The organism is Paenibacillus sp. XY044 (assembly GCF_002257645.1).
Lineage (GTDB): Bacteria > Bacillota > Bacilli > Paenibacillales > Paenibacillaceae > Paenibacillus_AQ.
Genome location: NZ_NQMO01000011.1, coordinates 115,344 through 173,014 on the forward strand (window position 1 = coordinate 115,344; position 57,671 = coordinate 173,014).

Consider the following 57,671-nt stretch of genomic DNA (forward strand, 5'->3'; position numbering starts at 1 on the left):
CGCCTGCTCGATCCACACCGAGGTCACCCCCTACCAGCTCATTACCGGCTTGCCACAGATGGGCAGCCTCCTGGCGGAAATGTTCCCGCCGGATTGGAGCTACCTGCCCACCATATGGGGCCCGATGATGGAAACCGTGCAGATCGCCGTGCTCGGCACCTCGCTCGGCGGGCTGCTGGCGATTCCGGTGGCGCTGCTGTCCGCGTCCAACCTGCGCGTCAGCCGCTTCGTCTCGCTGCCGGTACGAATGGTGCTGAACCTTGTCCGCACCATTCCGGACCTGCTGTTCGCGGCAATTTTCGTCGCCGTGTTCGGCATCGGCCCGTTTGCGGGGATGCTGGCGCTCGTCTTCTTCTCCTTCGGCATTATCGCAAAACTGACGTTTGAGGCGATCGAAGCGATCGACCCCGGGCCGCTGGAGGCGATGTCTGCCGTGGGCGGAAACCGGATGCAGATCATCCGGTATGCCGTCATTCCGCAGGCACTGCCTTATTTTATGTCGTACCTGCTGTATACGTTTGAGGTGAACGTGCGTGCGGCCGCCGTGCTCGGGCTCGTTGGGGCAGGCGGCATCGGCCTGCTGCTCGACCGCTCCCTCGGCTTGTTCCGGTACGACCGCGCCTGCATCATCATTTTGCTGACACTCGTCATCGTACTGATCATCGACTACGGCAGTGCGCTGATTCGGAGGAGATTATTATGAATCATAAGTCATCTTTGCCACCGTCCGGATCACCGGGCACGCCGGGATCGGCGCTGGGCTCCCGTATCCGATTCGGTGTGATCACGCTGGTGGTGATTGCCGTCTACTGGTGGTCCATTCGGGGGATGCACTTTGAAGGGATTCAAGGGACGGCTGGTACCGTCTCCAAATCCATCCTGACAGGTTTCCTGCACCCGGACTGGTCCTTTGTTTACATTCCGGACGGGGAGGATCTGCTGCGGGGGCTGCTCGATACGCTCGTCATCTCCGTCCTCGGCACCGTCGTCGCAGCCGTCGTCTGCATTCCTTTCGCTTTCTGGGCTTCCAGCAATATGAGCCGCGGACTCGCGCTATCCGGCAGCGGCAAGCTTGTTCTGAGCGTCATCCGGGTGTTCCCGGAGATCATCGTGGCGATTCTGTTCATTAAAGCCGTCGGTCCCGGCTCCTTTGCCGGCGTCCTGGCCCTGGGCATCCACTCCGTCGGCATGCTGGGCAAGCTCTATTCGGAGACGATCGAGAGCATCGACCGCGGACCGCAGGAAGCCCTGATCGCGTCCGGGGCAAACCGGCTGCAGGTGCTCCGGTATGCGGTGCTGCCGCAGGTGATCCCGCAGTTCCTCTCCTACTCCCTGTACCGGTTCGAAATCAACATCCGCTCCGCCACGACCCTCGGTCTGGTCGGCGCCGGGGGCATCGGCACCCCGCTGATTTTCGCGCTGCAGGTGCGCAACTGGAACCGGGTAGGTATCATCCTGCTGGGTATTATCGTCTTGGTCATCCTGACCGATCTCGTGTCGGGATGGGTACGGAGAAAAATCATCTAATGGAATTACAGCTCTATCTAAAAAGAGACTGGATCCACGTGGCTCTCCCACAGATCCAGTCTTTTTCCTCTTTTCCTGCCGAGATGCTTTTCCAATCCTCATATGTTACAATAATGGAAATTAAATGTAATTTTATCCAAAAAAGGAGCTGACCACCATGGACACCAATCGATCCCGTTCCACCAGTCCGCAAGGAAAGCCCGCAGTTCACGAGTCACAGCCCGCAAGCGAAACCGCTGCGACCCTCGATCACGAGGGTTATACCGGCGAGCAGCTCAGGAGCATACAAAACATCGAAGGCGGGGGCCCACCTAAACGGGCTAATATGGACCAGCTCCCCGCCCCGATCCGGTACTTCGGCTACTTTTTCATGTCCGCCATCGCCCTGTTTGTGGTGATCTCCATCTTAATCAGCATCTTCAAATAACTGCCGCCAGCCCAGCCGGCGTTCTGATCACATCGCAGCGCAAGCCGCTGCTCAGAGAAATTTCAGCGCGTACCATCGGACAATCTTCGCTGTTTCAAGCGCGCAGATCGGGCATAGCCGCCGGCTTTTCTGGACGACCCTTTTCCGCTAATCCCCTTTGGCCCGGGATACGCTCCGCATCACCATTCCTAAATAAACCGTGAATCCATAAGCGAGCAGCATCCCAACCGCATACTGAATTTTTTGTTCCGCAGTCAAACCGCCAAAAAACAGAACCAGGCATAACGTCAATACAACAGCAGCCATCAAAAACAGATAGAAGGAAAACGAAATAGCCCGGATCACCCGGCGGCCGCGCTGCTGCAAACTTTCGGTGTCGGTAAAAGATTCGGGCCGGTCCACGTCGTAAGCCTTGCGCCAAATGTACACGCTCGCCATCTTGCCGACCAACTCCCAGCCAAACTGCTCGTACGTCGCCTTGTAATCCCTTTTCGGCGCAGCCTGCAGATCGTAAACGTACCGGTACTGTTTCGGCTCTCCCCGCCGGAAGGTCATGTGCAGCGAACTCCACTGACGGATTCGATCCACATGCCATCCGCGCCCGGACATCTGCTCTAGCCAGCGTTCCAACTCCGCGGGTACTACATGCCGATAGGCGGGGAACCAGACACTCTTCGTCTCCTTCATCGCAATCCCTCCGAATTGTTGTACAGCTCGGCAATCCGCTCCGCTTCGATTCTAAGAATCTCCATGCCCAGCTCGCCGATTTGGTAAATTTTCTTCCGGTCTTCTTCTTTGACGGCTTCGATCAGACGATCTCCGTCCAGCTTGCCCAGACTCTGATAGATCGTTCCCGCACCCAGCGTAATCCGGCCGTTCGTCATTTCCTTCACATGCTGCATAATGCCGTAGCCATGGTTCGGTGACTGCAGTGACAACAAAATATAAAACATCGTTTCGCTCATTGGAATATACCGCTTTTTTGCTTTTTCCAAGTCCATCTTTCATCCCCTGCCCTGCATCGCGCTCCATACATCACGTTGTGATACATCACATTGCTATCCATTATATATCACGTCGTGATATAGTGTGTCAACCACTAGGCTACTACCGCAAGCAAATGAAAAGCGCCGCACTCATATGTGTGAGCACAGCGCCTCATTGTCAACGTAGTTCGGTTTTCCTCATGACTCCACCGGTTTATCGAGTTTAAATTTATCACTGCCGCAACAGCCCAGCTGCCTCAAACCAGGTTTTTGCCGTAATAAATCTCGTCCATTTCCAGCGTAATCCGCTCTGTGATTTCTTCCTGCTCGCCTTCACTCAGCGAATCCTTTGTATAGCCGAACAAGTAGTTATCCAGGTCGAATTCCCGCAGCTTGCATTTGGTGTGAAAAATATGCTCCTGGTACACGTTGACATCGATCATGTCGTACATATTCTTGACCTCATCCGGGATGTAATTCTGGATCGAATTGATATCGTGGTCGATGAACAGCTTATGGCCGCTAATATCCCGCGTAAATCCACGAACCCGGTAGTCGATAGTCATAATATCCGTGTCAAAGGAATGAATGAGATAGTTCAGTGCCTTCAGTGGGGAAATCTCGCCGCAGGTCGATACGTCGATGTCGGCCCGGAAGGTACTGATCCCCTCGTCCGGGTGAAACTCCGGATACGTGTGAACGGTAATATGGCTTTTATCGAGCGCCATGACGACCGAATCCGGCAGCGGCCCGGGCGATTCGGAATAGGATTCCTGAGGAACCTCCACCACCGGCCCTTCGGAGACGAGAATCGTTACGCTCGCCCCTTGCGGTACGTAATCCTGTTTGGCTATATTAAGCACGTGAGCCCCGATAATATCCGATACCGTCTTCAGAATCGTCGTCAGACGCTCCGCATTATACTGCTCGTCAATGTATTCCAGGTAAGCCTCGCGCTCTTCTTTTGTCCGTGTAAAGCAGATATCATACATATTAAAGCTGAGCGATTTTGTTAAGTTGTTAAACCCGTGCAGCTTAACATGTTGCTCCGGTATTTCCTTCATTGCACATTCACCCCGCTGTCTTCATGTCCACTGCCTAATATTCCCTGATCATGGTGCATTATCCGTTGGAACGGCAGCTTTTGATTATTACACTTTTTACCCCAATTGGACCATCGGCAAACAAAGCCTAGGGGTGAAGGACCATTCAGACGGATGTAAAGCAGCGGGGTGGAATTAGCAGTGATTCATGGGATCGAAATCAATAAAGGAGCGCTCCTTTAGAGAGTCTCCTTTATTGAATCCGCTGAGGGAGTTTCTTTTGATACAAGTGCATCAGAAAACTCCAAGGCCAGCTTCGCAGCATCGCCTTAAGAACTGCCTGCTTGGGTTGTTGGGGACTCGAGTATTATATTTACCTTAGATAAAATGCTGTGTTTCGTCTCATTGGAAGGTTTGCTGGATTCATGATGGATGGGTGATGAAGACGTCTGAGGAGCGGAAAAACCTGCGGCGGAAAATCGAAGAAGCCGTATGATGCCGCCGTGTACCCGCCTTGCGCCGTTTATTGTACCTGCCGTGCACCGTTTACTCGAGGCGGTCCAGGATGGATCGCTTCCTGCTAGCGTGGGGTTACGTGCCAAATCTATTCGAGTTCCGGATTGCTGCTTTTCTTGTTTTACTATATTACACCCGCTTCTTATACACCCGCATTGCGAAAAAATACGCTACGAGCAAAATCCCCACACACCACGCAAGAGCGACCCATATATCATTGCCCACCGGCTGACCTGACAGCAGCGCACGGATGGCTTCCACGATCGCGGTCACCGGCTGGTTTTCCGCAAAGGCGCGAACAACCCGCGGCATCGACTCGGTCGGTACAAACGCCGAACTGATAAACGGAAGGAAGATAATCGGGTAGGAAAAGGCGCTTGCTCCATCCACGGATTTGGCGGACAGTCCGGCAATCGCCGCGACCCAAGTCAAGGCTAGCGTAAACAGTGCCAGTATACCGGCTACGGCGAGCCATGAAAGGATCCCGGAGGACGAGCGAAAGCCCATAAGGAGTGCGACGAAAATGATTACGACAACAGAAATGGCGTTGGATACCAATGAGGTCAGCACATGCCCCCACAGTAAGGTGGAACGTGAAATCGGCATGGAGTGAAACCGCTCGAATATGCCCCGCTGCACATCGATAAACAGCCGGTAAGCGGTATACGAAATTCCGCTTGCAATCGCAATCAGCAAAATGCCGGGCAACAGGTAATTCACATAGTTATCCGTTCCGGTTTGAATGGCACCTCCGAACACATAGACAAACAGCAGCATAAACGCAATCGGCATGATGGTAACCGTGATGATGGTGTCCATGCTGCGGAAAATATGACGCATGGAACGTCCGAGCATAACGCCCATATCGCTAAAAAAGTGTTTCTTTATTGCTTCCATTTACTTTTCCTCCTTTTTGCCGACGATGGCGAGGAATATCTCCTCTAATGTCGGTTGTTTTTCAACATACTCTACCTTAGCAGGCGGGAGCAGCTTTTTTAGTTCCTCGAGCGTGCCGCCCGCAATAATCCTGCCCTCATGCAAAATGGCGATTCGATCGGCAAGCTGCTCAGCCTCCTCCAAATACTGTGTAGTCAGAAATACGGTCGTGCCGCTGTCAGCAAGCTCCTTGACGATTTTCCAAACCTCGATGCGGGACTCGGGGTCAAGCCCGGTCGTCGGCTCGTCGAGGAAAATGATCTGCGGATTTCCTACAAGGCTCAAGGCGATGTCGAGCCTGCGGCGCATACCGCCCGAATAAGTAGACGCCTTGCGGTTGGCGGCGTCTGTTAGGCCGAAGCGTTGGAGCATGTTATCCGCCACCTGACGCGGGTTTTTGAGGTATCGCAGTTTGGCAATCATCACCAGATTTTCCCGTCCGGTTAATATTTCGTCCACGGCGGCGAATTGCCCGGTCAGGCTGATTGACTGCCGCACATGATCGGGTTTGGACACCACATCGAACCCGTTGATGGCCGCACTACCGCTGTCTGGTTTGAGCAGCGTGGAGAGGATTCTGACAACCGTGGTCTTGCCCGCTCCATTGGAGCCGAGCAGGGCGAAAATACTCCCCTGTTCCACCTCCAAATCAACACCCTTTAGGACTTGATGCTGCTTGTAGGATTTTTGCAGCCCTTTGACTTGAATCGACTTGTTTGGCATATTCCTTTTCCCCCTTTTAGATAACCGTAACTTTTGATAAATTTGCCTCTATGCCTTTGAGCGCGGCATAAGTCAACTTATCCATCGTCGCACCGTCAAAGCAAACGGTTTTGATGGCACGGTAATACTTCTTGGATAACACAGACCCTTGGAAGGACACATTCTTGAGCGTCGCGCCCTTGAACGAAACTTCTTTCAATCCGGCTTTGTCGAATTTGACGCCGATGAAGGTTTGGCCGTCAAAACGCAGCCCTGTCAGATCGGAAGATGTGAAGTCCACCCCGTCGAAAACACAGTTTTCAAAGACGGTTTTACTGAGAGCGGTCATCGTCAGGCTGACGTCGGTCAGCTTTACGCCGGTGAATTTTGCTCCGGCCAGCCACGACTTGCTGAAGCTGGTTCGCACAAGGATCGATTTATTGAAGCTTGCATTCGCCAGGTCTAGGGTGGACAGGTTGCAGTCGGTCAGGTTTGACCCGTCGAAACGGGCATCCTTCACGTCGCTGCTCTTAAATGAGCTGCCGGTCAAGTCCGCGTTCGTGAAGTCGGAGCCTCGCAGCATGCTGGATGTGAATTTTCCCTTGTGAGCGGTAACGCCCGCAAAGTCGCTTTCTGCCAAGTTGCTCGCGCTGAGGTTTGTCAGTACCTGCCGCTCCAGCGAACGGGATAGGTTAGCCACCTCCAGTACGGTTTGCTCAATGTCACCGATGCTGTCAATGGTCATTTCAAAAGCCGTTTCATCGTCCTTGCCCTCGGCTTTCAGTTCACGGAACCGTTCCTGTAAATCGGATTGTAAATCCGCCTTTAATTCGCTGACGCTCTTCACCCCGTCGTATGGTGCAAAAACCCCGTTCAGATAGTTCGTCAATTTCTCATTCATACGATCAACTCTCCTTATAATAAGTTTTCAAGCACGCGCTTTGCGTACTCCCAATTGCTTTTGTTGCGCTCATAAGTGTCCTTGCCCTTCTCGGTCATTCGAAAATACTTGCGCCGTCCGCCCTGCGATTCATCGCCCCAATACCACTCGATATCACCGTCCCCTTCAAGTCGCCGAACGCTGGAGTACATCGTGGCTTCCTTTAATTCATACTCACCGCCCGAACGCTCGGCAATCAGCTTAACAATTTCATAGCCGTAGCGGTCCGCTTCGGATAAGAGTCGTAAAATCATCGTGTCGGTATGGCCTCGCAGCAGGTCGGATGTGATTTTGTTGTCGCTCATACAATCACCTCCATATCTGCATGATAAGACACATTACTTTGTCTGTCAAGGTAATTTGTTAATAAAAATACTTTTGTTAAAAAAGTACAAGATTATGCATAACAAAACAGCGGCAGTCTAAGACTTTTTTAGTCCTAGTCCGCCGCCGTTTCTTTTCAGCGTTAGCCTTGAATGATGCTTACCGCAAAATGGGCTGCCACCCTATGGTTTTTTCATTGGCGCTGCCGCCCGACAAATATTTTCCGGGAAATGATATGTAAGTCGAAATATATCTGCCTTTTTCGACCTTGATGAGCTGGTGGAAAGTGAAAACAAATAGCCTGCACGCCCATTGTTTCATGAAGCAATCGCCATTCTATCGAAAACCGAAACGGAATATACATTACAAGCCATAGTCTGGAAATCAAGAGACATCCTTGAACACCACTTTCCTTTTAGAGGATCGAGGAGGAGTGTATAATGAACGAATATGTTCCGCAGGGAATGGTTCAAAAGCAGTATCACTGGGAATGGGTCAATTATTTTCTGTACCGGCATCTTCAAGAGAATAATCCATTTCCCAAGCTGCAGGCAGCGCTGGCCGGTCTGCTGAATAAGCAGGAAAAGCAATTGGATTCATTGAGGAAACTCGCTGCCTCGCTTGGGATATCCAGTCCTTCCGCAACGGTGAATATAAGGTACAGTCCGGTTCTGGAATGTATTAAAGAACTCCATGACCGGGAGTATGAATTATTGCAGGAGTACATCAGCTACCACGATTACTTTTTGCCGGTTTCTTCGAATCAATTGGGGCTCGAAGACTTGATGAAGTCTCAACTGGCGCAAGTCAATACGTTGACAGAATTAAAGTCGACCTTTGTACAACTTTTCAAACCCCAACATGAAACTCAAAAGCCTGATTACATATTGGAAAAGGGGTTCAAGTTAACGCGGATCGCCACGGGACTCACGTTCCCGACCGTTATGACATTTGATCCGCAGGGAGCCGTCTATGTTGCCGAAGCAGGGTTTGCCTACGGGACTGAACCAGGAAAAGGCCGTGTACTTCGCCTGGAATCGGATGGCTCCTTTACCGAAATCGCTTCGGGGATCGGAGGTCCTGTGACAGGCATTGCCTGGCATAATGGGGATTTGTATGTGGCTGCAGGAAATTTAGGGGAAAAGCCTACGGATGGATGCGGGGAAATTATTCGAGTATCGCCGGATGGCAAAAGGCAAACGATTGTCAGCGGGCTCAGAACTTGCGGGGACCATTTTACCGGAGATATTCTGTTCGGTCCTGATGGAAAACTGTACTTTTCCGTAGGTACCGCAACGAATTCGGCTGTTGTAGGACTGGACAATATGCTGATACTGAAGTATCACCCGCAATTTCACGATGTGCCGGCCAGAGACTTGGAATTGATCGGCACCAATTTCATATCCCGGGATCCGCTATCTACTCCACCGGATGCAGCAGTAACGGGAGCATACCATGCCTTTGGAGTTCCGAGTAAAGAGGGTGATATCGTCCAAGGCCGATTGTTGGCTAACGGGGTCATCTACCGCTGTAATCCTGACGGAAGCCACCTACAAATCGTCGCAGACGGCTTCCGGAATACGTTCGGTTTAAGATTTTCCCCAATGAACGGGAAACTGATCGTAACGGACCATGGTGCGGATCCGCGGGGAAGCCGGCAAGTCAGGCTGGATTGGGATAAGATTTGGGAGGTCACACCTGGGGGGTGGTACGGATTTCCGGAGTTGTTTAGCGGGTTGCCCGTAACCCTCCCCCACTTTCATGCTGCGGAACAAGCGAAGCCTACCTTTCTGATCCGCAACCATCCTTCGCTTGCCGCTCAACCGCTGGCTCGTCTCAAGCCGCATAGCGCTTCCATGAAATTTGATATTTGCACAAACGCCGAATTCGGTGGTCCCGGGGAGCTTTTTGTCGCTCAGTTTGGAGAATCCGGCTTTGAAAAAACCGAAGAACTTCCTGGATTCAAAGTGGTTAAGGTAAACCTGGATACCGGACAAATTTCGAACTTTTTGACCAATCCACATGGCGAATCCACGAAACAAGGGCCGATTCGGCCCATTGATGTCAAATTTAATGCCGCAGGAAACGAACTTTACCTTGTCGATTTTGGCCTGATGGGTAAGCATCACCCCACTCCTGGAACCGGTAGCCTGTGGAAGATCGTCAGAGCATAGCAGCTCGACTCACTCTTCCTCGTTCCCTGTTCTGCCTCCATACCGATGGGAATGCGGGATTCTGCCGTTAACGGTTGTGTAACCCGCGAAATCGTGGTAATGCCCGCCTCCCTGCAAAGGAATGGCTGGTCCGGTCGTCCCTTGAATGTAATGAATATGCTGATCATTAAAGGATGTTTCCACATGATAACGGTGGACATGGGGAACGCCGCTGGGGGCGGGTTCCGTTGTTCCGGCGTAGTGATGATAGTGCCCCACATCAAACGAAGTATCACCTGAAAACGGATGAACATGAACCCTGACCGGCCTTCCATCCCACGATGTAATAAGCAGGGTGTGAGCATGTTCGGAACCGGAACCCTCGTTATGAAACAGCAAACCTGTGATTGGGATTTCCAATAGGCTAACCTCCTATTTCTCAAGTCGTATGTTTGATAAAGCAAACACGGTTTCATCGTACGCAGAAATCATATGGCGTTAGCCTGTTCCAATATGCAGAAATATGTAATTTTGCAATAAATCTTACAAACGGTTGAAATACGCTGCCAAAGACGGCCATATATCCGAACGGTTTGCAGCCAAAAAACCTGCCGGTCACGACATCATCTCGTCGGGATTCGGCAGGTTTTTCGACAGATTATTCTATTACGTATTCGCGATATTTCTCGAAGTCCTGAAGCCGGCATTCCAATGCCAGCCGCGTGCCTTCGTTTTCATATTCGGTCGAGTGGATGCTGGCATGCTCGTTCAGATACGAAACGACCTGGCCCCGGTCATACGGGATCAGCATTTCGCAGGTCACGTAATCCTTGAACACCGAGCCTCGGATCAGATCCACCAGCTCGGTCATTCCGATCCTTGGTTTGGCCGCCAGATAGATGCTTTTTTCCTTGACCTCCGGAATGTCCACACCCGCCAGATCGCATTTGTTGTAGGCGAAAATCGTAGGAATGTCCGTTACGCCGATGTCCTTCAGCGTGTTCTCCGTAATTTGGATCAGCTGCTCGTACTTCGGATTCGAGTAATCCACGACATGGATGAGCAGATCTGCCTCGGACACTTCCTCCAGCGTCGATCGGAACGCTTTGACGAGATGATGGGGCAGCTTGCTGACAAATCCGACCGTGTCGGTAAGCAGAAAGGTTTTATGATCCTCCAGTTGAATGCTCCGCACGGACGTTTCCAGCGTGGCGAACAGCATATCCTTCTCGAATACCGCCTTCTCGCCAGTCGCCCCGCCCGGGGTATAGGCTTCCAGCATGGCATTCATAATCGTCGATTTGCCCGCATTGGTATAACCGACCAGCGACACGACCGGAAGCTCGTTTTTCTTCCGCTGTTTCCGCTGCGTTTGCCGTTGAAACACCAGCGATTCCAGTTCCTTGTTCAAGACGCTGATCTTCTCCTCGATCCGGCGGCGGTCCAGCTCCAGCCGGGTTTCGCCCGAACCGCGGTTGTGCATGCCGACGCCGCCGCCCTGCCGTCCCAAGGACTCACGCAGGCCCACGAGCCGCGGCAGCATATACTGCAATTGGGCTACCTCCACCTGAAGCTGGGCTTCCCGCGTTTTTGCCCTTTGTTCGAAAATGTCCAGAATCAGTATGGTCCGGTCGATGACCTTACACTCCAAATCCGCTTCCAGGTTGCGGAGCTGCGATGGCGAGAGCTCGTCGTTGAAAATGATCAGATTCGCCTCGAGTCCCCGGTATAAGCCGCCCAGTTCCTCGACTTTTCCGGTACCGATGTAATGGGATTTGTTGACGCGCTCCATGTTTTGCGTAAGCTGCCCGACGACCTCCACCTCACAGGCTTCGGCCAAATTGCTGAGCTCCTCCATAGAGTATTCGAAATCGGACTGGCCGTTCAGGTTCACGCCGACCAGTATCGCTTTTTGTTGGATGGGTTCCATATATTTTACCTCCGGGTTAGCTTGAATGGTTTGATGAAACGAAAAAACCGCAGGCTGTACCCTGTGGTTTAAAGCGAACGGCTATGCCAGCGCTGGAAAGAAGAACCCCTTACTTGACGACAATTGCCCGTCAAGCTGAAGGCTTCCTAAGCATTCTCCAATCAGGCTGGTTTTATGTTGTTGCATGAGGAAAGCCCTACGGCTGCCTGAAGACAGCAAAAAGAGGGCGGATCGCCCTCCCTCTCATATACCCGGCATGCTCAAAAAAGCGCATGCTCGGCACGTATATATCGGGTTCCAAAAGATATGCAGACCAATCCCGTTCGCTCCGCACAGGGGCAGAGCCTTTGAGCACTATTCAGTTAGCGGCACAAAGTGATAAAACGGAATTTGTTATTGATCATATCTTGCGAACCCTCCGATCATTATAGGTATCCTCATGTTAACACAGCTTCGCGGCAGACACAATTCCCAATTACCAAAAAGATGAAATGATGTTGCGCTTACCTTCCCGTCTGTGCCTGTGCAACTTCGGCTTCCCCCGACAGCGTGACGCGGTTGCGCCCGCCGGTCTTGGACCGGTACAGCGACTCGTCCGCTTTCAGGATCAAATCGCGCGGCGAACGGCCATGCTCGGGATACGCCGCTACGCCGGCCGAGATCGTCACCGTCACCCCGATCGGGTTCGCGGAGCTCTCCATCTCTTTTCTGAGCCGCTCGGCCACCACGCCGGCTTCCCTCGGACCGCTGCGCTGCACCAGAATGCCGAATTCCTCGCCGCCATAGCGGAAACACAGATCCCCTTCCAGGGATACGTTCCGCATGAGCTGGGCCAGGTGCTTCAGCACCTGATCACCGAGCACATGCCCATAAGTATCGTTGACACGCTTGAAATGGTCGATGTCAATGAGAATGACGGCAAAGGGCACATGGTACTCCGTCCACTGCCGCAGCACGGTATCCAGCGTCCTCCGGTTGGCCAGCCCGGTCAGCTCATCAACGCTCGCTTCGTTCCGAAGCTGGGTCAAATCCTGATTCATGTGCTGGAACGCAATTTTGACGCTTTGCGACAGCAGCCTGACCTCATAATAAGCAGATTTGATGTCGGGCACGTTCTGCGGGCGTCCCGGCCCGAGCGTAGCCTGGTCCGAAAATTGTGCCAACGTATTGAGCGGCCTGGCAATCCGGCTGGCCACCCACCATCCCAAGAGGAGGATGAGCAGCAGAAACGGCAGGGAAACCAGAAGCACCCTTGTAATCAAATCATGGAGCGGCTTGGCAATGACCGACGTCGGCGTCTGGGAAATAATCCCCCAGGAGCTGCTCGGTTCATAGGCGTAGCCCGCGAAGAATTCGCCCCCTTCGGAGTTCGTCACCCGCTGCGAACCGTTTTTTTTCATTAAGACGTTCTTAACCACGGGGTTGCTGATGACCGATTCGCCGATCCGCTGCTTATTTGGATGAAAAATGATTTCCCCGTTCTTCTCTACCACATAGACGTATGACCCGTTGCCGAAAAAGTGCTCCTTCAGCATCGTGCTGAGCACGTTCTTATCCTCGAGATAAATCGTTCCGCCGACAAACCCCTTATATTCGCCGGATGCATCAACGATCGGTGCCGATATGAGGATGATGAACCTTCCTGTCGTCGCCCGGTAGGGGTTCGAAATAAAAGGCGCTTTCAAATAGACCGCCATTTTGCTCTGGGCCGAGGTCAGCTGATCCCCGACTTCAATGCCGATCGTATGCGGACTGAGCGCCCGAACGACGCGGTTGGCGTCCGCGACGACAATGGAGTTGAAATACTGCGTATTTTCCTGAAACAGATCGTCGAAGAGCTGGGCGTCCATCTCCTGGCTTCGCCCGGATATTTTGGCAATCGCATTGATATTTTGCTGCATCGTTACGAGAAGCTCGTTCGTATTGGAAGCCAGCTTTCTGGCATACTGCTCGTTATTCTGAAGATAATTGCTGATTAAGGAGGCACGGTTGACTTGAACGGCTGAAGTGATGCTGGTCAACATCGTAAGCAGGATCGCAATAACCACAAGCAGGCTGATCGTGAACCGGAGCGTAAAACCTTTTTGGATCAAATATTTCAACGTTATATCCACCTTGAGTCTAAAAATAGAAAAAGATGTCACATCGTGACGCTTTACATTATACATGAACGCCGGAGGTCCATCTATAGCGTGATTGCGCCATCTTCACCAAAAAGGACAGCCTCGTCCGGCTGCCCGTGGCGGCTGTCCTGGTATGGTCAGGGTTAGGGCGGCGTGAAGCCGCATCTCTCAAATCCCGAAAAAGCTCTTGGTTGTCCGCACCGTTGCCGCGGCCAGCGCCGCAGGCTCTTCCCCTCTGCAGCCCGCAATGACCTCGAGGATGTGCGCCAGGAAAGCGGGCTCGTTCCGTCCGCCCTTCGGCTTCGGCCGCAGATCACGCGGCGTCAGATACGGCGCATCGGTCTCGATCATCAGGCGGTCCAGCGGAATGTCCGAAACGAGCTCCCGCAGATGCCCGCCCCGCCGCTCGTCGCAAATCCAGCCGGTAATGCCGATATGCAGCCCCATCTCGAGGTAAGCGTGAAGCTCTTCCGCGCTGCCCGTAAAACAATGCACCACCGCGCGCGAGATCAATGCCGGGTGGTCTCTCAGCATCGCGGCAAAATCGGCATGTGCGTCCCGTTCATGCAGAAACAGAGGCATGTCCAGCTCCTCCGCCAGACGCAGCTGCTCCTCAAACCAGCGGCGCTGCACGTCGCGCGGGGAAAAATCCCGGTTGTAGTCCAGCCCGCACTCGCCGATCGCCACCACCTCGGGCAGCCCGGCCAGCCGCCGCAGCCGCTCCGCCGTATCCGGTCCGCAGTCCTTGGCGTCGTGGGGATGAACACCCGCTGTCGAAAACAGCCTGCCGGAATGTAACTTTGCATATTGCGCTGCCTCTTCGCTGCTTGCCACACAGGTTCCGGTAATGATCATCTGTTCCACGCCCGCCTCCCCGGACCGGGCCAGAACCTCTTCCCGGTCGCGGTCGAACGATGAGTTCATCAAATTAACGCCGATATCGATGATGGGTAATGTCATAGCTGCCAAGTTCCTTCCCTTCTTTTCTCACTGAATTTCGCTGCCGCATTTCTGCAACAAAAAAACCGCATCCTTGCGGAGTGCGGTCTAACGTCATTATTTGTACACGGGTTTGCCGTATTCCGCCTTCTTCTCGAAGAGAACAGTATACGTCTCGTCTGGGCCGTCAACAGACGGGGCTACCACTTTTTTCAGCCCGCTGAGAGGCAGGATCGCCGGACTCCTGAGGCCATATTTACGGGATGTGGGTCTGTGTCGTTGACTCATGACGATTCCCCTCCTAATAAATCATGAATTGAATCCAGTAACGCTTTATTGAGATAACATATCTCTTCAAAAATCTGCTCCGTGACCTGAACAGAACCCCTCAGGTGGGTCGTGAACACGTATCTTCTCGCTAAAGGATAACACAAGATATATTCCTTCACAACCGATTTGCGATTTCGTTGACTAAATGTCACATTTCCGCTGGCGTGAACGTCCACCACATGAATCGGCTCTTCTCCCGGTCTCAGGTTGACATTGGCATCCAAGGAATATTCATAGCCGATTTCCCCGACCCCGTCGCTGCCGACCTGCTTTATTGTACGGTCCCCGGCTTTGAAAAGTGCTGTGCCGCTGACCGTATATGGCGCGGAAATAAACGATAACCGCAGCGCCCGGCAGATCCGGTTGTAAATATCCGTGTCGAGTGCAGGCTTATGATTCAGTTCCTCAAAAAAGCCGATAATCTTCAGCAGCCTGTCCCTCTCCTCCTCGGATTCGCGAAGCAGCTCGAACGGATCGGTCTGTTTGCTGCCCCAATGCTCGATCATGCTGCCGATTTTGCTGCACGATACGCCCACGGCCGCATTCCAGTTGCGCGGGTTCATCTGATAGGTGAGCGTGGTCATGCCGAACAAATCCGAAGGGGTCTTAAAGCCTTCAATCCGTTCCTCTTCCTCATCCTCCTGCTCAGGAATATGCGAAGGAACGAGAAAAAATACCCGTTCTCTCCCCAGTTTACTCCAGAATAACCCCATCTCAAACACCGTATTATCTCTGGCTGTATAATATAACTTACCCCGTACGAGCGTGACGTCATCAGGGTGGAATACAAAAACCGCAAAATCGCTACCCTGGATCTGGGCCTCCAAGTCCTCCATCGTATAACGGTTGGCGTGAAATACTCCTCTATGCCAAGGAGTCACGACCGCATAGTGCTCCAGTTCCTCCTGGACCGCATTCACGATCGGAATAGCTTCCCTGGATGAGCCGATGAAAACGAAAGGTTTGTCCATAACTCCCTCCAGAACATCCATAATCTACCTATTATCAGTATATCATAGCATGGTAGATTCAATGACTGTTACTTTTCGCGCTTACGAAAATCCGCCCTTGGTTTCAAAGTTTGCTATGTATGCCTGACAGAACTTGTCTGTTTAAAATGGTTACAAAAAGTAAAGAACTGCGGACAGCCCCGCTGCACCGCAGCCTTTTGTACAAGTCGGCGGCAGGGATAGGCGGACGGAATCACCGGCATCCGGTGCATGAGGTCCGTTTCCCCCTACAACCGCTTGACCGTTCTCCTGCTTGCCGTTACGTTACACAAGCTGGGCCTCGCCCTGTATTCCCTCCGGAAAACGCACCTCCACTTCCACATCGGCCGGCGACTCCACGCGCAGCGTCATCCGGCTGTCCCGAACGTTCCAGCGGACGCGGATTTCCCCGCCGGCCGGCAGCGGAACGACGCCGCTGGCCCAGCTTAAACCGCACGGCTGGGGAGCAACTGCAACCTTGCTCCATCCGTCTTCCAGCCGCTTAACGCCGAGAATGCATTCGCCCAGAAAATAACCCGGAGCGGCGGACCAGGCGTGGCAATGGCTTCGGGTCAACTGATTCGGATTGGCCCGGTTTTCGCTGAAGTTCGGATACATCTCCCAGCAGGTGGTGGCATCGTTATCGATCATCTGCCCGTAATGAGTCCGAATGTCGGCGAGCAGCAGCTCGAACTGACCGGCCTGTTCCAGCGCCTCATAATAAAAGAAGGACATGAACGGGCTGCCGATCTGCACGAAATCCGCGGGCGGAAACTTCAGATAGGCTTCCATCAGTGCTTTTCTGCTGCCCTCAGCGGCACCGCACAGGTAGGCGACCACCTGGGTCTGCATGCTGAAGGCAGCGGAGCGGCGGCCGTCCGCATGGATGCAGTCCAGATAGGCGTGGCGCTCGTCGGACCACAGATGGCGGTTAATGGCTTCCGCAAGCCGCCCTGAAGCTGCCTCATACGCTGCGGCGGTTCCTCCCTGCCCGGCTGCCGTCGCAATGGCCGCCGCATCACGCAGCGCTTTGGCCATGAACAGATTCTGATGGGTCACGATGCCTTCGCGCGGCTGGTCAATCGGAGCCCAGTCCAGGAAGTTCCAGCCTTTCAACTCCAGCAGTCCGTCCTGGTTCAGATGCTCCAAGTAGGCATCCATCGTCAGCTGAACCGCGGGCCAGATTTCCTCAGCGAACGGCGTGTCGTTCGTATGGGAAATAAATTCGCGGCAGGCGATAGCCCAGAAGAAGGTCCAGTTCGGGATGACGCTGTTCCAAGCGCTCGGCACCTGGTTCACAAACAGCGGCGTAATATCCGCCGACCCCGGTACCAGCCGCAGGCAGCGTTTGACGATATCGGTCACGCCGAACACATAGTAGTTGACGAGCGCCTCATTGCGGCTGTCCCCGACCCAGAACACCTGCTCATAAGAAGGGCAATCGATGAACGTGTCTTCCATACATAGCCGGGTCGTATGGCGGCTGATGTCCCAAATTTCGTTCAGCCGGGCATCCGAGCAGCGGAACGCGCCGACCTCCGCGGCAGGATAGGTGCTCTGAAGGATGTACACTTCGTGCAGCTTCACCGGCCCTCGCAGCCCGCGGATGGTCAGGATCAGGTACCGGAAGCCGCGGCGGACGGGCGACAGGTAGGACTGGCGGCCGTCCCGGCATATGTAGCGGAACGTATTTTCGAGACCGTAGGTATGCTGCCGGTAATCGTCCTTGATGTATTCGATCCCGTACGCATCAATGACCGTTCCTTCCGGCGCGTCCAGCTCCAAGCCGATAAAACCGGAACGCTCCTTGCCGAGATCAATAACGATCTCGCAGTCCCCCTCGGGGAAAGGCTCCAGCATCGCGTAGTCCTGCGTCGGCAGCACCGCAAACTGCAGAGCCTGCGGCACCGGATGCTTGTCGATCAGCGTCCGCCACACGCTGGCTCCGAATACATCCACGGCCGAATATAACTGCCTCGATACGGGCTGTACCCAGCGATCATGGCCCTGAAGATCCTGCTCTGTCCGGATGGTCTTCAGCCATAAATAGTCCGGATGGTCCCTGCGAAGCTCCCGGCCGTCCTTGTAATCGATATACTCGACCGCATCGAAGGGGCCGACCGCCGTAAACGGATTTCCTTCCTCATTCAAGGCCGCATGCAGCGGAGCCCGCAGCTTAAAAGCCGCCTCGCTGTCCACCCCGATGTGGAACACCGAGCCATGATCCCCCGAAGTGATATCCATCAGCAGCAGATGGCTCCCGCTGCCCAAGGTCAGCGTATAATATTTCTCCGGCTGCTCTCCGCTCACCGGGCTGCAGCGGATGCCGTCGACGTACAGATCGTCGCCCCGTATTCCGGTCGGAAAGCCGACGGCCACTTCGCCGTCCTCTTCCATGACCAGCACGGTAGCCAAGAGCCCGGTAAAGCCTACCGGATTCGCGTGCGTTATGCTGTCCTTCACCATCTGGTTCCGCAGGTCGATGCCGGCCGTGAAGCGGGGAGCCTTGACGCGGGCCAGGGATAGCACCTTGGACGGATACTTCTTCTCCTCCGTCAGGAACGGAATGTCCCTTGGAATCAGCCGCGTCCACGGCTGCGTGCCTGCCGGACCGATTTCCGCAGCCGCACTCCAGGAGGCGTCATCGTATCCCGGCCGGTTCCATTCCTCGTCCCACAGCCTGGCGTCATACACCTCGGCGAACCCCTGCTGGCAGGACATCCGCGGCGACGTGCTGTCCTGGGCCGCCAGCTTGGCCGTTTTCCAAGTCCAGTCCGTGGCTGCGATAACCTCGTCCCCATGCTCTACCTGGGCGATCAATCCCCCGCGCCCGGCGAGATAATAAAAATTAGCCAGCCCAAAGTGAAGGACGAGCACCGCAATCGTATTGTCCTCCCCCGGACGCAGCAAATGCCCGATGCTGTACGTGTCGTACATCTGCTCCTTAGGCCAGGAGCGCGTCGTTCCCCTGCCAGCCAAGTAACCGTTTACAAAAAGAACGTAGCGCGAATCCGCCGTGATGCTGAGCGATACGGGCCGCCCCGGGTCCCCCTCATAGGCAAAGGTCTTGCGGAAGCATCTCCACTCATTTCGGGGGCTTGGCTCTCCCTCTCCCCAAATCCACAGCGCCTTCCATTGCTTATCCATCATAAACCTCCTCTCTGCCCTTAGCTTTGTACAATCGCTGTCTGTTGTCAAGTAAAGCGGTGAAATTCATTCAAGGAATTTCGTCACTGGGTGTAGAATGGAAAACGCGACAGGATAAAGCCTAGAAAGGTGGGCGAACGCATCATGTTTGGCGTCTATCCAACCGCATTTTATGAAATAAGTCCCCCCCTGACAGAGTATCCTTTCCGTTCCATGAAGAAAAGCCTGCGCTTGCCGCGCAGGCTCTGCTTCTCGCACTATGACAGGTTCATTCGGCCCCCGTTTAGTTCTTCAATGCGTCCGCACTGTCCACCCAGACGGTCAAATCCTGGTAAGGCGTGCGCTTGCCTTGAGGCGCCTGTCCTTCTGCCGGAACGCCCAGATAAATAAAGCCTAGTACCTTGTCGTTCGGGCCAAGACCAAAATGCTCGTTCATCTTGGCATTGTATGTAGGCTCGCCGGTTCTCCAGATCGCACCGAGGCCCAGGCCATGTGCTTCCAGCAGCATGTTCTGGATCGCCGCGAACACTGCGCCGTATTCCTCGAGCTCGATCACCTTCGCGTGATCCTTCGGCTGCACTGCCACGGCGATGACAACCGGGGCGCGCATCGGTTTCTGCCGTGCGGATTCCGCCGCCGCTTCGGCTTCCGGGGATCCCGGTCCGCCCGCCTGCTCCACGGCGATATCCGCCAATGCGTTACCCAGCAGTTCTCTTCCTTCCCCGCGAAGGACGAAGAAGCGCCAGGGCTCGGTCATCCGGTGGTTCGGCGCCCAAGTGCCCGCCTCCACAATTTGCTCAATGGAAGCGGCAGGCACTTCCTCCTGTGTCACTTTCCCGATGCTCCGTCTGGAGCGGATGGCTTCCGATACGTTCATACATCATTCCCCACTCTCTTTATAAAATGCTTTTCAAGATCTGTGTACTATTGTATCAAAAAACGGACAGCGATTTCTAACCCTACCGTTTTCTCCGGGCTCTTCCAAAGCATCGTATACATCGTTATTGCGCCGTTTTACCCCGCACTGACATTCCGATAATGATCCGTTAACATTGTCCGCGTACACTGAAGCAGATAGTGCAGCTTGTACATAATCCTTCGGGAAGGGGTTCATTACATTGACAAAAAAATGGTTCGTTTCCGCCCTCGCAGCCTTGTCGGTAGGGGGCACAGCACTGCTTCATAGCGCATCGGCAGCACCGGCCGATGTGCAGTATTCCGTTAACGGACAGTCTTTTACGCCGTCCGTACCGGCCGTTGAGCAGCAGGATCATCTGTATTTTCCGATCCGCGATCTCGGCAACCTGCTTGGCAAGTATGTCGACTGGGACGAGGTTCGTCAAACGGCTTCTTTTACAGACAAACCCAAGCTGACCGGCAAATATACGCTGGATCATGAGGACCTGGCAAAGGGCATTAAATTTGGCATCGGCTCCTCGCTGGCGCACATCCCTGGCGACCCGGATAACGTCTTCTATACGACGGCCGACCGCGGCCCGAACGGGGAGATCGACGTGAACGGCGAGACCCGCCGGACGTTCCCGCTGCCGGACTATACGCCGACCATTTATAAAATCCAGCTGGATCAGGGGAAAATCACCATCCTGGAGACCATTCCGCTCAAAATCAACGGTAAGGATCCTGTGACGGGCAGCAGCCTGATTACAGGACTGCCGAATCTAAAATCCCGGGACGAGGTCCCCTACGAGACAACCGCGCAGAAGGTCATCTCATACGACCCGTACGGACTTGATGTCGAAGGGCTTGCCTACAATCCGCAAGATGATACATTCTGGATTTCCGACGAGTACGGCCCGTACCTTGTACAGGTGAAACGCGATGGTACGCTGGTGCAGCGCCTGGCTCCCCAAGGGATCAGCTCGGAGCTGAACACGGCCGCCCTGCCGCTCAAGGATACGTTGCCTGCCGTATATTTGGACCGCCGCCAGAACCGCGGTGCGGAAGCGGTCGGAATTACGCCGGATGGCAAGTGGATGTTCATGGCCATGCAGAGCCCGCTGCGGAATCCCGACAAGTCCGTCGATAACTCCCGGACGCTCCGCATTCTGAAGATCGATCTCGCCACCCTGAAGCCGGTGGCCGAATACGCCTATCTTTCTGAAGACGCCGGACAATTTAAGGATCTGAAGCAATCCGATATCGTCATTTCTGATCTTAACGTCATCGACGAGAACACGCTGCTGATCGACGAGCGTGACAAAAATGCCGGCGATGCCGCCCAGCTCAAACGGATTTATGCCATCAACCTGACCGATGCGACCAACATTCTCGGCAAGTATGACGAGGCGGGACCTAGCGGCAAAACGCTGGAGCAGATGAGCCCTGCCGAGCTTCGTCAAGCCGGTATTATGACACCGCTGAAACGGACTGTACTCGATGCAGTGGAATTCAAGTATCCAAATGAGAAGATCGAGGGCATATCGCTCGTGAACGGGCATACGCTGGTCATCGTCAACGACAATGACTTCGGCGTTACCAATCCCGATGCCAAGGAGAACGGCACGGACTTGTGGACCTTTGAGCTTCCTTACGATATAAAATAAGGCACAAACGTATCAAAGACCGGTCATGGAGGAATTCCCCCATGACCGGTCTTTTTGTATCCGCAAAGGTTTAGGATTGGCGGGAACTCTTCGCCCTGCCGTTACTGCCTGCTGCCAACCTTCCGCTTCCGAATGACCTGCTCCAATACGGCAAGAACCGGCTGGCTTTTGACCGGCTTGCTGATATATTCGTCCATCCCCGCCATGAGGCAAATATCGCGGTCTTCTTTGAGCGCGTTAGCCGTAACCGCCACGATCATCGGACGGCTGTCCTTTGGCAGCGTCGCCCGGAGCTTCCGGGTTGTGTCCAAACCGTTCAGGCCAGGCATCTGGACGTCCATAAAGATGATGTCATACGTCGTATTCTCCGCCGCCCGCAGCACATCGTGGCCGTTGGTAACGACGGTCACCGCATGGCCCTGCTTCTCCAGCATTTTGCGCAGAACAATCTGGTTGATCTCATTGTCCTCCGCAATCAGGATGTTGAGCGGATCAGCGTCCGACATTTCCTTCGGTTCGCAGCGCTTGGCATTCGCGGGCTCCTGCCGGTTTTTGAGGAGAACCGTGAACATAAACGTCGTTCCGGGGCCTTCTTTTTTCTCCACCCATATGCTGCCGCCCATGACGTTCACGAGCTTCTTGCTGATGGCCAGTCCGAGCCCGGTCCCTTCATAATTGCGGGTCATGAAGTTGTCTACCTGGGAGAACGGTTCGAAAATCGCCTCCAGCTTGTTATCCGGGATGCCGATGCCCGTATCCGAGACCTTGAACTCCAGATCGATCAGCTCGTCTTCCTCGAACACCTTCCGCACGCCGACCGTAATGCCTCCATGAAGCGTAAACTTCACCGCGTTGCCCACCAGGTTCATCAGAACCTGCTTGAGCCGCTTGGGATCGCCGAAGAGCATTTGCGGAATGTCGTCTTCGATGGAAAAGGTCATCTCCAGCTGCTTGGCGCTCGCCTTGGCGGACACCATGTCGAACGTTTCCTGAATGCATTGCTCCAGATCGAACATATCCTCCTGCAGTTCCGTCATGCCGGCTTCCACCTTGGAGAAATCCAGAATATCGTTGATAATGGCCAGCAGCGTTTCTCCGCTCTTTCGGATAATCTCGATATATTCCCTTTGCTCATCATCAAGCTCCGTCGTCGTCTCCAGTAAATCCGTCATGCCGATGACGCCGTTCATCGGCGTGCGGATCTCGTGGCTCATCATCGCCAGAAACTCGCTTTTCGCTTTATTCGTATTCTCCGCCAGCTCTTTGGCGATCATCAGCTCCCGCTGTTCGGTGAAATCTTTCGCAATAATATAAAACCCGACATTTTGGTTATTGATGATGATCGGCGCCAGCGTTGTGATGACCTCCACCATATGCCCGTCCTTATGCCGGATCGTCTTGATTTCCTGCTCCACGGCCGGGTTGTTCAGTGCCTCTTTCAAAACCCGCTGCAGATTCCGCTCTCCGATAAACCGTGCGATGCTCCTGCCCGCCATCTCGCTGACCTTGCAGCCGGTCATCTGCTCGGCACGGGTATTGGAATTCAAAATATTCCCATTTAAATCGAGTGAAATGATCGCGTCGTGGTTATATCTTTTTAAGGAGGTATACCGCTCAACGGTCTCCTGCAGCTTCTGCTCGGCGGCTTTGGTATGGGAAATATCGTTCAAGACGACGATGTAATAGTCAGGATTTCCCTCTGCGTCCGGCATGATGGAAATATGCACGGCCGCCCACACGATTCTCTCATCCTTCCGGATGTACCGCCCTTCCGTTTCGATGGAGGTCTGCTCGGGATAGTTTTGAAGAAGCGTCTTCACCTGCACCAAGTTGGGTTCCAAATCCTCACGATAAATCAACCTTTCGAAACGCTGCTGTTTGAGTTCCTCACAGGAATATCCCAGAATGCGGGTGAGCGCCGGGTTCACCTGAACCCATTCTCCCTGGACGGTAATCACAGCAATACCAAAAGGAGCATTTCGGTAAACATGCTGTAGATAAGAATACTCCTCATTCCGTACTCTGTTCATTTCGTGCCTCCTGCCATGGTAGTATCAGCCTGGTTTTTGTACTTTCACTCCATTATTTTTAAATCCCTAAGGATCTAAATAAGCTGCCCAAACAAAATAAGCATAAGCATGCTTATAAATTAAAATAAACAAAAATGACGACTTTGAAACCACTTCGAAGTCAATTATGGCAGAAATGTGGCGAAAATTACGTGAAGAAATCGCTCTTGCGAGAAGAGCGATTTCTTGGTTTGTCTGAGCAGAAGACTGAGCCGGATTTCAGAATGCCCAATTTCCGTTATGGAAAATAGCTTCCTTGCGGCCATCCTGCGTAATCCCGACAATGGACAGATCGGCTGCGCCGATCATGAAGTCCTCGTGAACCAGGCTCTGATTTGCGCCTTTGTTCAGCAGTTCCTCCGCATTCATTCCTTTGCCGCCCTGCAGATTGACCGGATAGGCTTGACCGAGCGCGAGATGGCAGGAGGCATTTTCATCGAACAAGGTATTATAAAAGATCACATTCGAATTCGAAATCGGAGAGTCGTGAGGTACGAGTGCAACCTCGCCTAATCTCCGCGCTCCTTCATCCGTATCCAACAGCTTCTGCAGCGCCTCGGCTCCTTCCTCGGCAGCAAACTCGATGACTTTGCCGTCCTTAAAGGTTAACGAGAAGTTGTTGATGACCACGCCGTTATAATTCAACGGCTTCGTGCTCTTCACGGTTCCGTTGACGCCGTCCCTGCTTGGAAGCGTGTAAACTTCCTCTGTCGGGATATTCGGATTAAACAGGACCCCGCTTTCGTTATATTTAGCGCCTCCAAGCCAAATGTGGCCTTCGGGTAAATCAATCGTCAGCGAAGTGCCTATCGCTTCGTATTGAAGCTGCCTGTAGCTTTTATCATTCAAAAATTGAACCATTTTACCGAGTCTTGCGTTATGTACTCCCCATGCGGATACCGGGTCTTCATGATCGATCCGGGTCGCGTCAATAATATGCTCCCACAGTTTTTGCACCGCGGAACTTCCTTCTTCACCAGGGAACACCTTACATGCCCATTCCGGGGTGGCGTATGACAATAACGTCCAGGCATTTTTGTGGGCCATCAAGTAGCTGCGGTATTTGTTCATCGCGGCGGCGGCGGTTTTGGACGCGGTCGCAACGCGGGAAGGTTCCACGTCGTTCAGCAAATCCGGATCAGGAGAGTAGATTTGAATGAATGCTGCTCCGCTTTCCGCATACAGCACCATTGCGTCTGCCCGCCACTGCGGATATTCCGACAATGCTTTTTCCGGAGCATGAAGGTACTTTATCTTCGACAGCTGCTCATCGTTATACTCCACGTAGACGTTGTGAGCACCGGCTTCGTATGCTTTCAGCGTAATCAGCCGGACAAGGTCTGCGGCCACAATCGGCGCCATCACCACGACGGTTTGCCCAGGTTGGACGTTCACTCCTACCTTAACGGCTAGCTCCGCGTAATTTTCTAATTGCCGTTTTGTTGGATACATCATTATTCCTCCATTTGCACGAAATGCTTCTCTATGAAGTGCGGGCTTACTTATCTTCCGTATAACCCAGCAGCGAGGGCAGCTCGTCAAGAGTCCGGACGACATGCTCCAGCAGGCCGGGCAGATCTTCCATCTGGTCCTCGTCGATTTTCCGGACGAACCGGATTTCCGCCGTATTGGACAGCCGCCTCGCCTCATCGCCATAGCGCCAGCAAAGCGTTTGGGACACCGGCTGCTCCGGCCACAGCTGCTCCAGCAGGCGCTGGATGGCGGAACATTCCTCGCCCTGCGGACCGACCTCCATATAAAAGCGGATGCGGACCGCGCACCCCGGCTTCGTCCCCTTCTGCTTGAGCAGCTCGGCAGCCAAATCGGCAAGCGAGGCGGTAAGGCCGATTTCCGCCGTCACCGCCTCGTTCCCTGTGCGCACAAACCGGATGGCGAATTCCCTCGACATGACCGACATTTCCATCCGGTCGTCGCGGCCGGTTACGCGAACCGCACCGTCCAGGTTGTCCAGGTCATAGACCTGGTTTTCCACCGCCACCTTCAGGTTATCGAAAATGCTCGGATCAAACATTACCATACGTCCGAAGCATACTTGAGACCGATCTGTCGTCTCGCATCCTCCATGATTTCCGCCACGATGAGGGAGCTCTCCAAAGAATTGATCTTGCTGTCGCGTTTGCCGCGTTCGATCAGCCGTATAAACTCGTCCAGCTCGTAGTACATCGATTCATGGGTCTGCAGCTGCGTGAGATCCTCAACCGTGCCGTCCCTGTACTGGATTTTCACATCGTAAGGCTGGTTGATCCGGTCGATGACCATCGTTCCGTTCTCGCCCTGGATTTCGGCAGGCAGGAAGGAGTCGGATATTTTCGAATACATGATGACCGCGTCCATCTCCGGATAGCGCAGCACCATGCTGCCTTCCCCATCCACGCCCGAGGCCAGCATGACGCCTGTCGCCTTCACGTATTCGGGCCGGCCGAAGAGCGAAACCATCGGATAGATACAGTAAATGCCCAAATCCATGAGAGAACCGTTGGAAAACTCGGGATTGAAGGCGTTCAGCACCGTCCCCGCCTTAAAGGCGTCATAGCGCGAGGAATATTGACAGTAGCTGGCAAAGTACCGCCGGATCTGACCGATTTTGTACAGGTTGTCCTTCATGATTCTGAAGTTTGGCATGAGGGTGGACTTCATCGCTTCCATCAACAGCACGTCATTGCTGCGGGCCGCCTCGATCATCCGCTTCAGCTCGGCGCTATTCGAAGCTATCGGCTTCTCGCACAGCACGTGCTTGCCATAGTTCATGCACCGGATCGCCTGGTCTGCGTGAAAAGAGTTCGGGCTGGCGATGTAGACTGCATCCACAACTTCGCCCGACAGCATCCCCTCGAGATCCGTGAATACCGGCGGATGTCCGTGTTCCGCGGCAAAAGTCTCCCCCTTCTCCTTAGTCCGGGAATATACTGCGGTAAGCTGAAACTGGTCATTCTCCGCGGCAGCCTGCAGAAACCGCTCCGTAATCCAGTTGGTTCCGATTACCCCGAAACGTATCATCTTCTCGCTTCCTCTCCTAACTTGTCAGTTCTGTCTTTTTTTATACTTACAATGATTATATTGTCTCATTCCCCAAAGAAGCTGTCCACTTCAGAATCCATGTCATGAACGGCCTCGCCCACCATGGACTGAATATCTTCGGAGCTGATGTTGATATACGCGTAGCCTTCTTCCTGCTGCTTCTTTAGAGCTCTCTCCTTATAAAATCTGCCCGTGCCCTCGCCCGCATCCTCGTCGTACACGAGCACGATGCCGTCCGTCTTCCGGAACAGCAGATCATCCCTGGCCGCAAACTGCCACGGGCCGCTGTAGGGCTGGTTGCTGACGACACCATAATAGTCGATTTCTCTGAGGATTTGCCGAAAATACTCCTGCTTATCCTCCTTCCACTTCTCTTCCGGGCTGGCAAAGGCCGAAATGATCGAACATTTGAGCTGAGGATACCGCTCTTTCAGCGCAGTAGCAGCCTCGATCGCCCACAGGTCCACGCCGTACTGTCCCGGGGTGATAACCCACTCCAGTCCCTCTTCGAGGAGCGGAATCAGCTTGGCGGTGATCGCCTGCTTAATATATGGAATGCCCGGATGCTTCTGGCCGAAGATGTTCAGCTCATGCGCCCGATATCCGGTGACCAGACAATTTTTCATACCATCAACACCTAACTTAAGTTGGAATGCTCTTCTTCACGGATGATCCGCGAGTAATTCATTCCTTCTATCATACCTTGTTTCCCTGTTTGGCTTCCACCCGCAGATTCTGATCGATTTCGTCGCACCCATTCTCCCTCCGCTGAAATGACAGCGAGGGAAACAAGGCGGCCAGGAATCATCCTGGGCGGCTGGAGATGGCCAAAAAGGGCACCGTTCGCCAAGCTATCCATGGCGGGCGGGTACCCTTTTATTAGGAATGCAAAGATTACAAAGAAATTTTCACTTCGGCGTTCATGCCGGGAAGCACTTTATCCGAAGGCTGGTTGATCGAAATTTTGACCGGCACCTTCTGGGTGACCTTGGTGTAGCTGCCGGTTGAGCTTTGCTGCGGAAGCACCGAGAACACCGAAGTGGTCGCATAGCCGATCTCGTCAACCGTTCCGCTGAACGTTTTGCCCGAATCGCCATCCACGTTAATATCAACGCTTTGGCCGACTTTCAGGTCCTTCAGGTCCTTCTCCTTGATGTTGGCTACAATGTACATGTGATCCATGTCGGCTTCCTGCGCCAGCACCTGTCCCGCCTGAACCAGCTCGTTCTTACGCGCGTCATTCTTAATGATTTTACCGTTCATCCGGGTACTGACCGGTACTGCCTTCGTTCCGTCGGATACGGTTCCGACGACGTCCTTGTCGGTCACGTCCGATCCGTCTTTGACATGCCAGTCCGTCAGCACGCCGCTGGAAGTGGATACGACGGGCATCATGTCCGCGGACACGACCGCGTCGCTTGTTTTGATGTAGTTTTCATTTTGATAATAAAAGTAGGCACCCGCTGCGATCAAAATAAACACGACCAGCACGCCCACAATGTTTCCGATGATTAAACGTATGTTCATCTTTCCTGTTCTCCTCCATATCGATCTGTTTCTGAAATGTTCTTAAGAATGGGATTCGGCTGCGACTCTTTCCTTGGGACCCGGCAGGGCCAGCGGCTTCTTCGGCTTTTGCACAAGCGAAATGCCTTTGCCTGTCACGATTTTTCCGATCGACGCGAGCAAAATAATGACCGCGAGAATCAGCATCATCGTAAACAAGTGATGATAAGCTCCGAGTATGGCCGCCCGTTTCGTATTGGCGATCAGTTCATACGAAGCGGTGCTCTGTGCCTGAGCCGCCGTCATTCCCGATCCCATCAGGTTTCGGGTCATTTGCGCCAGCTCCAGCTTCGTTTCGGCGTCAAATCCCCCCAAATGGGAACGGATATGCTCGTAATTGATGGCATTCTCCCGGCTCAAATACCAGCCCAGCAGCGGAGAAAGCACCGCACCGACGATATTCCGCATCGTATGCAGCGTCGTGGATCGCATGGAAGCTTTGTGAATATCCCCCGCAAGGGCCGTGCCGAGCGCTCCGCTGACCAGGGCCATACTGACGCCGCCGCCGAGGCAGACAGCCTGGAAGTAAAGCTTAGGAAGCGTTACTGCAGGCACCAGGTTTCGCCAGCTAAGGCAGACATAAATGATGGCAAGCGATCCGATGAAGCCCAGGATCCCTGCGCCAAGGCGGTCGTACAGCAAGGTTTTCAGAATGGCCGTGATCAGAATGCCGACGAAGAACCATAGGAAGAAGTGGGACAAATACCGTGGTGACAAACTGATGTTATTCTTTAGAAAACCGGTGATTCCGGCAATCGCAAAGATCAGCACCGCATGGGATGCAATCGCCATGATCGTGCCCGAAATCGGCTTAGGCGCCTTCAGCGTGCGGAAAGGAACGAGCGGCGTCTTGGCCCGGAGGTCGACGATAACGAACAGGACCGCCAAAATGACGGCGACGACCAAAAACGGCCATACCTCATACGAAGTAAACCCCTTTTGCATCAAATTGCACAGCGGAACGATCAGTGAAATCATCGTTAATACAAACAAAAATACTCCCGTTTTATCGAGTGGCTCGTGCTCGCCGTGTTGCTCCTCCGATTTCGGCAGGCCGTAAAAACCGACGGCAAGGCAAAGCACGGCGGAGGCGATGTTCAGCATGTACAGCCAGCGCCAGGCGTCCATGCTGAGGGAGATGGCTCCGAAATAGGCCCCGACGGCACTGGCCCCAAACAAGCCCGTGATGACCATAAACAGGAAGGTGTTGCGAATCTTGTTCGGAAACGAACGGAGGCTCACCGGCAAAATTGCCAGAAACAGCGTACCGGCGCTAAGGCCTTGAACCACCTTCCCGATCGTCAAGGCGCTAACATCGCTCGACACGGCATTGATCAAAGAGCCGCACAAAAAAACAAACACCATCGTCAGATAGTGCGCCTTCAGGCCGAATCTGCGGGCCAGCACCGGACCGAACGGTACCCCGAGCGCGAAAGCCAGGTTCGACAACGTGGACGGCAGCTGCAGATCGTTCGAGCTCATATCCAGTCCGTTCTGAATGATCACCTGGTTGATGGTATAAGACAGATTGCTGAAGTATTGGGGCCCGATCGCAAAAATCGTCAGCAGCGAAATGATCAGATACTGCGGAACTGACACCCGTTCTTTCTCCGACATCGGAGTGCTAATGAGTTGACTCATCCGGATTCCTCCTTTCATTTGTGTATGATGATGTCCGTATACGGAACAACTTGTAAATAGCAAGTTGTATTATACAAGATATAAAGATTGACTGGCAATGGAAATTGGCCGGGCAACGAGAAAAAGCTATTGGATAAATCCACAGCTTTTTCCTGATCTACTTATGCCGTTTTTTCAAATCCCGGTTGAGCCGGGTCAGGCTGTCTTCCAAGTGCTGCAGCTCATCGCCGTTCCATTCTTTGAGCATGTCCGCGTACGCATCATGTCTGGCCTTCTGAACTTTGCGAAGAATTTCCAGACCGCCGGGCGTGATCTCGATCAGGCTGATTCGGCCATTGTTCGTGTCCGGATAACGCTTGACGTAATCTTTGGATTCCAGCACCGCGATTTGCCTGCTGGCCGTGGACAGGTTCAGCAGCAGATGCTCTGCCAGGGCGTTGATGGCCAGCGGGCCTGCGTGCTCCAGCTCGCTGAGCAGAAGATACTCCGACCGGTCCAAATTGCCGAATCTGGGGCTGAGCGCCGTCGTCAGCCGGACCAGCAGGGCGATCTGGTACTCGATCATATCCAGTGGATCTTTGTTCAACTTCCTCCCCCTCTTCTCTCGCTAAACCGCTCTCATAAATATATCATACCACTGCGCAAAGGGACTTTGCATCCGGAGGGGCCGGGTAAATAAGAAGAACGTCTATCGACATCCATTCATGGAAGACAGACCGCGTTTAGGAGAAGTTTTTCTTGCGATTATAGACTGGTTCAGCAACGGCCACGTAACCCGTCGCATACAACCGACAGGATGCGCTCCGATAATCCGGAATCATCATTGTATTCAAGCGTCCGCATAACACCGAATAGAATAGCTGTTATATCGGTTACTTGAATGTCATTGCGAACTGAACCCGCTTGCTGAGCGCAATTCAGCAGTTCCCCTAGTGCATTTTGAAAGTCCAGCGCGATGCCAGTTAGCGGACGATGAATGTCCGCACCAGAACGGGCAAGAGCGGCGATAAGCGCTTTGTTTCCCGTGCCCTCTCTCACAATTAGCGACAGAAAGTTAAAAAAAGCCTGTCCTGGATCGTTTTGCTCAAGCATCTCACTCGCTTTCTCAATAAGACGTTGCTTAAAACTGAAAACTACAGCTTCAATTAATTCTTCTTTCGTCGGAAAGTGACGATATACCGTTCCAATCCCTATCCCGGCACGATTGGCAATTTCATCTATTGGAACATCCAATCCCTCAGTGGCGAAAACTTTCGTTGCCACGTCGAGTATACGCTCTCTGTTTCGTCTGGCGTCTGCCCGTAATGGTTTTCCCGTTGTAACTGCGCCGACTGAAATTGAATCCTTAACTTCTAGAGCTTGCGATGGCACTTTTTTCGGCATATGAATGACCCCCTTACACAATATCATTATACACTAAATTGACAAACGGAGTTTATGTTCCGTATAATAAACGGAGTAATAGTTCCGTTTATAAGAACATCACTCTATACTGGAGGTATGAAACATGTCATTGCAAAATCATCGAGCCGTAATCGTAGGTGGTACTTCGGGCATTGGTTTGGCGACCGCTAAATTATTTGTTTCTCAAGGTGCTCAGGTCATCGTTGCCAGTCGCTCACAAGAGAAAGTGGACGCGGCAGTAAAAGAAATCGGGACAGCGCAAGGGTACGTTCTAGATTTCCAGGACGAAAGCCAGGTGAAACAGTTCTTTGAAAAGATTGGTGACTTCGATCACCTCGTCGTTACCGCAGCCGGGGGAACGACTTCCCAAGGCCCCTTTGGTTCTTTGGGAATCGATGTTGCGAGGGCTGAGTTTGACAGCAAGTTTTGGGGACAATACGCAACAGCGAAAGCCGCCTTGCCTTTTATCAGAAAGTCCGGTTCGATCACGCTGACTTCCGGTGCTGTTGCCGCACGACCGATGAAGGGTGCCTCGACGCTGGTTGCACTGAACTCAGCTATTGAAGGCCTTGCCCGTGTTATGGCAATGGATTTGGCGCCGATACGAGTCAACGTTGTGTCGCCAGGGGTGGTGGATACACCTGTTTTCAGTGGGATGGACGCCGAAAGTCGTACAGCGATGTTCCAGCAGATTGCTCAGTCACTTTTAGTACAGCACGTTGCAAAACCAGAAGAGATCGCTGAGGCGTATGTGTATTTGGCAAAAAACGCAAACACCACCGGAACCGTACTTCCAGTCGAGGGTGGTGCAATCCTGTCAGGTATATAAAAGAGCTCAACATCCTGAACACCGCCGAGAACAAATTTGATTTTCAAATTCGGGTGGGGACCTCCACCTTCTGCAAATATATTCTATAAACTTAAAGGAGCCTGCAGCCAAGCTGCAGACTCCTTGCGAATTTTATTTCTCGGCAAATTACCGGGATCCGTCCTTCACCGGAATCCCAAAATTCGGCGTCCCGTCCCCACTCCAGCCGAACGCCTGCACCCGCGTATGCCGGTTCGGATCGTATAGCGGATCGCCGGTAATTTCCTTGTAATTCCGCGCATGATAGACAATGACGTCTTCCCCGTCTTCGGATACCGTGAAGCTGTTATGTCCCGGCCCATACTGGCCGTTCTCCTCGTTTGTGGAAAATACCGGTTCAGGCGACTTCACCCAGGAGGCCGGATTCAGCAGGTCCGCCGATTCATCGGCATACAGCAGTCCCATGCAGTAATTGTGGTCGGTGGCGCTGGCGGAGTAACTGATGAAGATACGCCCGTTCCGCTTCAGTACAGCCGCCCCTTCGTTGACTTTAAAGCCGATCACTTCCCACGGATGCTCCGGCGTCGAGATCATGACCTGCTTGCCTTTCAGCGTCCACGGATTGGTCATTTCCGAAATGTACAGATTCGAATTGCCCTCGATGTCCGGGTCCTTCTGGGCCCAGACATAGTACAGGACTCCGTTATGCTCAAAGGTGGTCGCATCCAGCGCAAAAGACTCCCACTGGGTCCGGATCTTTCCCTTCTCCGTCCAGGTTCCCTCAAGCGGATTAGCCGAATCGTTCTCCAGGACGTACATCCGATGGTCGAACAAGCCGTCATTCGTTTCGGTCGTCCGCGCCGCCGCAAAATAGATGTACCATTTCCCCTGTATAAAATGGATCTCCGGCGCCCAGATGTTCGCGCTAAACGGGCCGGTCTCGTATTTGCGCCATGCCACGACCGGTTCGGCATCGCCTAAACCCTGCAAGGTGTTAGAACGGCGGATTTCGATCCGGTCGTATTCCGGAACGGAAGCCGTGAAATAATAATAACCATCCGTATGCTTGTAGACCCATGGATCAGCGCGCTGCTCCACGACCGGGTTGTTGTAAGTTTCGTTTCTCTCCATTATCAGGCTCTCCTTTATATCTATGTTTTCATGTCAAAATCTCGTTCTCTATATAGATTGAACTAAAGTTTTGCATTGAACTTCCTGTTATAACCGCCCAATACGGCGGCCTATAACATTCATTTCTTTGGTTCATTCTATCTAGCTCCATTTCGGTGCAAAAGGATAAGGACAAGCGGATTCCAGCAGCCGGGCCTTCACGGCAACAAGGCAGCCGCAGTACTGGCAGGTCGTTCCGTATTGAAGCCCCGGACACTGCTCGCACTGCTCGATCCGCCGGTTGTATTTTTCTTCCGGCACCTTCTCCCTGCCGCGGGTCGCGATCTCCACGATCCGCTGCAGTTTTTCCGGCGATACCTGAACGCTCTCGCTACACCCTTTGCAGCCTTCCTGACGTTCCATGACAGCTCATCCTCCCTTATTCGCCCTGCTATTGGCTATGAGCCACAGCCCAGCCCCATTAATGAATGTCCAGCGTAACGACGGACATCGGCGGCAGCTTCACGCTCAGGCGCGCGCCTTCCATAGTGGCTCCTTCAAAAGCATTTGGCGCCACGGTGTTCGGCTGCTCGAACGTGTTGTGCGCGTTCAGCCGGTCGGCCGTCAGAATCATGCCGGAAGCCCGCACGTTTCCGGAAGAAAGGCCGCGAAGGTCCACTCTGATTTCAGCCTCGCCGGCATGGTCGATATTGACCAAGCTGACATGCACACGGCCTTCGGCGTCCCTGGAAGCCGATACGGTAACCTGAGGCAGCGCCTCCCCGTTCATTTCATAGCTTCCGACCGTGGACTCGACCGCCAGTACTTCGGCATCCTGATGGACTTTAAACATATCGAAGACATGATACGTCGGCGTCAGGATCATTTTCTCGCCTTCGGTCAAAATCATCGCCTGCAGGACGTTCACCGTCTGGGCAATGTTCGTCATTTGGACACGGTCCGCATGGTTGTGGAAAATGTTGAAATGCACGCCGGCCACCAGCGCATCGCGGATCGAGTTCTGCTGGTACAAAAATCCCGGATTCGTACCCGGCTCCACGTCAAACCAGGTGCCCCACTCATCGATGATCATGCCGACGCGCTGATCCGGATCGTATTTATCCATAATCGTGCTGTGCTTCGTGATCAATTCGTCCATGTGCAGCGCCTTCTTCATGGTGATGAACCATTCGCCTTCTTCAAAATCGAGCGCCGAGCCTTTACCCAGCCAGAAGTCGCCCGGAATCGTGTAGTTATGAAGGCTCAAGCCGTCCATCAGCCAGCCGGCGTTTTTCATCAGCACTTCCGTCCAGTTGTAATCGTCCACGTTGGCGCCGCCGGCGATTTTGTAAATCTTGTTATCGCCGTAATTGCGCACGTAAGTCTGGTAACGGCGATACAGATCGGCGTAATATTCAGGTCGCATATTGCCACCGCAGCCCCAGTTTTCGTTGCCGACGCCGAAATACTTCAGCTTCCACGGCTGTTCTCTGCCGTTTTCTTGGCGCCAGTTCGCCATTGGCGATTCGCCGTCAAACGTCATGTACTCCACCCACTCGGACATCTCCTGAACCGTGCCGCTGCCGACGTTGCCGCAGATGTAAGGCTCGCATTCCAGCAGCTCGCAGAGCAGCATAAATTCATGGGTGCCGAAATGGTTGTTCTCAACCACACCGCCCCAGTGCGTGTTGACCATGCGTTTACGGCCTTCCCTCGGGCCAACGCCGTCCTTCCAGTGGTATTCGTCGGCAAAGCAGCCGCCCGGCCAGCGGAGAACCGGCACCTTGATGCTCTTGAGCGCCTGCAGCACGTCATTGCGGATCCCTTTCGTATTCGGAATCGGCGAATCCTCGCCGACCCAAATCCCCTCATAAATGCATCTGCCCAGATGCTCCGCGAAGTGGCCGTATATATTTTTATTGATTTTCCCTTTGGAAATATCCGTATTGACGATCACGTTATGCATATCTGAATCCTCCCATGAGATGCTAGATAAGTTGAACTAAAGAATGCGATGCAAGCAAGGGAGTAAAATGATTCCGAAGAAGCGAAGCATTCACATTTGGCTTTCGGATTTCTGCCTTACGTGGGTTCATATTAAATCAAGAAATCCGAAAACAAGAGTGATCGTAGGGACATTTTACGTACTTGCCTCGTTCATCCATTTTAATTTTCAACTTATATAGATCTTCTTTTATTTTGACAAAAACTTCATATTATCCTTTGATGCCCGAGTTCAAATTGATCGACTGAATGAAATATTTCTGGGCGAACGCGAACAGGAGCAGCGTCGGAATGATTGCCAGCATCGCCGAGCCCATCAGCTGTCCGATCATGCGGTAGTTGCCGTAAATATCCTGAAGCAGAAGCAGCCCCGCCGTAATCGGCATTTTATCCACATCCGTATAGACGATAACCGGCCACAGGAAGTCGTTCCACGATCCGACGAAGGAAAACAGGCCGCACACGATGAGCACCGGCTTGATGAGCGGCAGGATGATCGAAAAATAAATCCGGAAATCCCCTGCGCCATCCACGCGCGCCGATTCGTCCAGCTCGCCGGGAATGCCTTTCATGAACTGTCGGACCAGAAAAATGTTGCCCATGCCTGCGAGTCCGGGGATGATCATGGCCCAAGCGGTGTTCACCCAACCGAAAGCGTCGATAATTTTATAAGAAGGGATAATGTTGACGACGCCCGGAAAAAACGAAATGCCCAGCAGCGTGAAAAACAGCGTGTCTCTCCCTTTGAATTTCATGCGGGAATACCCGTAACCCGTAAGCGAAATAATGACGATCACGAGCAGGGTATGCGATACCGCGATAAAGACGGAATTGAACAGCCAGCGCAAAATCGGCGCCGTGGACGTATTCTCCAAAATAGCGACGTAGTTTTCAAAAATCCATTCCTTTGGAAAAAGCCGAAAGCCCGAGGAGACGACCTCGGATTGCGAACGGAAGGAAGTCGTGATCCCAAACACAACCGGAATGACCCAAATGACGCAAAGCACGATCAAAAACAGGTAAGCAATATATTTGGAGATACTCACTTTTTTCGACATGTTGATTAACCCTACCTCTCGTTTCCTAAATCCAGCCTCTGCCTAAGCGACCTACCTCGTGTTTCGGTTCATGACATAGTACTGCAGTGCCGAGATGACAAGAATGACCAAGCCGAGCAAAACGGCCATCGCCGACGCCATGCCGGCAATCGATTCCCCTTGGCCGAAGGCCAGCTGGCGGATGTACATCATCAGGACGTGCGTGCTTTGTCTCGGTCCCCCGTCAGTCATCATTAACGGCTGGCCAAAAACGTTGAACGCGCCCGCCGTCGTCATGACGAACGTATAGATCAACGGGAAATTGATGGATGGCAGGGTGATGCTGAAAAATCTGCGGACGGATCCGGCGCCGTCGATCTCTGCCGCCTCGTATAATTCCTTGGAGACGCCGGCAATGGAAGCGCGGTAAATGATCATGTTGCCGCCGACGCCGCCCCATACCGTAATCACGAAAATGATGATCCAGGCATAAGGCTGCGTTGCCGCCCAGGCTACCTGTGAATGGAACACATTGCCGGTAATGCCCAGCTGTTTATTGAAAATAAGCAGCCAGATCAAAGCGGCCGCGGAAATGGAGATCAGACCGGGAATATAGATGATCGATTGAATGACACCTTTCAGCTTGACCTGCTTGTGCTCGAGCGCGACGGCAACCAGCAGCGGGATGACGATGAGCAGCGGAACGCTGATCACGACGAACAGCAGCGTATTTTTCAGGCCGTTGAAAAATTGGGTGTGAAAGGTCGAGCTGACATCGAATAAAATCGTTTTATAGTTGGCGAGGCCGATCCATACCGGATCGTTCATCAGGTTCCACTGCGTAAACGAAGCATATATCCCATAGATCGTCGGGATCAGAATGAAGATAAGAAACAGGATCAGATGAGGGCCAACAAAGAAAAACGGTGCAAAAGATTTCTTATTCATAGCCTTGTAATTTCTCCTTTTGGAGAAATAATGCGCCAGAGGATTCTAGCCCGGCACATTATTTCCTTCTTTCTGTATAGATTGAACTAAAGCTTTTTGCATGGAACCTCCTGTTAAAACGGCCCTCGTACGGCCTATAACATTCATTTCTTTAGTTCATTCTATCTGTTTGGCAAAAGGCCTACTTGCTCGCCTGTTTACTGCCGCTCTCTGCGATCTTATCCTCCACAAACTTCTGCATCGTCTGCAGCGTTTCGTCCAAGTCCACATTGCCCCGGACGATATCCGCACAGTACGTATCCACGGCTTCGGCTACGTACGGGTAGTATTCGTAAGTATAGATATAAAGCGACTTTGTTTCCTGCTCATTCGAAGTGAAGAAGGACTGCATGAACTGCTTGTACTCCGTACTTTCGTTCACCTGCTTACTTGCAACGATTTGTCCGGCTTTCGCCCACTCCAGGGAGTGCTCGCGAACGAACTCCAGGAAGGCGCCGATCCCTGCTTCCTTCTCGTCCGAGCGTTTGTCGTTCTTAAACATCGTGAACAAGTGGGAGGAAGCCCGGTTCGTAAACTTGTCCGCCGTCGGCGTATACACGTTGGTTACGCCAAAGTTCAGTCCGTCCACCTTGGCATGCGCCGTCGAGCTCCAGGTTCCGTCCGTCGAGAACAACACTTTGCCGGATTGGAACATCAGGTAACCGTCTTCGCCGAACGGCGTCATGAGGCCGGCGTCGGCGATTTTTTTCACATTCTCAAACGCCTGCTTCATCACCGGCGTATTGACGGCCGGCTTGCCGTTTTCCTGGATGTCCCCACCCAGGTCCTGAACCTGCGCCAGAATGACCCAGCCCAGCAGCGCATCGTTCACAATGTATTCGTCCGAAGCCAATTTGCCTTTCAGAGACAGCATTTCGTCGATCGTCACGACATTGTCGTCGAGGATGGATTCTGCGTTATATTTTTTCAGCAAATCCTTGTTGTAGTACATGACGTTGCTGTGTATGTCGAGCGGAACGGTATACTGGGTGCCGTCGATGTTGCCCGTAGACCAGGCTTGCGGCAAATAATTCGCTTCCTTGATTTCCGGCTGTCCCTTAATCGCGCTTTCGATCGGCTCCAGCACGCCCTGCTTCGCGAAGCCGGGAACGCGGTCGGCGTGGATAATGGCCAGATCCGGAACGCCTTTGCCCGAGTTCAGCACCGTCGACAGCTTCGTGTACATATCGGAGGTGATGACGTGCTTCACTTTAATGTCGGGATTCGTCGCGTTGTATTCTTTGACGATCTCATCCATATAAGCTCCGTCGTCGCCCGTCAGCGGCGTCCAGAACGTAATCGTCTTCTCGCTGCTGCTTCCGCATGCCGACAAAAGCATGCTTGCCGCAAATATCATCAACAATGAAATAACAAAGCTCTTCTTCAAAACTTCCGCCCCCTAAATGGAATACTGTATCTCGTATTTTTCTTGTTCAGCGTACTTCTTTTGATTTGAAAAACATGAAAGCTTGCGATTTCACACGAACCCATCTCACTTGTACGTACATGTCGGGGTACATTAAAGCGAAGGTTGTTTTACGGGCGTCACCCTTGCAGCCGACGTTTCGTTCCACACAAAAACATCTGCCGTTCCTCTTGGCATGATCTTTCCTTTGCCAAACGTCAAAGAGGAATCGGCAGATGCAGTCATGCGAGTCTATGATGTTGTAGCGTACGTCCATGCCAAACGGTAATGACGGCCGGAATGCCGGAACTCGCCGGCCAGCCAGACAGCGAGGACCTGCCCGGTTAACCCGGCAGGAAGAACTTCGCCGGCTAAGCCTTTTTCAGCCGAATCACGTTCCAAGATGCCTTGGACAGGCGGGTATTCACAAATCCGTCCGTCAATGTCGCACTGCCGCGCGAATGCGGCTTAACGCTCTCTTCGGCCGCGGTATTGACCGCTTTCAAATCGTCGTTTTCCAGAACGATATGCTCGACAACCTGGTATCCTTCAAAGCCTCTGACGTCGCATTCCACGTCGAGCGCCTCCTCCAAATGACGGTTCAGCGCAAAGATGGTCAGCTCTTCTTCCTCCTCGTTATACACGACCGCCGTCTCCAAGTAAGGCACGTCGGTATAATCCTGAGCGTCGTATTTCGGCGATTCCACGATCGGTTGAAGGGAAACCCCGCGGCCGTAGATTGAAGCGTGCAGATATGGATAAAAGATCGTCTGCCGCCAGGAACGCCCTCCGCTCTCGGTCATAATCGGGGCGATCACGTTCACCAGCTGCGCAAGGCAGGCCATCTTCACCCGGTCGGCGTGCTTCAGGAAGGTGATGAGCATCCCTCCGACCAGCAGCGCGTCTTCAAAATTGTAGACATCCTCCAGCTGCGGCGGGCCGACGGTCCACGGTTCGATCTTCGTATCCGCATTGTTCGAATGGTACCAGACGTTCCACTCGTCGAAGCTCAGGTACATCGTCTTCTTGCTCCGCTTCTTCGCCTTGACGTAGTCGCAGGTGGAAATGACGGTGCGGATAAAATGATCCATGTCCATCGTCCGCGCCAGGAAGTTCGCCGTATCGCCGTCGCGGTTACCGTAGTACTGATGCAGGGATACGAAGTCGGCCACGTCATATGTATGATCCAGCGTGATGGCTTCCCATTCCGGGAAGGTCGGCATTCCCGTGCTCGAGCTGCCGCATGATACCAGTTCGATATCGGGATCCACAAGCTTCATGGCCTTGCCGGTCTCATAAGCCAGCCGTCCGTACTCTTGCGGCGTCTTCTGGCCGATCTGCCAAGGTCCGTCCATCTCGTTGCCGAGGCACCAGGTCTTGACCCGATGAGGCTGCTCATATCCATGACTGCGCCGCAGGTCGCTCCAATAGCTTCCGCTTGAATGGTTGCAGTACTCGAGCAGGTTTCTGGCCGCATCCACGCCCCGCGTTCCCAGGTTGACCGCCATCATGACCTCGGAGCCGATCTCCTTGGCCCATGTCATGAATTCGTTCGTTCCAACTTCATTCGGCTCGACGGTGCGCCAGGCAAGCTCCAGCCTTTTGGGGCGCGACTCGCGCGGACCGACGCCATCTTCCCAATTGTAACCGGAAACAAAATTGCCCCCTGGATAGCGGATAATAGGAACGTTCAACTCCTGGACCAGCTGCTTTACGTCCTCCCGGAATCCGAGGCTGTCCGCCTCGGGATGGGCCGGATCATATATGCCGCCGTACACGGCGCGGCCTAAATGCTCGATAAACGAGCCGTAGATGCGCTTATCCACTTCGGCGATCCGAAACGCCTTATCCACGACCACCCTGGCCTTCGATGCTGCTGATGCCACTGATATCACCTTCCATTTTAGAAAATAATAAATTAATTTGAGATAAATTGAATGAATCCGTTTACAAGTATAAAATAACATAGATAAGGTTCGCTGTAAATAAATAAATATAAAACTATTTATGTTTTTATAAACTAAAGGAAAATATCTGTACCTTCCGCTATGTATAAAGTCTAAATTCCCTTGTAAAATCAGGGTAAACATCTATTTGTTTATCTTTAGAAACAACTGAACATCCCGCTTTTTTTGTAAAAAGTACTATGGTTATTTCGTATATATCTACAAAAAAGGAATGCGTGCTTTCATTAGCAATTAAGTTAGTTTATAATTATTTAAAATAAAAGAACACCCACCTCTACAATCGGAAGAAGGTATTCAATTCCATGATCTATATTAAAAACCTGATGAGCGGAATCGACATTTTCAAAGCCCTCGGCTCGGAAATACGGATCCAAATCCTCGAACTGCTCGCGAAAAACCAGGCGCTGAACCTGAACGACCTGGCCACGAGGCTGAACCTCAGCAATGGGGCGATCACCATGCACATCAAAAAGCTGGAGGAAAGCGGTCTTATTGAGATCAATACGAGCGTAGGCAAACACGGCATTCAAAAGATCTGCTATTTGAACAAGGACAAACTGATGGTCGATCTGCGCAGCAGGGACGTGGAAAATTTGTACGAAGTGGAAATTCAAGTCGGCCACTACAGCAACTATCAGGCGATTCCCACCTGTGGTCTGGCGACCAGGGACAGCATCGTCGGCGACTTTGACGATCCGCGCTACTTTGCGGACCCGCAGCGGATCGACGCGGAGATCATCTGGCTGGCGGAAGGATTTCTGGAGTACCGGATTCCCAACTATTTGAAGCCGAACCAGACGTTTCGCGAAATCCAGTTTTCCATGGAGCTCGGCTCGGAGGCTCCGGGATACAACGATAACTACCCGTCGGACATTTTTTTTCACCTTAACGGGATCGAAATCGGCTCCTGGACGAGCCCGGGAGACTTTGGGGATGCCCGCGGCACGTTTAACCCGGATTGGTGGCCGCCGCATTTGAACCAATACGGTATGCTGAAGCTGATCCGCATCAACAACGAAGGCAGCTTTATCGACGGCTGCCGGATTTCCGACGTGACGCTGGACCAAATTCAGCTGGATTACAAGAGCGAGCTTACCTTCCGCATTTCGGTTACCGAACAGTCGGTCAACAAGCGCGGCCTGACCATTTACGGCAAAAATTTCGGCAACTACAGCCAGGACCTGCTCGCCCGCGTCCTGTATGACGTCAAGGAAGACTAATACTTTCCATCTCTTCATTTTACGCGCCAAGCCGAATGTTTCGCATCAAATATGGATATCGTGTAAAATGTAATGAAGAGGAGTTGTGAACTATGTCCAATGATGAAATTATTTTGACCGCCGAAGGCCTGGCCCAGCTGGAGGCCGAGCTTGAGGAATTGAAGACCGTCAAGCGCAAGGAGCTCGCCGCACGCATCAAGCTGGCCATCAGCTACGGGGACCTGAAGGAGAACAGCGAATACCACTCCGCTAAAGACGACCAGGCTTTTATGGAGACCCGTATTTTGCAGCTGGAGAAAATGCTGACCAAAGCCCGCGTTGCCGATAAGGCGGATTCATCCGCCGTCAGCATCGGCTCGTTCGTGAAGCTGCACGATATCGAGTTCAAGGAAGATCTCGAGTACCGCGTGGTCGGTCCGGCGGAAGCGGACGTCTACCAGAATAAAATTTCGTACGAAAGCCCGCTGGGCAAAGAGCTGATCGGCAAATCGGTCGGGGACGTCGTTACCGTCGATGCGCCGATGGGACTGATCAAATACGAGGTGCTGGAAATCCGTTCTTCCTAAAGGCGGCTGCTGGATATCCGGGTGCGCCTTGCGTCCAAACAAGGACCGTTCCTGAATACAGGACGGTCCTTTGTCATGTCTTCTATAGGTGGAGACCGCCAGGCTTACCGGACGGGCTTCAGCTCCGCTTCCGTGGACAGCTTGATCTTCTTCAGCCGTTTCATCACGTCGTTCTCGCCGCGGCCAAAGTAATCGTGCAGCATGTTGTACTCCTGATACAGCTTCTCGTACACTTCCACGTTCTCCGGAATCGGTTTGAACGTCTCCTTCTTGACGCGCGCCATTTGCTGCGCCGCGGTCACGACATCGTCGTAGCCGCCGGCATCCTTGCCTGCAGCCACCGCAGCGAAAATCGCCGCCCCGAGCGCCGGCGTCTGTTTGGAATCCGCCACGAAAATCTCGCGTTTGGTCACGTCGGCGTAGATCTGCATCAGCAGGCGGTTTTTCTGCGGCAGGCCGCCGCAGGCGTAGAGCGCATCCACATCGACACCGCTCTCCTGGAACGCATCGACGATTTTCCGGGTGCCGAAGGCGGTTGCTTCAAGCAGGGTACGGTATACTTCCTGAGGTTTCGTCAGCAGTGTCATCCCAAGGACCATGCCCGTCAGGTCGGTATCGACCAAAACGGAGCGGTTGCCGTTCCACCAGTCGAGAGCCAGCAAGCCCGTTTGGCCCGGCTTGTAAGCCGAAGCTTCCCTTTCCAGCCATTGGTGGACGTTCAAGCCTTCCTTCTCCGCCGCATCCTTCACATAGGCAGGCAAAGACTCTTCCACGTACCACTCGAAAATGTCCCCGACCGCCGACTGCCCGGCTTCGTATCCGAACAGCCCCGGGATGATGCCGTCTTCCACGACACCGCACATGCCTTCAACTTCCTTTTCCTCCGTGCTGAGCACCATATGGCAGATCGACGTGCCCATCGCCATGACGAGCTTGCCTGGCGTCACGACACCGACCGCCGGCACGGCCGCATGGGCGTCCACATTGCCGGCCGCCACCGCGATGCCGGGCTTAAGGCCCATCATCTCCGCCATGGACGGCTGCAGCCCTCCCGCATTGCTTCCGAGCGGAATGACCTCGCCGCGCAGCTTTGTATCGGTCAGATGCTCAAGGCGCGGATCGAGCGCTTTGAAGTATTCCTTGGAAGGGTAACCGTCGCGCTTATGCCAGATGGCTTTATAGCCAGCCGTACAGCTGTTGCGGACGATGTTGCCGGTCATTTGCGAGATGACCCAGTCTGTCGCTTCCAAAAACATGTTCGTCTTCTCATAGATGTCCGGTGCCTCGTCCAGAATTTGCCAAATTTTAGCAACCATCCACTCGGACGAAATTTTGCCGCCGTACCGGGCCAGAAACGCCTCGCCTCTCTCCTCGGCGATCCGGTTAATCTTGTCGGCTTCCGGCTGCGCCGCGTGATGCTTCCACAGCTTCACCCAGCTGTGCGGCTGGTCCGCCAGCTCAGTCTGGAAGCACAGCGGCTCTCCCGCCTCGTCTACGGGCAGCATCGTACAGGCCGTAAAATCGATGCCGATGCCGATGATGTCCTCGGGATTGATGCCCGATTCACGCACAACGGCCGGAACGGAGGTTCTGAGCACCTCCAGATAATCGTCCGGATGCTGCAGCGCCCAGTCATGCTCCAGTTTGATGCCCGATCCAGGCAGCCGCTCGTCGATGACATGGTGCGGGTACGGCGTCACATGGTCGGCGATTTCCTGTCCGTTAGACAAATCCACTAATACAGCACGTCCGGACTGGGTTCCATAATCCACTCCGATCGTATACTTTTTCCCCATTTTGGATTCCTCCGCGTTTCAAATTTGTAAGTGCTGCGATATCACTTCTGACCGTAGTAGGCGTTAACCCCGTGCTTCCGCAAAAAGTGGCGGTCCAGCAGGCTCTGGTCCATCGACGGCGTGTCCGGGTTCAGCTGAAGCATCCTGGCCGTAATTTTGGCCACTTCCTCCAGCACCACCGCGTTGTGCACCGCATTATGCGCATCCTTGCCCCAAACGAACGGAGCGTGCGCATGCACGAGAATGCCCGGCACCTCCAAAGGATCCAATCCCAGCTCGTGAAACCGTTCCACGATGACGTTGCCTGTCTCCAGCTCGTAAGCGCCTTCAATTTCTACCTTCGTCATCGGTCTCGTGACCGGAATCTCACCATAGAAATAGTCGGCATGCGTCGTCCCGCAAGCAGGCAGCGGTCGCCCGGCTTGCGCCCAGCTCGTGCCCCATGGGGAGTGGGTATGCACCACGCCGCCGATTTCCGGGAAGGAGCGGTACAGCACCATATGCGTCGGCGTATCGGACGACGGGCGCAAATCCCCTTCAACCACCCGGCCTTCCAAGTCAACGACGACCATGTCCTCCGCCTTCAAATCTTCGTAAGGCACACCGCTCGGCTTGATGACAAACAGCCCGCTCTCGCGGTCGATGCCGCTGACATTTCCCCAGGTAAACGTGACGAGCCCGTGTTTGGGCAGATCCAAATTCGCTTCCAGTACCTGCTGTTTCAGCGCTTCCAGCATTGCAGACACTTCCTCTCCCACTTTAATTGTACGTACAAGTTGTATGATGAAAGTCCGCAGAACCGGACATTCATTTGCCTTTTTAAACGTTAACGTTCAGGTTTACAACCGAGTCCCGCTCCACCAGCTCGGGTTCGTACAGGGTATCTCCGGGAGCCAATCCGTCTTCGATCATCGCGATCAGCTGGCTGGCCGCATCCCGGCCCATGGCCGTCTTGGGATGGGTCAGCGTCGTCAGCTTCGTTCCGGAAGCCGAGGCCAGCATCGAGTCGTCGAAGCCGACGAACGACACGTCCTCCGGCACGCGCAGCCCGAGCTGCAGCACGGCCTCCATCAGGCTGACCGCCAGCTCGTCGTTGTAGCAGACGAATGCGGTCGGCCGTTCCTCCGCCGCCCCGCTCAGCAGCTGCAGCGCCTGCCGGAACGGCAGGTCGTTCTTCTGCTCGGTCGTGTACGTGACGACCCGTTTGGGAGCTACGGCGACGCCGCGCGCTTTGTGAGCGGCCAGAAAGCCCTTCAACCGGTTGACGCCCTGCAAGTCGTCGCGCTTGAAGAACCCGGCGATACGGGTGTGCCCGTTCGCCAGCAGGTGGTCGGCCGCTTTGTAGCCGCCCAGTTCATCGTCGACCCGAAGCAGCGGGCACTCCAGCTCCCGGTACTTCTCGTTGATCATCAGGTAAGGAATTCCCTTCTCCTGCAGCTCCAAATAATAGCCGAGGTTCGGGTTGCCCTCCGCGCTCTTCGTCGGCTCGATGATCAGCCCGCTGAGCGGCTGGCTGGTCATCAGCTTCAGGCTCTCCATTTCCTTCTCCTTGTTGTTGTCGGTGCTGGACAGCAGAAGCCGATAGCCCCTGCTCCGCAGCTCCGCTTCCGCACCCCGTACGATATGCGGAAAGATGTAATCCGATATATAAGTCGTCATAATGCCGATCGTCTTGACCAGTTCGCCTTCGCGGCGTCCCGGAAACCGGGCGAACGTGCCTTTGCCCTGGATCCGTTCGAGCCAACCTTCCTTCTCCAGCTCACTGTACGTCTGGCGCACCGTCTGGCGGCTCAGGCCGAACTGTTCGGCAATTTCATTTTCGGAAGGAACCTGCTGTCCGGGCTTCAGCTTGCCCGATTCAAACCAGGACAGCAGCTCGTTCTTCAGTAGAATATATTTGGGAATCCGTCTGTTATTCATCATTCACCTCAGCGGCATGCTCTGTATTTCGGCCTTGCGGGCTGAATCTGCCGATTCATCCCGGAAGGCTTAGTTCTCTTTGAGTATTGTAACACAAGGCCGGGTGAACACAGACATCGGTCAGTTTATCTTAAACGGTAAGCCGCCTCGCTCCAGCGGAGTTCGTTCTTCAGGCGCTGCACGGACGTATCCTTGTCGATCACCACGGCTTCGATGCCCGCCATTTCGGCAAGGTCCGTCAGGTTTTCGGCCGTCATGGCATAAGACAGCACCGTATGATGCGCGCCTCCGGCCAGGATCCAGGCTTCGGCCGATTCGCGAAGCGACGGCTGCGGCTTCCACAGCACGCGGGCCACCGGAAGCTTCGGCATCGGCTTGTCGACCTTCACGCCGTCCACGACGTTAACCAGGAGGCGGAAGCGGTGTCCAAGATCGACGAGGGAGGCGTTGACCGCCGGGCCGTCCTGGCCGTCGAACACGATGCGGGCTGGGTCCTCTTTGCCGCCGATGCCGAGCGGATGCACTTCAATCGCCGGTTTCGTGGCCGCGATCGTCGGACATACCTCGAGCATGTGCGCCCCGAGAATCATCTGGTTGCCCGGCTCAAAATGGTATGTGTAATCCTCCATGAACGACGTGCTCTTGTTGTTTGCAAGAACCTTGAGCACGCGCGTCAGCGCGGCCGTCTTCCAGTCGCCTTCGCCGCCGAAGCCGTATCCGGATTCCATAAGCCGCTGCACGGCAAGACCCGGAAGTTGCCGGAGTCCGTGAAGATCTTCGAACGTCGTCGTGAAAGCTCCGAATCCGCCTTCCTCCAGGAAGCGGCGCATGGCGATTTCGATCCGTGCCTGATAGGCGATCGCATCGCGAACCGGTCCATCGGACAAGCCCGCCTGCGTAATGCTGTACTGCTCTGCATACTCCTTCAGGAGCGCCTGGACTTCGCTGTCCTGTACTTCGTTCAGCACCTGGACCAAATCACCGACGCCGTAGCCGTTGACCGACCAGCCGAGTTGAATTTGCGCTTCGACCTTGTCGCCGTCCGTGACGGCCACTTCGCGCATGTTGTCGCCGAAGCGCGCTACCTTCAGGCTGCGGCTCTCCGCATAAGCTGCCGCCGTGCGCATCCATCCGCCGATGCTGCGGCGCACGTCCTCGTCTTCCCAATGGCCGACCACCACTTTGCGGGCGATGCCGAGTCTGGCTCCGATATGACCGTACTCCCGGTCGCCGTGGGCAGCCTGGTTCAAGTTCATAAAGTCCATATCGATCGTTTCCCATGGAATGTCACGGTTAAACTGCGTATGCAGGTGAAGCAGCGGCTTCTGAAGCTGTGACAAGCCGCGGATCCACATTTTCGCCGGGGAGAACGTGTGCATCCATGTAATAATGCCGGCGCAGGATTCGTCGCTGTTCGCCGCGACGATCAGCTGGTAAATCTCATCGGACGTCTTCACGATCGGTTTAAAAACGACCGGATACGGAATCGCAGCGGTATCCTGCCCGAGCTGCTCCGCGATGATCCGGGAATGATCGGCCACCTGTTCCAGCGTTTCGGGTCCGTATAAGTGCTGGCTGCCGGTTACAAACCAAAATGAATGCGGTTTCAATTTCATGATTATAGCCTCCCATGTTTCGGTTTCGTCACTTGCTGTGCGCAAACTGATATTTTCACTTGTACATACTTATATATAGTAATAAACAAATTATTAGAACATGTACGTACAAGTTGTATGGGTACATTGTATCCCCGCCATGTGAAAAAGGCAAGAACAATTTTGCCTGATTTGTGCTGTTGACTTGGTGGCCAAAAAGGAGCATAATCGGTTTGGAAATAAGTTAGTAAGTACTTACTTTTATAGCATGCTAGACTGAATTCTTCACTTTTTTTGCTGCCCGGACAGCTCTTTTTTATGCCGGCTGGCCGTCCTGGCGGCAATCACGCGGGCCTTCTTCACACCTGGTCCTTTCGTATGAATCGGTTTCCCGATGACGACAATAACCACAGCATAATAAAGGGAGCAATGCATCATGAATTTCAACCATATTACGATTGCCGGCAGCGGCGTGCTGGGCAGCCAAATTGCGTTTCAGACCGCCTTTAAGGGCTTTGAAGTAACCGTATACGACATTAACGATGAGGCGCTGGAGCGGGCCAAAAGCCGGATCCGCGATCTGATGCCCCACTATCAGCATGATTTGGGCGCTTCAGAGGAAGAACTCGCCGCAGCTCTTAACCGGCTCTCCTTCAACAGCGACCTGGCCCAAGCGGCAGCCGAGGCCGATCTGGTCATTGAGGCGATTCCGGAAGTGGTGCAGATCAAAACCGACTTTTACCGGGAGCTGGGCAAGGTTGCCCCGGAACGGACCGTGTTTGCCACGAACTCTTCTACCCTGCTGCCGAGCCAGTTCGCCGAAGCGACCGGGCGGCCGGAGAAGTTCTTGGCGCTGCATTTTGCCAATGAAATCTGGAAAAACAACACCGGCGAAATCATGAAGCATCCCGGCACGGACATGAACGTGTTCAACGATGTCATCGAATTCGCCAAGGCCATCGGCATGGTGGCTCTGCCACTATATAAGGAGCAGCCGGGCTACATTCTGAACTCCCTGCTAGTCCCGCTGCTTGAAGCCGCCCAACTGCTGCTGGTCAAAGAAGTGGCCGACCCGGAGACGATCGACAAAACGTGGATGGTGGCGACCGGCGCTCCGATGGGACCGTTTGCCATTCTGGACGTCGTAGGTATCAACACCGCCTACAACATCGGCCTGGCCAAAGCGAAGGAAACCGGCTCCCCTGAATTTGAGAAGATCGCGAATCTCCTGAAAACCGAATATCTCGATAAAGGCAAGATCGGCCGCGCCGCCGGCGAGGGCTTCTACAAATATCCGAATCCGAGCTTTGCGCAGCCTGGATTTTTAAAAAGTTAACCTGATATAATCATTCTATATAAGTTGAACTAAAGAATACGATGCAAGCAAGAGAGTACTTGCCCTCATCATCCATTTCAATTTTCAACTTATATAAAAAGGTGCACAGAAAAAAGACCAGCTTAGGTGCTGGTCTTCTTTGTCACTTCCATTATAATTTTAAATACGCGGATACCCTTTTCACGAAACTAAAAGGAGATCGATATGAACAAAGGTGAACAGACCAAGCAGCGGATCATCCAGCAGGCAAGAACGCTTTTCTCCACGACCGGCTATGATGCCACGAAGACAAGCGACATCGCCAAATCCTGCGGCATTTCCGAAGCGGCCATGTATAAATATTTCAGCAGCAAAATGGAACTGCTTAAAGCCTGCGTTGTTACCGCCGAGCCCGATGAAGAGACTCTGGCGCATCCGGATTTGAGCCCATGCACGAACGAAGAGCTGGTCGAGCGATACGTGAATAAACGGATCACGATGATCGAGCGGAACCATGAGCAGTACAACATTCTTTTTGCCGAATCTTCGCGTTACCCCGAGCTCTCCCAATATTTTGACCAATCCCTATACCGGCAAAGCGCCGAAATCAAGGAGATCAAGCGGCGGGTCGAGGAAGGGAAGATGAACATGATCCAAGATATTTTCACCCTTGAGCTGGGTCTGACGGCCGGCATTTGCTCCCTTCTCCAGCATGATCAAATGAATCAGGGCGAGTTGTTGCAAAACCTGTCCGAATTCCGGAGCGAAATGATCCGGTTTATGAAATACGGCTTGATCGGCAGGCCATAGATTTTTAATCCAAAAGCACTCAGCCGCGCCCGGTCGAAGTCAGCCGCACCCCTATATTCCAAGGATCCCTGAGGAGAAAGGCACCTTCTTCCTGCTCTTCCGCCGCAATTCCCGCCTCACGAACCCGCTGAACAAGCTCCTCCACCTCACGTGCTCCCGGCAGCTCAACCGTCATATAATCGATACCGGCGGCATTGACCGGAACCGGCGGCGCTCCGGCGCCAGCCCAAATATTCAGACCGATATGGTGATGGTAACCTCCGGCCGAGATGAACAGCGCGCGCATGCGCGCATAATCGCCGACTACGTCAAACCCCAGAATATCGCAGTAAAAGCGCTTCGCTTCGGGCAGGCTTCCGACATGGAAGTGGACATGCCCGATCACCGTTCCCGCAGGCAGCCCCTTCCATTCCAGTTCGGCCGACTGCTCCAGCAGGCCGCGGATGTCCACCGCTTCGGTGACCATGACGTAATTCCCGTCCGGCTCCTTGCGCCACGTGTCTCTGGGACGGTCTGCATAGACTTCGATCCCGTTCTGATCCGGGTCGCTCAAATAAATCGCTTCGCTGACCGCGTGGTCCCCTTGGCCGAACGGCGTGTTGGTTTGAATGAAATGGCGGACGACCGTCCCCAGATGTTCCCTGCTCGGCAGCAGGATCGCAAAATGGTACAGTCCAGCATGCGAGCGCTCCGGCACGATGACGGCGTCCTCCAGCTCCTCGAGGATCAGAATCGGGCTTGCGGCTCCCCTCGGTCCCAGCTCCGCCGTACTCCCCTCTCTTTTCAACACTTGCAGTCCGATAATCTCTGTATAAAAGGCGATGGAACGGTCCATCCGGCTGATCTTGATTTTAACCGGTCCAAGCTTCATTTCAGGATGCATGTCAGCACTCCTCCAACTTTTTATTTAATTACTTTTTGTAAGTAAGTATATTTTTATAATTATTCCTTGTCAAGTGAAAGCTTTACAGTACGGATTAGAAGCATGGTTGAAAATTTTAGAAGAAACCATCCTGCTCCCGGCCCGTATAATTTAGAAATATGGCATGATAAGGAGGAAATCGAGATGAAGTGTCCGATATGCGATGACTCTCGCATGAAGGAAGTGGAGAAAGACGGAATTCTAATCGACATTTGCCCGACATGCAAAGGGGTGTGGCTGGACCGCGGTGAGCTGGACAAGCTGATGACCGACGTCCGCGAAGCTCGCGGAGACTATAACGAATGGTATTACGGGGATTCTGAACGAAACCAGAGGCCGAGGGACAGTTACCCTTCCGGTCAGCCCTACCCGCCGCAGCAGCAGCAATATCCTTCATATGACAAGCATGGCCATTCCTCTTACCCGCATCATAAGAAAAAGAAAAAAAGCGTGCTTGACGTGTTCGGGGACTTGTTCGACTAACGTCCTGCACACGAAAATACCCCTGGCTCCGTGCGGAGCCGGGGGTTTCGTATGTTCTGTTCTGCCTTTTATTCGTCTTCTTTAAAGACCGGGCGCAATCGGATGGAAAATTCGAATTCCCGCTCATCGAGACGGTACTTCTCCAGCAGCTCCGGACCGCAGGAATTGGAGCCGACACCGCTCATTTTGTAGTCGAGATGAACGATCGTTTCCTTCCGCTTGACCAGCTGGTGCAGATGAGCGGCTTCCTCCAGATCTTGCGGCAAGTAATGGGAGGCGTTAAACGAAAACGGTGCATTTCCGTGGAAAGCAAGCCCCATGCCCAGCTCGCTCGTCACCATCGCCCATTCCGTCCCATAGCGCGAGCCGTTCTCCTGCGGCATGATGTACGGCTCGAACATGTCGTCGACGCGAAGAAGGTATTTGCCCACTCGCACGCTTTGGCGCTTGTCAACATAGCTGGCATGCGGACCCAGACCGAAATATTCGACCTCCTCGCTGCCCACCGGCATGACGGCCCGAAGTCCGAAGCGGGGCAGAAACGGCAGCCCCTCCCGGAGCTTGACGCTCGCCGTCAGCGCAATCTCACCCGAACCGTCCACACGCCATACGGCCTGTCCATGAAGGACTGGATGCTTCATGTAGCCGCCGAGCGAAAAGTCCACGGTCATCTCGATCGCATCCTCTTGCGGCTCGCTCATCCGAACTTGATATACTTTGGTGTCTGCCCGATGGTACCCCGCATCCTTCCATTGATGCTGGACGTTGCGATCATTGTCCGTCGGCGCCCGCCAAATGCTAAAGGCCAGCGGCGCTGCAAGCATATCCACCCCTTGTTTGGAGACGCGGACAAAGGTTCCCAGGTTCCGGTCAAACACGTGACGGAAATCCATCCCTGCCACGATCAGCTGCGCCCCGTCTTCCACGACGTGCACAGGTCGTGCGCGCAGGGCGGTCAGCCACCCTTGCTCCGGCTGGACAGCGGAATCCTCCGCCGCCATCTCGAACTGGGCAAACGCGATTTTCTCCCCGCGCTCGGACCACTCTGTGGATTCACAGAGCGAGGCGGTCAGCGTCAGGAAGCAGCGCCCGTCGGGAAACGCCTTTTGGAACGGAATGATGACCGTCACGTTCTCCCGGGGACCTGCCTGGATCGTCCCCAGACTTCCCTGCTCCACGATTTCTCCGCACCGCTCCAGCGTCCAGTCGAAGGTCAAATGGGACAGGTCGGAAAAATCGTACAGATTCGTAATGATCAGCGTGCCGCGGGACAAATCCTCGGCTTCCATGCGCACCGGCGCAATAACCTGCTTCAGCTCCAGCAGTCCGACATGCGGAACCCGATCCGGCGACACGAGGCCGTCGATGCAGAAATTGCCGTCGTTCGGATGATCCCCGAAGTCCCCGCCGTAACCGAAATACTCACGCCCGTCAGGCGCTTTAGTGCGGATGCCGTGATCGTTCCATTCCCACACGCAGCCGCCCATCAAATTCGGGTAGGCGTAGAACAAATCCCAGTACTCTTTTAGATCGCCTGGCCCGTTGCCCATAGCATGGCTGTATTCGCACAGGAACAGCGGCTTCGGATGATCCGGATTTTGGCCGTAGCTCTCCACGTATTCCAGCGACGGATACATCTCGCTTTCGATGTCGAGCGCCTCCGTATCGCCCTCGCCATGGTAGCGCAGGGAGGCACCTTCATAATGGACCAGTCTGCTGCCGTCGCGTGAACGGGTCCATTCGGCCATGGCAATATGGTTGCGCCCGTATCCCGATTCGTTGCCCATGGACCAAATGATGACGCAAGGATGGTTTTTGTCGCGCTCCACCAGCCGGATGGCCCGGTCCACAAACGCCTTCTCCCAATCGGGATCGCGGGTCAGCTGATGGAAATCTCCGGATACGGCCAGCCCGTGGCATTCCAGATCGGCCTCGTCGACCACATAGAAGCCCATCCGGTCACATAGCTCCAAAAACCGCGGATCGTTCGGATAGTGGGAGGTCCGGACCGTATTCACGTTATGCCGCTTCATCAGCTTCAGGTCCCGGATCATATGGTTCAGCGGCACCGTCTGTCCCAAATCAGGGTGGGAGTCGTGACGGTTTACGCCCTTCAGTTTGACTGCCTGGCCGTTAATCCTGAATACGCTGTCAACAATGTCGATCCGGCGGAATCCGACCGGAAAACGGAGCACTTCCCTTCCGTCCTGCACAAATAACTCGTACAAATATGGCTGCTCCGCGTTCCACAGCACCGGATTTTCGATCTCCAGCGTAATGACGCTCCGTCCGTCCGCCCGAACCGCCCCTTTGGCTACGGTCGTTCCATCCGCATCCTGCAGCAGGGCCAGCGCATCCAGCGCGCCGCTCGTCTCCACCTCGCACAGGAGTTTCGCTGAGGCATGATCCGGCGAAATGACCTGTTTGATAAATACGTCGCGGACATGGGCCTCATCCCGGGCGAGCAGGTACACGTCCCGAAATATCCCGGAGAACCGCCAGACGTCCTGATCTTCCAAATAAGTGCCGTCGCACCATTTGAGGACCATGACGGCGATGCGATTCGTTCCCGGCCGGATCAGCCCGGAAACGTTAAACTCGGCCGGTATCCGGCTGCCTTGGCTGTACCCGGCAAACTGCCCGTTGATCCACAGGTAGAAGCAGGAATTAACCCCTTCGAACATGGTGTAGACCTGCTTGCCCGTCCAGTCTTCGCGCACCGTAAACTCCCTGACGTAGAGCCCGGCAGGATTGCGGTCCGGAACGTAAGGCGGATCCACCGGAATCGGATAATTGACGTTCGTATAATGGAGCTGGTCGTACCCTTCGGTCTGCCAGCACGACGGGACGACGAGTTCCTCCCATGAAGAAGCATCGAACGCGTCTTCATAGAACGTATCCGTCACGTCCCGGACGCTTTCATGGTACTGAAACTTCCAGGCGCCGTTTAATGTTTGGAACAAAGGGGATCTGGAGCGCTTGCCGGAACGCGCCGAATCGGCGTCGGCATAAGGAATGTAATAGGATCTCGCCTCCTCGCGGTGAATATGAAGGACGCTTGCGTCTTCCCAAACCCGGTCAAGCTTAATCATTCGGATCATCTCCTCAATTTACCGTTAACGTATCGTAGAAAAACCTGCCAAGTCGTAAACGTTACCTGTATCAAGACATCAGCTGCCCATATGGTTTTATATCGTTAATACAATATCGTTAAAATAAAGAACCCGCTGCTGCCATCAAGCCCGGATATGGGACAGTGCCGCCGCCTGCTTCCGGCCGGCGATGAGCCGCTCTCCGTCCGTAAAGCCTTCTTCCCGCCCTTCCAGCTCGCGAATGAGAATAGAACGCCAATGATCGATCCGTTCCCGGCAGGCTTCTTCGGAAATGACGTTGTGCAGCTCCATGGGGTCTTTCGCCAGGTTAAAAAACTGCTCTTCCCCGGTTTGCGAATACCATATGAACTTCTCCGTCCCGTTCGTGACCCATTGGGTGGACTGAAGACCGTATGCGTGCTCCCCATGCAGATGGTTCCGCCATGCCGGCTGCGTATCATTCGCTTTGTTCCCGGCCGCGGCCAGCTTCCAGATGCTGTCCCCTTCGACACCTTCCGGGATCTGAACCCCTGCCGCATCAAGCAGTGACGGCATAATGTCCCGCAGCTCCACGACCTCATCGGCCACGGCCCCCCGCTTGAGATGGAGCCGGTTGCCGGGGTCGTTCACGATAAACGGTACGTGAGCACTTCCTTCATAAGGCAGCGCCTTCCGGAACAAGTGATGGTCGCCAAGCAGCTCTCCGTGATCCGAGGTGAACATGATAACCGTGTTATGGAGCTCTCCGTACTCGTTCAGAGCCTGCAGGAACCGGCCGATTTGGTGGTCCAGGTGGGTGATCAGCGCATAATAGGCGGCCCTTGCCCTGCGCAGCCTGCGTTTGGGGACGAGCCCCTTGCCCGTCGTCGGCGCCAAACCTTCCAGAGCAGGGTCATCCCCTTGCGCCCAGTCTCCGACCGGCGGATCCGGAATATCCACATCTTCGTAAAGATCCAAATACGCCTGCGGCGGATCGAACGGCGGATGCGGGCGGACGAAGGACATCCACAGGAAGAACGGCTTCCCCGGGTCTCTGCGGCGCAGGAAATCGATCGACTGGGTCACGACCCAGTTCGTCGGATGCTGCATTTCGTCCAGATGCCACGGCCGTGCGACGGTCGATGCGTTGCAATCCAGGCCCGTGTCGATCAGATCGGCGCCGGGCACTCGATCCCGGAGCCACTGCAAATAATCGTCCACCTGATCATAATGCTCCTGCATCGGGATTCCGTGAAAATTGCGGTTGTGATGCAGGTAGCCGTCATGCAGCACAACGTTGTGAAATCCAAGCAGGTTACGGGCGGGATACACATGCATTTTGCCGATGCACTGCGTATGGTATCCCGCTTTGGCCAGCTCCCCCGGCAGCGTGACCGGATAATTCCACGGTACCCGATCCTGATACCCGACACGTCCATGCGTCCGCCCGGACTGGCCCGTAAAGATGGCCGCACGGGCAGGAACGCAGGTCGGGGTCGCCGAATAGGCGCGGCTGAACCTGACGCCGGTCCGGGCAAGCTCGTCCAGATTCGGCGTTTCCACGACGGGATGGCCGGCGATGCTGAGACAGTCGAATCGCATCTGGTCCACAGTAATCAGCAGCACATTAGGCCTGCCTTTGTCCTCGTTCAAATTCATCGGCTCTCCTCCTTGAATTCAGCGGATATGATCAGTAACCTTAAGAGAATCCTTGAAATTGCCTCGTTCCCCCTTATTAAACCCTTCACGTGATGAAAAGTAAATGAAATTATTCGTTTTTTCGTGCATATCAAGCCGATTGGAAAACAATGAAAACGGATTACTCCAATTACTTTATTCCAAAAAGAAATTAAGATAGGTATAATGAGGGGTAACGCCTCCCGGATGAAGTTGCAGCCCGGTTGCCACTTGTTGGGGCCGTGTGTATGATAATCATGAAGCAGCCAGTACGTATAATTGTAGAAAAACCTTTGCCAGCAGGAAGCCCCTCCGGCGCACGCCGCCGTGATCGTTTTTTTGGGAGTCACCCGCTGGCTTTAACGGTTCAGAATAGTGAGGATAACGGTGATATGCAAGAATTCAAGGAAGAGAGATGGAATGTAAAAGAACGCATTCCCTCACCGAAAGCGAAGGAACTGTTCTATGATATCCGGCGCAAGCAGGAAATTTCCAAGAGCGACCTGCTGGCCTCAAGCGGGCTGACCATCAGCACGCTGACCCGCGTCCTCGACGAGCTTGTCTCCATCGGCGTCATAACCGAGAGCGGACTTGGCGCTTCGACCGGGGGACGGCGTCCGATTCTATACCAAGTCCGGGGCGAGTATGGCTATGCGTTCGGCCTCGATGTCTCCCGTGTCGTCTCCCGCCTCATTCTGCTCGATTTGAACGGGCAGACGCTGGAGACGGCCGAATGGGACATGACGGGCGACATGACGCCGGAGCGGCTGATCGGCGAGGTTGTCGACCGCGCCAAGGAATGGCTTGCCGCACACGGCATCCCGCTGGGCCAAGTCATCGGCATGGGCATCGGCGCTGTCGGCCCGCTTGACCGCGAGGCCGGCATCATTGAGGAGCCGGAGTGGTTTGCCGCGCCGGGCTGGCAGCATGTCGAGATCGTGCGCCTCATCGAGGAGGCGCTGCACGTTCCGGTGCTGCTCGACAACGGCGCCAATGCCGCCATCGTCGCCGAAGCGTGGGCGAACCGCGGCAAGGATTTCCGCCACATGCTGTACGTGCATGGCGGCACGGGCCTGCGGCTGTCCATGATGTCGGACAGCAAGCTGATCTATGGGGCAGCCGATATGGAAGGCTCGTTTGGGCAGATGATCATCCAGGCGGATGGCATCCCTTACCGAACCGCCAAAGGCAACCACGGCTGCCTCGATTCCTACGCGTCGGTCCATGCGATCGAGCGCGAAGTGAATTCCCGGCTGCGGATCGGCCGGAGCAGCCGGCTGCAGCAGATGCTGGAGCCGGACGAGCCGGCCCGCTTCAGCCATATCATGCAGGCGCTGAAGCTGATGGATCCGATGGTCACCGAAGTCGTGACCCAGGCGGCAACGTACTTTGGCATCGGCCTGGCCAACCTGCTGAACATTTTGTATCCCGAGAAGGTGGTCCTTGGCGGACCGCTGATGATGGATTCGAACCTGTTCTTCTATACGGCGACCCAGACCGCCATCCGCAAAACGTATCATTACCCGAAATACCAGGTCATTTTCAGCAAAGGCAGTTTCGGCGAAGAAGCGATCGCCGTCGGGGCGGCGCTTCTGATGCTCGAGCAATTGACCTGCTGAGCACGCAGAACTTTGAGCGGCCAAAGTCTGAGCCGCTGATCACGATGCGTTTGGAAGCATTACA

At 54.0% G+C, this 57,671-nt stretch carries 51 protein-coding genes (1 of these 51 only partly in view); 12 read left to right on the forward strand and 39 right to left on the reverse strand.

From position 1 onward, the window contains the following. The 3 genes from phnE (CJP46_RS31195) to CJP46_RS31205 form a co-directional block, all read left to right on the forward strand. Positions 1-703, forward strand: partial view of a phosphonate ABC transporter, permease protein PhnE gene (gene phnE, locus CJP46_RS31195; protein ID WP_094599530.1) — the 3' portion only. It extends 113 nt beyond the left edge of the window; the window shows 703 of its 816 coding nt (coding positions 114-816); its start codon lies beyond the left edge, outside the window; the stop codon is at positions 701-703. Further along, the gene (gene phnE / locus CJP46_RS31200; RefSeq protein WP_094599531.1) at positions 700-1,527 is read left to right on the forward strand and encodes a phosphonate ABC transporter, permease protein PhnE; all 828 of its coding nucleotides are present in this window, start codon (positions 700-702) and stop codon (positions 1,525-1,527) included. Before phnE (CJP46_RS31195) ends, phnE (CJP46_RS31200) begins: the two co-directional genes overlap by 4 nt. Positions 1,528-1,684: 157 nt before the next feature. After that, complete coding sequence (locus CJP46_RS31205; RefSeq protein WP_094599532.1) at positions 1,685-1,954, forward strand: hypothetical protein; 270 nt, start codon at positions 1,685-1,687, stop codon at positions 1,952-1,954. 147 nt (positions 1,955-2,101) lie between these two features. Here CJP46_RS31205 and CJP46_RS31210 read toward each other — a convergent pair whose 3' ends face one another. From CJP46_RS31210 to CJP46_RS31240, 7 genes are all read right to left on the reverse strand, one after another. Further along, positions 2,102-2,641 carry a DUF2812 domain-containing protein gene (locus CJP46_RS31210; protein ID WP_094599533.1) on the reverse strand — a complete coding sequence of 180 codons (540 nt, stop codon included), beginning with the start codon at positions 2,639-2,641 and terminating at the stop codon, positions 2,102-2,104. Next, positions 2,638-2,955, reverse strand: coding sequence for a PadR family transcriptional regulator (locus CJP46_RS31215; RefSeq protein WP_094599534.1), 318 nt, complete (start codon positions 2,953-2,955; stop codon positions 2,638-2,640). The genes CJP46_RS31210 and CJP46_RS31215 overlap by 4 nt, the downstream gene beginning before the upstream one ends. A 242-nt stretch (positions 2,956-3,197) precedes the next feature. After that, the gene (gene speD / locus CJP46_RS31220; protein ID WP_094599535.1) at positions 3,198-4,004 is read right to left on the reverse strand and encodes an adenosylmethionine decarboxylase; all 807 of its coding nucleotides are present in this window, start codon (positions 4,002-4,004) and stop codon (positions 3,198-3,200) included. Positions 4,005-4,628: 624 nt separating this feature from the next. Further along, positions 4,629-5,396 carry an ABC transporter permease gene (locus CJP46_RS31225; protein WP_094599536.1) on the reverse strand — a complete coding sequence of 256 codons (768 nt, stop codon included), beginning with the start codon at positions 5,394-5,396 and terminating at the stop codon, positions 4,629-4,631. Continuing rightward, a complete protein-coding gene (locus tag CJP46_RS31230; protein WP_094599537.1) occupies positions 5,397-6,158 on the reverse strand; it encodes an ABC transporter ATP-binding protein in 762 nt (253 codons plus the stop codon). It lies immediately after the preceding gene. Between the two features lie 16 nt (positions 6,159-6,174). Then, entirely contained in the window at positions 6,175-7,038 is an 864-nt protein-coding gene (locus CJP46_RS31235; RefSeq protein WP_094599538.1) for a pentapeptide repeat-containing protein, read from the reverse strand. 14 nt (positions 7,039-7,052) lie between these two features. After that, complete coding sequence (locus CJP46_RS31240; RefSeq protein ID WP_094599539.1) at positions 7,053-7,382, reverse strand: PadR family transcriptional regulator; 330 nt, start codon at positions 7,380-7,382, stop codon at positions 7,053-7,055. A gap of 459 nt (positions 7,383-7,841) precedes the next feature. Here CJP46_RS31240 and CJP46_RS31245 point away from each other — a divergent pair, with 459 nt between their 5' ends. Beyond that, positions 7,842-9,575 carry a PQQ-dependent sugar dehydrogenase gene (locus CJP46_RS31245; RefSeq protein WP_094599540.1) on the forward strand — a complete coding sequence of 578 codons (1,734 nt, stop codon included), beginning with the start codon at positions 7,842-7,844 and terminating at the stop codon, positions 9,573-9,575. Positions 9,576-9,584: 9 nt separating this feature from the next. Here the strand turns inward: CJP46_RS31245 and CJP46_RS31250 are convergent, their stop codons facing one another. The 8 genes from CJP46_RS31250 to CJP46_RS31280 all read right to left on the reverse strand — a co-directional run bounded on the left by CJP46_RS31250 (position 9,585) and on the right by CJP46_RS31280 (position 19,889). Next, entirely contained in the window at positions 9,585-9,974 is a 390-nt protein-coding gene (locus CJP46_RS31250) for a YmaF family protein (RefSeq protein WP_094599541.1), read from the reverse strand. Positions 9,975-10,212: 238 nt separating this feature from the next. Continuing rightward, positions 10,213-11,484, reverse strand: a complete 1,272-nt coding sequence (hflX, locus tag CJP46_RS31255) for a GTPase HflX (protein ID WP_094599542.1) — start codon at positions 11,482-11,484, stop codon at positions 10,213-10,215. A 503-nt stretch (positions 11,485-11,987) separates the two neighbouring features. Next, a complete protein-coding gene (locus tag CJP46_RS31260; RefSeq protein ID WP_256992613.1) occupies positions 11,988-13,586 on the reverse strand; it encodes a sensor domain-containing diguanylate cyclase in 1,599 nt (532 codons plus the stop codon). A gap of 189 nt (positions 13,587-13,775) precedes the next feature. Continuing rightward, positions 13,776-14,567 (reverse strand): TatD family hydrolase, encoded by a 792-nt coding sequence (locus tag CJP46_RS31265; protein ID WP_094599543.1) that lies wholly within the window; start codon positions 14,565-14,567, stop codon positions 13,776-13,778. 96 nt (positions 14,568-14,663) lie between these two features. Further along, positions 14,664-14,834 (reverse strand): hypothetical protein, encoded by a 171-nt coding sequence (locus CJP46_RS36735; RefSeq protein WP_179281404.1) that lies wholly within the window; start codon positions 14,832-14,834, stop codon positions 14,664-14,666. Then, entirely contained in the window at positions 14,831-15,847 is a 1,017-nt protein-coding gene (locus CJP46_RS31270) for a TIR domain-containing protein (RefSeq protein ID WP_179281405.1), read from the reverse strand. Before CJP46_RS31270 ends, CJP46_RS36735 begins: the two co-directional genes overlap by 4 nt. Positions 15,848-16,150: 303 nt before the next feature. Next, complete coding sequence (locus CJP46_RS31275; protein WP_094599545.1) at positions 16,151-19,012, reverse strand: family 78 glycoside hydrolase catalytic domain; 2,862 nt, start codon at positions 19,010-19,012, stop codon at positions 16,151-16,153. A gap of 283 nt (positions 19,013-19,295) precedes the next feature. Beyond that, on the reverse strand, positions 19,296-19,889 hold the full coding sequence (locus tag CJP46_RS31280) for a nitroreductase family protein (protein WP_094599546.1): 594 nt from the start codon (positions 19,887-19,889) through the stop codon (positions 19,296-19,298). Between the two features lie 241 nt (positions 19,890-20,130). Between CJP46_RS31280 and CJP46_RS31285 the strand changes: the two genes are divergently transcribed. Next, the gene (locus tag CJP46_RS31285) at positions 20,131-21,576 is read left to right on the forward strand and encodes an esterase-like activity of phytase family protein (protein ID WP_094599547.1); all 1,446 of its coding nucleotides are present in this window, start codon (positions 20,131-20,133) and stop codon (positions 21,574-21,576) included. Between the two features lie 101 nt (positions 21,577-21,677). On the opposite strand, the gene CJP46_RS31290 is transcribed toward CJP46_RS31285, so the two are convergent. The 9 genes from CJP46_RS31290 to CJP46_RS31330 all read right to left on the reverse strand — a co-directional run bounded on the left by CJP46_RS31290 (position 21,678) and on the right by CJP46_RS31330 (position 31,274). Continuing rightward, entirely contained in the window at positions 21,678-23,606 is a 1,929-nt protein-coding gene (locus tag CJP46_RS31290; RefSeq protein ID WP_094599548.1) for a PAS domain S-box protein, read from the reverse strand. Positions 23,607-23,864: 258 nt separating this feature from the next. Continuing rightward, complete coding sequence (locus tag CJP46_RS31295) at positions 23,865-25,097, reverse strand: aminopeptidase (protein WP_094599549.1); 1,233 nt, start codon at positions 25,095-25,097, stop codon at positions 23,865-23,867. 46 nt (positions 25,098-25,143) lie between these two features. Next, entirely contained in the window at positions 25,144-25,677 is a 534-nt protein-coding gene (locus tag CJP46_RS31300; protein WP_094599550.1) for a hypothetical protein, read from the reverse strand. Next, positions 25,677-26,663 (reverse strand): Gfo/Idh/MocA family protein, encoded by a 987-nt coding sequence (locus CJP46_RS31305; RefSeq protein ID WP_094599551.1) that lies wholly within the window; start codon positions 26,661-26,663, stop codon positions 25,677-25,679. Before CJP46_RS31305 ends, CJP46_RS31300 begins: the two co-directional genes overlap by 1 nt. 65 nt (positions 26,664-26,728) lie before the next feature. Further along, positions 26,729-27,310, reverse strand: a complete 582-nt coding sequence (locus CJP46_RS31310; RefSeq protein ID WP_094599552.1) for an SLOG family protein — start codon at positions 27,308-27,310, stop codon at positions 26,729-26,731. A gap of 268 nt (positions 27,311-27,578) precedes the next feature. Then, on the reverse strand, positions 27,579-28,211 hold the full coding sequence (locus CJP46_RS31315; RefSeq protein ID WP_094599553.1) for an HlyD family secretion protein: 633 nt from the start codon (positions 28,209-28,211) through the stop codon (positions 27,579-27,581). A gap of 42 nt (positions 28,212-28,253) precedes the next feature. Next, the gene (locus CJP46_RS31320) at positions 28,254-29,891 is read right to left on the reverse strand and encodes an MFS transporter (protein WP_094599554.1); all 1,638 of its coding nucleotides are present in this window, start codon (positions 29,889-29,891) and stop codon (positions 28,254-28,256) included. Between the two features lie 157 nt (positions 29,892-30,048). Next, positions 30,049-30,477 (reverse strand): MarR family winged helix-turn-helix transcriptional regulator, encoded by a 429-nt coding sequence (locus CJP46_RS31325; protein ID WP_256992614.1) that lies wholly within the window; start codon positions 30,475-30,477, stop codon positions 30,049-30,051. A gap of 170 nt (positions 30,478-30,647) precedes the next feature. After that, positions 30,648-31,274, reverse strand: a complete 627-nt coding sequence (locus tag CJP46_RS31330) for a TetR/AcrR family transcriptional regulator (RefSeq protein WP_094599555.1) — start codon at positions 31,272-31,274, stop codon at positions 30,648-30,650. Positions 31,275-31,398: 124 nt separating this feature from the next. On the opposite strand from CJP46_RS31330, the gene CJP46_RS31335 reads away from it, so the two are divergent. After that, positions 31,399-32,124, forward strand: a complete 726-nt coding sequence (locus CJP46_RS31335) for an SDR family oxidoreductase (protein WP_094599556.1) — start codon at positions 31,399-31,401, stop codon at positions 32,122-32,124. 147 nt (positions 32,125-32,271) lie between these two features. Here CJP46_RS31335 and CJP46_RS31340 read toward each other — a convergent pair whose 3' ends face one another. The 7 genes from CJP46_RS31340 to arfA all read right to left on the reverse strand — a co-directional run bounded on the left by CJP46_RS31340 (position 32,272) and on the right by arfA (position 40,613). Beyond that, the gene (locus CJP46_RS31340; RefSeq protein ID WP_094599557.1) at positions 32,272-33,234 is read right to left on the reverse strand and encodes a glycoside hydrolase family 43 protein; all 963 of its coding nucleotides are present in this window, start codon (positions 33,232-33,234) and stop codon (positions 32,272-32,274) included. A 141-nt stretch (positions 33,235-33,375) separates the two neighbouring features. After that, complete coding sequence (locus CJP46_RS31345; RefSeq protein ID WP_094599558.1) at positions 33,376-33,636, reverse strand: DUF6171 family protein; 261 nt, start codon at positions 33,634-33,636, stop codon at positions 33,376-33,378. Between the two features lie 58 nt (positions 33,637-33,694). Next, complete coding sequence (locus tag CJP46_RS31350; RefSeq protein ID WP_094599559.1) at positions 33,695-35,179, reverse strand: alpha-N-arabinofuranosidase; 1,485 nt, start codon at positions 35,177-35,179, stop codon at positions 33,695-33,697. Positions 35,180-35,429: 250 nt separating this feature from the next. Continuing rightward, positions 35,430-36,275: a carbohydrate ABC transporter permease gene (locus tag CJP46_RS31355; protein ID WP_094599560.1), complete on the reverse strand. Its 846-nt coding sequence runs from the start codon at positions 36,273-36,275 to the stop codon at positions 35,430-35,432. A 51-nt stretch (positions 36,276-36,326) separates the two neighbouring features. After that, entirely contained in the window at positions 36,327-37,202 is an 876-nt protein-coding gene (locus CJP46_RS31360; protein WP_094599561.1) for a carbohydrate ABC transporter permease, read from the reverse strand. Between the two features lie 181 nt (positions 37,203-37,383). After that, entirely contained in the window at positions 37,384-38,598 is a 1,215-nt protein-coding gene (locus CJP46_RS31365) for an extracellular solute-binding protein (RefSeq protein WP_094599602.1), read from the reverse strand. A gap of 419 nt (positions 38,599-39,017) precedes the next feature. Next, complete coding sequence (gene arfA / locus CJP46_RS31370) at positions 39,018-40,613, reverse strand: arabinosylfuranosidase ArfA (protein ID WP_094599562.1); 1,596 nt, start codon at positions 40,611-40,613, stop codon at positions 39,018-39,020. A 302-nt stretch (positions 40,614-40,915) separates the two neighbouring features. Here arfA and CJP46_RS31375 point away from each other — a divergent pair, with 302 nt between their 5' ends. Together CJP46_RS31375 and greA are read left to right on the forward strand one after the other, a co-directional pair. Beyond that, positions 40,916-41,833 carry an ArsR/SmtB family transcription factor gene (locus CJP46_RS31375; RefSeq protein ID WP_094599563.1) on the forward strand — a complete coding sequence of 306 codons (918 nt, stop codon included), beginning with the start codon at positions 40,916-40,918 and terminating at the stop codon, positions 41,831-41,833. A gap of 92 nt (positions 41,834-41,925) precedes the next feature. Continuing rightward, a complete protein-coding gene (gene greA / locus CJP46_RS31380) occupies positions 41,926-42,399 on the forward strand; it encodes a transcription elongation factor GreA (RefSeq protein WP_094599564.1) in 474 nt (157 codons plus the stop codon). Positions 42,400-42,503: 104 nt separating this feature from the next. On the opposite strand, the gene CJP46_RS31385 is transcribed toward greA, so the two are convergent. The 5 genes from CJP46_RS31385 to CJP46_RS36740 all read right to left on the reverse strand — a co-directional run bounded on the left by CJP46_RS31385 (position 42,504) and on the right by CJP46_RS36740 (position 48,148). Next, a complete protein-coding gene (locus CJP46_RS31385; protein ID WP_094599565.1) occupies positions 42,504-44,195 on the reverse strand; it encodes a ribulokinase in 1,692 nt (563 codons plus the stop codon). A gap of 41 nt (positions 44,196-44,236) precedes the next feature. After that, a complete protein-coding gene (araD, locus tag CJP46_RS31390) occupies positions 44,237-44,932 on the reverse strand; it encodes an L-ribulose-5-phosphate 4-epimerase (RefSeq protein WP_094599566.1) in 696 nt (231 codons plus the stop codon). An 82-nt stretch (positions 44,933-45,014) separates the two neighbouring features. Continuing rightward, positions 45,015-46,115 (reverse strand): GntR family transcriptional regulator, encoded by a 1,101-nt coding sequence (locus tag CJP46_RS31395; RefSeq protein WP_179281409.1) that lies wholly within the window; start codon positions 46,113-46,115, stop codon positions 45,015-45,017. Between the two features lie 125 nt (positions 46,116-46,240). Beyond that, positions 46,241-47,731 (reverse strand): L-arabinose isomerase, encoded by a 1,491-nt coding sequence (gene araA, locus CJP46_RS31400; RefSeq protein WP_094599568.1) that lies wholly within the window; start codon positions 47,729-47,731, stop codon positions 46,241-46,243. A gap of 264 nt (positions 47,732-47,995) precedes the next feature. After that, complete coding sequence (locus CJP46_RS36740; RefSeq protein ID WP_179281406.1) at positions 47,996-48,148, reverse strand: hypothetical protein; 153 nt, start codon at positions 48,146-48,148, stop codon at positions 47,996-47,998. Between CJP46_RS36740 and CJP46_RS31405 the strand changes: the two genes are divergently transcribed. Next, positions 48,147-49,046, forward strand: coding sequence for a 3-hydroxyacyl-CoA dehydrogenase (locus CJP46_RS31405; RefSeq protein WP_094599569.1), 900 nt, complete (start codon positions 48,147-48,149; stop codon positions 49,044-49,046). The genes CJP46_RS36740 and CJP46_RS31405 overlap by 2 nt on opposite strands. A 204-nt stretch (positions 49,047-49,250) precedes the next feature. Then, positions 49,251-49,835, forward strand: a complete 585-nt coding sequence (locus CJP46_RS31410; protein ID WP_094599570.1) for a TetR/AcrR family transcriptional regulator — start codon at positions 49,251-49,253, stop codon at positions 49,833-49,835. A 19-nt stretch (positions 49,836-49,854) separates the two neighbouring features. Here the strand turns inward: CJP46_RS31410 and CJP46_RS31415 are convergent, their stop codons facing one another. Continuing rightward, a complete protein-coding gene (locus tag CJP46_RS31415; protein ID WP_094599571.1) occupies positions 49,855-50,718 on the reverse strand; it encodes a VOC family protein in 864 nt (287 codons plus the stop codon). A 183-nt stretch (positions 50,719-50,901) separates the two neighbouring features. Here CJP46_RS31415 and CJP46_RS31420 point away from each other — a divergent pair, with 183 nt between their 5' ends. Then, positions 50,902-51,240 carry a TFIIB-type zinc ribbon-containing protein gene (locus tag CJP46_RS31420; protein ID WP_094599572.1) on the forward strand — a complete coding sequence of 113 codons (339 nt, stop codon included), beginning with the start codon at positions 50,902-50,904 and terminating at the stop codon, positions 51,238-51,240. Positions 51,241-51,308: 68 nt separating this feature from the next. Here CJP46_RS31420 and CJP46_RS31425 read toward each other — a convergent pair whose 3' ends face one another. Both CJP46_RS31425 and CJP46_RS31430 read right to left on the reverse strand, forming a co-directional pair. Further along, positions 51,309-54,332 (reverse strand): glycoside hydrolase family 2 TIM barrel-domain containing protein, encoded by a 3,024-nt coding sequence (locus tag CJP46_RS31425; RefSeq protein ID WP_094599573.1) that lies wholly within the window; start codon positions 54,330-54,332, stop codon positions 51,309-51,311. 144 nt (positions 54,333-54,476) lie between these two features. Then, on the reverse strand, positions 54,477-55,970 hold the full coding sequence (locus CJP46_RS31430; protein WP_094599574.1) for an arylsulfatase: 1,494 nt from the start codon (positions 55,968-55,970) through the stop codon (positions 54,477-54,479). A gap of 410 nt (positions 55,971-56,380) precedes the next feature. Between CJP46_RS31430 and CJP46_RS31435 the strand changes: the two genes are divergently transcribed. Continuing rightward, positions 56,381-57,607, forward strand: a complete 1,227-nt coding sequence (locus tag CJP46_RS31435) for an ROK family protein (RefSeq protein WP_094599575.1) — start codon at positions 56,381-56,383, stop codon at positions 57,605-57,607. Positions 57,608-57,671: the final 64 nt, after the last annotated feature.

Coding starts and splice junctions, on each gene's coding strand:
- phnE (WP_094599531.1), top strand. CDS start 700: ATGAATCATAAGTCATCTTTGCCACCGTCCGGATCACCGGGCACGCCG.
- CJP46_RS31205 (WP_094599532.1), top strand. CDS start 1,685: ATGGACACCAATCGATCCCGTTCCACCAGTCCGCAAGGAAAGCCCGCA.
- CJP46_RS31210 (WP_094599533.1), bottom strand. CDS start 2,641: ATGAAGGAGACGAAGAGTGTCTGGTTCCCCGCCTATCGGCATGTAGTA.
- CJP46_RS31215 (WP_094599534.1), bottom strand. CDS start 2,955: ATGGACTTGGAAAAAGCAAAAAAGCGGTATATTCCAATGAGCGAAACG.
- speD (WP_094599535.1), bottom strand. CDS start 4,004: ATGAAGGAAATACCGGAGCAACATGTTAAGCTGCACGGGTTTAACAAC.
- CJP46_RS31225 (WP_094599536.1), bottom strand. CDS start 5,396: ATGGAAGCAATAAAGAAACACTTTTTTAGCGATATGGGCGTTATGCTC.
- CJP46_RS31230 (WP_094599537.1), bottom strand. CDS start 6,158: ATGCCAAACAAGTCGATTCAAGTCAAAGGGCTGCAAAAATCCTACAAG.
- CJP46_RS31235 (WP_094599538.1), bottom strand. CDS start 7,038: ATGAATGAGAAATTGACGAACTATCTGAACGGGGTTTTTGCACCATAC.
- CJP46_RS31240 (WP_094599539.1), bottom strand. CDS start 7,382: ATGAGCGACAACAAAATCACATCCGACCTGCTGCGAGGCCATACCGAC.
- CJP46_RS31245 (WP_094599540.1), top strand. CDS start 7,842: ATGAACGAATATGTTCCGCAGGGAATGGTTCAAAAGCAGTATCACTGG.
- hflX (WP_094599542.1), bottom strand. CDS start 11,484: ATGGAACCCATCCAACAAAAAGCGATACTGGTCGGCGTGAACCTGAAC.
- CJP46_RS31265 (WP_094599543.1), bottom strand. CDS start 14,567: ATGACATTACCCATCATCGATATCGGCGTTAATTTGATGAACTCATCG.
- CJP46_RS36735 (WP_179281404.1), bottom strand. CDS start 14,834: ATGAGTCAACGACACAGACCCACATCCCGTAAATATGGCCTCAGGAGT.
- CJP46_RS31270 (WP_179281405.1), bottom strand. CDS start 15,847: ATGGACAAACCTTTCGTTTTCATCGGCTCATCCAGGGAAGCTATTCCG.
- CJP46_RS31275 (WP_094599545.1), bottom strand. CDS start 19,012: ATGGATAAGCAATGGAAGGCGCTGTGGATTTGGGGAGAGGGAGAGCCA.
- CJP46_RS31280 (WP_094599546.1), bottom strand. CDS start 19,889: ATGAACGTATCGGAAGCCATCCGCTCCAGACGGAGCATCGGGAAAGTG.
- CJP46_RS31290 (WP_094599548.1), bottom strand. CDS start 23,606: ATGAACAGAGTACGGAATGAGGAGTATTCTTATCTACAGCATGTTTAC.
- CJP46_RS31295 (WP_094599549.1), bottom strand. CDS start 25,097: ATGTATCCAACAAAACGGCAATTAGAAAATTACGCGGAGCTAGCCGTT.
- CJP46_RS31300 (WP_094599550.1), bottom strand. CDS start 25,677: ATGTTTGATCCGAGCATTTTCGATAACCTGAAGGTGGCGGTGGAAAAC.
- CJP46_RS31305 (WP_094599551.1), bottom strand. CDS start 26,663: ATGATACGTTTCGGGGTAATCGGAACCAACTGGATTACGGAGCGGTTT.
- CJP46_RS31310 (WP_094599552.1), bottom strand. CDS start 27,310: ATGAAAAATTGTCTGGTCACCGGATATCGGGCGCATGAGCTGAACATC.
- CJP46_RS31315 (WP_094599553.1), bottom strand. CDS start 28,211: ATGAACATACGTTTAATCATCGGAAACATTGTGGGCGTGCTGGTCGTG.
- CJP46_RS31320 (WP_094599554.1), bottom strand. CDS start 29,891: ATGAGTCAACTCATTAGCACTCCGATGTCGGAGAAAGAACGGGTGTCA.
- CJP46_RS31330 (WP_094599555.1), bottom strand. CDS start 31,274: ATGCCGAAAAAAGTGCCATCGCAAGCTCTAGAAGTTAAGGATTCAATT.
- CJP46_RS31335 (WP_094599556.1), top strand. CDS start 31,399: ATGTCATTGCAAAATCATCGAGCCGTAATCGTAGGTGGTACTTCGGGC.
- CJP46_RS31340 (WP_094599557.1), bottom strand. CDS start 33,234: ATGGAGAGAAACGAAACTTACAACAACCCGGTCGTGGAGCAGCGCGCT.
- CJP46_RS31345 (WP_094599558.1), bottom strand. CDS start 33,636: ATGGAACGTCAGGAAGGCTGCAAAGGGTGTAGCGAGAGCGTTCAGGTA.
- CJP46_RS31350 (WP_094599559.1), bottom strand. CDS start 35,179: ATGCATAACGTGATCGTCAATACGGATATTTCCAAAGGGAAAATCAAT.
- CJP46_RS31355 (WP_094599560.1), bottom strand. CDS start 36,275: ATGTCGAAAAAAGTGAGTATCTCCAAATATATTGCTTACCTGTTTTTG.
- CJP46_RS31360 (WP_094599561.1), bottom strand. CDS start 37,202: ATGAATAAGAAATCTTTTGCACCGTTTTTCTTTGTTGGCCCTCATCTG.
- CJP46_RS31365 (WP_094599602.1), bottom strand. CDS start 38,598: ATGATATTTGCGGCAAGCATGCTTTTGTCGGCATGCGGAAGCAGCAGC.
- arfA (WP_094599562.1), bottom strand. CDS start 40,613: ATGTTATTTTATACTTGTAAACGGATTCATTCAATTTATCTCAAATTA.
- CJP46_RS31375 (WP_094599563.1), top strand. CDS start 40,916: ATGATCTATATTAAAAACCTGATGAGCGGAATCGACATTTTCAAAGCC.
- greA (WP_094599564.1), top strand. CDS start 41,926: ATGTCCAATGATGAAATTATTTTGACCGCCGAAGGCCTGGCCCAGCTG.
- CJP46_RS31385 (WP_094599565.1), bottom strand. CDS start 44,195: ATGGGGAAAAAGTATACGATCGGAGTGGATTATGGAACCCAGTCCGGA.
- araD (WP_094599566.1), bottom strand. CDS start 44,932: ATGCTGGAAGCGCTGAAACAGCAGGTACTGGAAGCGAATTTGGATCTG.
- CJP46_RS31395 (WP_179281409.1), bottom strand. CDS start 46,115: ATGAATAACAGACGGATTCCCAAATATATTCTACTGAAGAACGAGCTG.
- araA (WP_094599568.1), bottom strand. CDS start 47,731: ATGAAATTGAAACCGCATTCATTTTGGTTTGTAACCGGCAGCCAGCAC.
- CJP46_RS31405 (WP_094599569.1), top strand. CDS start 48,147: ATGAATTTCAACCATATTACGATTGCCGGCAGCGGCGTGCTGGGCAGC.
- CJP46_RS36740 (WP_179281406.1), bottom strand. CDS start 48,148: ATGATGCATTGCTCCCTTTATTATGCTGTGGTTATTGTCGTCATCGGG.
- CJP46_RS31410 (WP_094599570.1), top strand. CDS start 49,251: ATGAACAAAGGTGAACAGACCAAGCAGCGGATCATCCAGCAGGCAAGA.
- CJP46_RS31415 (WP_094599571.1), bottom strand. CDS start 50,718: ATGCATCCTGAAATGAAGCTTGGACCGGTTAAAATCAAGATCAGCCGG.
- CJP46_RS31420 (WP_094599572.1), top strand. CDS start 50,902: ATGAAGTGTCCGATATGCGATGACTCTCGCATGAAGGAAGTGGAGAAA.
- CJP46_RS31425 (WP_094599573.1), bottom strand. CDS start 54,332: ATGATTAAGCTTGACCGGGTTTGGGAAGACGCAAGCGTCCTTCATATT.
- CJP46_RS31430 (WP_094599574.1), bottom strand. CDS start 55,970: ATGAATTTGAACGAGGACAAAGGCAGGCCTAATGTGCTGCTGATTACT.
- CJP46_RS31435 (WP_094599575.1), top strand. CDS start 56,381: ATGCAAGAATTCAAGGAAGAGAGATGGAATGTAAAAGAACGCATTCCC.